Below are 57671 nucleotides of genomic sequence, written 5' to 3'. Positions count from 1 at the left end.
CCATCAGGACCTCACCGCGGCGGGTCCACACCCCGGCGCCGAGCTTGGTGCGCTCGTCGCGCCAACTGTCCGCCGCCCCGAGCGGGCGGGCTTGGCGCACGCTCTCGCACGCGGTCGCCGCGTAGGCGCCGACCTCCTGGGCCAAGTGCCGTACGACGGAGATGGGGATGCCGGACACCTCGGCCACGGTCCGGTGGTACGCATCGGGGGAGACCCCGTCTACCGAGCCGCTGGCGAAGAGCCAACCCGCCCTGGTCAGGAGCTTGTTGCGGCGCGCCGGATCCGGTGGGGTGGCCCGGCGCAGCGCCCGGATGTTCCGCTGGGCGAACAACCAGGGCACGAGGCTCAGTTCGGCCACCGGTTCGGAGGTGACGGCCCGGACGATTTCGCGGTTGCGGCTCTGGTACGGCCCTCCGATGCCGAGGGCGTGGAGCTGTGCCGGTGCGGTGGACGGGCTCCGCACGTCAGTAGACCCCTTCGATCACGGCGGCGTCGCCGAACTCCTGGACCGGCTTGATCTCCGACACCGCGTCGCCCGGGTAACCGAGTCGGTGCGGATGACGGATGCCGGTGTCCCGGTCGAGGTTGTTGGGCAGGAACAGGTTCCGTGTGATGTGGTGCGTGACCACTTGACCCCGTTCCCCGTAGGCCACGTTCTGCCCGGTGGCGGGATCGACCACCGAGAACATGGAGAACGGGGACGGCGGGTCGAAGACGGGGGACTCGCCGGCCGGTGCCCCGGGCCGTTCCGGCATCGCACAGAAGATCATCGTGCTGCCGAAGATGCTGACGAAGTTGACCTGCGGGAAGACCTCGGTCCGCAACAGATGGCGCGTGTCCTCGTCCATCGACGTGCCGCCGTAGATGATCGTGTTGACCTTCGCGTTGATCAGGTCCACCAGGTGTTCGCGTTGGCAGACCGCCTCGATGAGCGGCGGCGTGATGACCATCACGCGGATGTCCTGGCTCTGGAGGATCCATTCGATCTGGTTGACCAGGTGGTTGACGTACTCCTTGAGCTCGCCGACGGCGCCGCGGGCGGTGACGAGTTTCGCCCAACGGGGGTCCAGGTCGAGGGTGAAGAAGACGCTCCGGAACCGTACGGCGGTGTCCTGGGCGAGGATGCCGGCCATGTGCGGTCCGGCCGGCATGACGCCGAGCCAGTTGTCACCCGTGGCGATGCCGTGCTCGACCAAACGGTGGTGGTACCAGGCCCAGGACTGCTCGCGGACGTCGGGCAGGACGAACACCCGCTTGGGCGAGCCGGTCGTTCCGCCGCTCTCGCCCACCACCGGAGGCGTGGGCAGTGCGTCGATGCTGCCGTAGCCCCTGGGCACCAGGTCTTCTATCCGGACGTTGCGCAGCTCGTCAACGACGTTGGGGAACAGGGAAAGGTCTTCCACGGTCCGCACGTCCTTGCGCGGGTCGAAGGCCAGTTTCTTCCCCAGCTCCTGCCAGAACGGGGAACCGGTCTTCGGGTCGAAATGCCAGGCCATTGCTTCCTGAATGAGGTCCTGCGCCTCCGGCGGGCTATCCCACGAATTGTCGAGTGCGGATGCGGCACGTGAGGTCATTGCCTTGCTCCTCGGCATTCTCTTTCAATGGTCGGCTGAGTAGACGCGGATGGTGAATGTGTTTCACACTCGGGCGGCCAGATGTGAAAGTCTCTGTGTTGCCTCCGCAGTCCCTTCCGAAGGTACAAGGCTGGATACTTCGGCCGCTAGCCCCAGGTCGTCATCCGATGGAACGCCTGGTTTTACAACCGTGGATTTAGTCTCGTTGCCGTAGTCATGGCGGTGTGCGTAGTCTGCTGTGTGCTGCCTCTCCGCTGAGAGAGAAAAGCAGGAGCGATGGGGACCAGGCGTTCGCATGCTCACCATCGATCGGGCCGCGGCAGGAAATGAGCGCGGCCAGCGGAATGTCGCCATCGGATGTCCCGGCGCTTCTCGGCTCGACTTCACCGTGCGGACGGTGAGCGTGGCGAGCAACTGCGCGGCCACCGCCCCCCGTCCGCCTCGACCGCGGGAGAACGACGCGTCCCGACCGACACGGGCCCTCGGATCGCAGCGGTCGGCCCGGGCGGGCGTCCGTGGGAGGCCCCGAGGCCGGCGCTGGGTCGAGCAGCACCCATCCGAAGAACCACCACAGGACAGCGGGCAGGAGCGAAGCATGAGCGGAACCGGTTACGACGTGATCGTCGTGGGAGCGCGGTGCGCGGGGTCACCGACCGCGATGTTGTTGGCGAGGAAGGGGTACCGGGTCCTGGTCGTGGACCGGGCGACCTTCCCCAGTGACACGCTGTCGACGCATCTGGTGCACCCGCCGGGCGTCGCGGCACTGCGCAGGTGGGGCCTGCTGGACAGACTCGTGTCGACGGGGTGTCCGCCCATCCACACGTACGCCTTGGACTTCGGTTCCGTCGTGCTCACGGGCGGTCCCGGCACCGTGGCCGAACCGGTGGCGTACGGACCGCGTCGGATCGTGCTGGACAAGCTGTTGGTGGACGCGGCGGTCGAGGCGGGCGTGGAGGTCCGGGAGGGCTTCACGATCTCTGAGGTCGTCTTCGACGACGACGGCCGGGTGGTGGGGGTGCGCGGGCGGGAGCAGGACGGTCCGGTGGTGACCGAGCGGGCGCGGGTGGTGGTGGGCGCGGACGGACTGCACTCGCTGGTGGCGCGGGCGGTGGCTGCCCCGCAGTACAACGAGAACCCCAAACTGATGTGCGGCTACTACAGTTACTACAGCGGGCTGGACATGGACGGCGTCTTCAGGGCGCACTCCCGCCCCTACCGCGGGTTCGGGGCGTGGCCGACGCACGACGGTCTGACCCTGGTCGGTGGCTGCTGGCCGTTCGCGGAGTTCAACGAGGTGAAGAAGGACCTCGAAGGCAATTACCTCAAGAACTTCGAGTTGGCGCCGGCGTGGGCCGAGCGCATTCGTGGGGCCAAGCGTGAGGCACGGGTGGTCGGTGCCGCCCTCCCGAACTACTTCCGCAAGCCCTACGGGCCCGGCTGGGCGCTGGTCGGTGACGCCGGCTACTGCAAGGACTTCTTCACCGCCCAGGGAATCAGTGATGCGTTCGTTTCCGCTGAGCTCTGCGCCAGTGGCCTGGACGACGCCCTGTCCGGGCGGCAGCCGTTCGACGTGGCGATGGCCGATTACCAGTCGGCCCGTGATCAGCATGCGCAACCGGTCTACGATTTCACGATGCAGGTCTCCACACTGGAACCCCTTCCCCCGGAGTTGCAGAAACTCTTGGAGAACATCGAGGGGAACCAGCCGGCCATGGACGCCTTCGCCCAGGTGAACTCGGGGGTGCTGTCGATGTCGCAGTTCATCGCCGATTGGGACCGGAGCAGCTGAGGTTCGGCGAACCGGCCCTTCGGGAACGTCGGGCCGGCGCCGACCCGAAGAAACCGTCCGCACGGTCGCGGACGGTTTCTTCAGGTCGTGGTGGCCCGCGCCGCCCGGATTCCGTGCCCGCGGGACCCCGTGGCGCGACGGTCGGGCGGCCGTGCGCTCACCCAGTCCGGTCGACGGCGTCGTCGGCACTGCGCCGGTGGACGAGTTCCCCGGACTTCCACACATGGGTGATGCGGTCCTGGTCGGCCAGCAACGTGACGTCGGTCAGGGGGTCCGTGTCCACCGCCAGGAGGTCGGCGTCGTAACCGACGGCCAACCGACCGGACCGCGGGGCGCGGGGCCCGAGCGTGTCGGGGCCGTGGGCCGTGGCCGCCTCGATCGCCTCCAGCGGGCTCAGTCCCGCAGTGATCAGATGGGCGAACTCACTGGCGTGCTTGCCCCAGGAGAGCGGTCCGTTCCGGTCGCTCGTACCCAGGTCCGTACCCAGCGCGATGGAGACCCCGGCCCGGTGCGCGAGCTGGATCGCCCTGAGGTGCCGCTCGGCCATGAGCGCGAAACGGTCCCGCCAACTGGGCGGCAGGGCGGCGACGTTGTGCCGCAGCGCCTCGTAGATGGTGCGCGTGGGCACCAGCATCATGCCCCGCTCGGCCAACAGGCCGGCACACTCCTCGTCGAGTTCGGTGCCGTGCTCGATGGTGTGGCACCCGGCCTCGATCGCGGCCAGGATCCCGGCCCGTCCGTGGCAGTGCGCCGCGACGACCCGGTCCGCCCGTGCGGCCTCGGTGACGATCGCGTGCAACTCCTCGCTGCGGTACTGCTGGTGGTGCGGGTTGTCCACCTCGCTCAGCACGCCGCCCGAGGTGCAGATCTTGATCACCTCGGCCCCCGCCCTGAGCTGGAGGCGCACGGCTCGGACGCACTCGTCCACACCGTCGGCGATGCGGAGCGTCCCGCCGGACCGGCACGGGTCGGTCACCCAGCGGTAGGGCAGGCGATGCGCATCGGTGTGCCCACCCGTCTGCCCGATGACCTGGTTCGCACTGTAGATGTTCGGGCCGACCAGGGTGCCTTCCCGGACGGCTTCCGCGAGCACGCAGCCGTGGCCGCCCATGTCCCGCAGGCTGGTGAACCCTGCGCGCAGGGCCGCCTCGGCGTCCTTGACGCTGCGGGCGACCGCCAGCGCCTCGGGCGTGAGCATCAGTTCCTCGGTGTTCACCCGACCGCGGATGCCGGCGAAGTGCACGTGGCAGTCCCAGAGGCCCGGCAGCAGGGCGGTGACCCGCGTCGGCTCCAACGACCGGTCGTCCTCGCTCAGCTGGGCCGTCGGTCCCGCGAACTGGATGCGGCCGTCGGCGTGCACCACGGTGCCGTTGACGGTGGGTGTTCCCGACCCGGGGATGATCAGGTCCGCGTCGATGCGATGCCTCACGCCCTATGCCTCCGCAGCCTGGCGTCGCGCGATGCTCGCGCGCAGTGCCTTCTTGTCGATCTTGCCGATGGCCGTGGTGGGCAACTGCGCCACGACCTCCATCTGTTCGGGCAGCTTGAAGAAGGCCAACCCGAGTGCGCGCAGGAACCGGCGCAGCTCCAACAGGGTGGGTTCCTGTCCCGTTTCCGGCACGACGTACAGGTGGACGACCTCTCCGTACAGCTCGTGCGGTGCGCCGACGGCAGCGGAAGCCCGCACGGCGGGGTGCCGCGCGACCATCAGCTCCAGGTCCTCCGCCGGGATCTTCTCGCCGCCGCGGTTGATGATGTCGCGCACCCGGCCGTTGACGACGAGGTCGCCCTCGGGTGTCCTGGTCGCCAGATCGCCCGTGCGGTAGAAGCCGTCCGGGGTGAACGCCTTCGCCGTGGCGGCCGGGTCCCGGTAGTAGCCCGCGACGGTGTACGGCCCCCTGGTGAGGAGTTCCCCGGTGGTGCCGTCCGGGACCTGACGGCCTTGTTCGTCCACGATCAGCACCTCGTCCATCGGGGAGGTGGGGCGCCCCTGGGTGTGGACGATGACCGTCTCGTCGTCGGTGAGTCGCGTGTAGCAGAGCAGGCCCTCGCTCATGCCGTAACACTGTTGGAGCGTGGCGCCCAGCACGGAGCGGATCCGGCTTGCCAGTTCGGGAACGGGGCGGGCGCCGCCGACCTGGATCACCCGCAGGCTGCTCAGGTCGGCGGTCGTCTCAGCCGCGGCGGTCAGCCACTGCATCGCCACGGTCGGCACGAGTGCGCAGTGCGTCACGCGTTCCCGCTCGATCAGGTCGAACGCCTGCCGGGGATCGGTGGGGTCGCCCAGCACCACCGTGCCGCCCGCGGCCAGGGTGCCCAGCACCCCGGGGCAGTTCAGCACGAAGCCGTGTGCGGCGGGCATCACGGCCAGACAGACGGAGTCCTCGGTGACCTCGGCGATCTCCGTGGCCGCCCTGATCATGTAGGCGTAACCCGCATTGCCCCGGGGAATCACCTTCGGCGGCCCGGTGGTGCCGCCGGACAGCAGGAACACGGCGGCGTCCCCAGCACGACCGTCGCTCCGGTGTGCCGCGGTGGTGGCCGCCGCACCCTGCTCGTCCCAGGGTGCGCCCGGGTCGCACAGCGCGGCGAGGTCGACGTCCCCGGCCGTGCCGTCACCGAGGGCGAGGACGTGCCTCAGGGACGCGTGCTCCTTCCGCAGGCGTCGAGTCGACTCCGTGGTGAGCGCCGACCTGGTGTCCGTGCGCACGGCGAGGGCGACCGGTCGGGCGGTGCGCACCACATGACTGAGTTCGTACTCGCCGAACCCGGGCAGCACCAGGACCGGGGGAGCCCCGATGTCGATCAGTGCCAGGGTCAGGACCAGGAACTCCGTGCAGTTGGGCAGTTGCACCACCACCCGGTCGCCGGCGCGTACGCCGAGTCCTTCCAGACGTCGTCCGGCCACGGTGACCGCCCGGTGCAGCTCGCCGTGCGACAGCGTCGTCGTCCCACTGACCACAGCACGGCGATCGGGGGAACGCAGCCGTGCGGCCCGCAGCAGATCGGCGATCCGCTCCTCGCGCCACAGCCCGGAGCGCAGATAGCCCTCGGCCCGTTGCCGGTCGATCGTGGGTACGTCCGGATCCAGCGGCCGGGCGTCGAGCGGGCTCATCGGGGCGTCTCCCGGATGCCGCCCGCCAGCTGTTCGATCGTGTAGTCGACCTGGTCCCACAGGTTGATCGTGACGTCGAATCGTTCGCGCAACTGGATCTCCAAGTCGGTGGTTTCGATCGAGCTGAGGCCGAGATCGGCTCGGATTCGGGTAAACGGTTGGATCTCGTCCAGCTTTTCCCCCGCGATCCCGATATCCAGCAACAGCTTTTTCAGTATGTCCACGGACACGGTGACGTCCCCTTGTTGTCAGACGGTGAAGATCCGGGGTGGCGACGTTTCCGCATTCTTGCGGAACGGCGTTGCGGCGGCGCAGGCCGAGGCTAATCGACACCTGCTGGCGTGACAATGGCCTAGTACGTCGGTCGTAGGCGGTCCGTAGCCGTTCGAGCCTCAGGCAAAACCGGCAGTTCAGTGAGCCCACCTGCACACCTGTTCCATCGAACTCGGTGAATCCTGATCGTCATCCACCCCCAACTCAGGTGCGATGTGGTGAGGTCGTAGAACGGCATTAGATCAACCGGTGTATTCCCGATGGTGGCGGGATTTGAGATTCTTGGGTTATGCCGGACAAATATCGCAAGCCTGCGGCGTGCGGTGGTAGCCGTGAAAGATTCTTCCTGATTCTCAGGACGGTGTCGTCTCAGATAGACGCACCGATGCCCGACCCCTCGGGTGACACGGTGTTCAGGCAGTTGGGGGTCTTGGAGGTGGGCGGTGGAACAGTCGTACGCAATTCCTTACCCGCAACTCGGGTCCGTGCTCGGAGAGCAGGAAATCGGAGTGCTAGCCCAGTTGGTCAACTCTGGTGAGAACCTGTCGGGGGGGCGATGTCGGGAGGAGTTCGAGCGGTGTTTCCGTGAATACCTCTCCGTGCCGTACGCGCTTTCGGTGACGAGCGGGACCGTCGCCCTGGAGATCGCGATACGCCTGCTCGACCTGGACGTCGGGGACGAGGTCATCGTCACCCCGCAGACCTACAAGGCCAGCGCACAGCCGCTGTTGAACTACCCGGTAAAGGTGCGCTTCTGTGATGTAGACCCGGTCTCGCTGAACATCGGACCCGAGCAGTTCGAATCGTTGATCACCAGTCGCACCAAGGCGCTGATCCTGGTGCACTACGGCGGGTTGCCGTGCGAGATGGACCCCATCATGGCGATCGCGCGTCGGCACGGCATCACGGTCATCGAGGACTGCGCGCACGCGCTCGGCTCCGAGTACCGGGGCCGCAAACCCGGCACGCTGGCCGACATCGGCTGCTTCAGCTTCCACTCCAGCAAGAACATCACCACCCTCGGTGAGGGCGGGATGATCACGCTGTTCGATCGGACGCTGGCCGACCGGGTGGACCGCATCCGGTCCAACGAGGCCGATGCGGTCTACCACGAGAAGGTGCGCGCCATCGGGGAGCGCACCAGCGCGCACCCGTGGATGATGCATCCCGGCTTCGCCTTCACCCACGGCTGCGCCGCGATCCGCTACGGCGGCACGAACGCCACGCTCGCGGAGCCGAACGCGGCGGTGGGCATCGTGCAACTGGCCAAACTGGACGAACTGGTGAGGCGGCGGACCGAGATCGCCGCCACCTACACCGAGGTGCTCAAACAGTTCCCCGGCGTCCGGATGCAGGAGGGCCCCGACCCGGTCCGGCACGGCTACCACCTGTACACGTTCTTCGTCGACCCGGCCAGCGGCATCCTGCGGGACCGGCTGGTGTCCCGGCTCGACGCACTCGGCGTGCAGATGCAGTTGCGGTACTTCCCCCTGCACCTGCTCCCCGAATGGCGGGCCAGGGACCACGACGCCGGTGAGTGCCCGGTGGCCGAGCGCATGTGGTTCGAGCAACAGGTCAACCTGCCGTGCCATCCGGGAATGACCGACCGGCAGGTCGACCAAGTGGTGTCCAGGTTGGACACCGTCCTCCGTCAGGAGGTCCGAAACGTACCGATCACGTCGGGAACGGCGCACAAGGTGGAGGGAAACCCGCAGTGTCCGAAGTAGAGCACTACGACATCGTTGTGGTCGGCGGAGGCCCGGTCGGTCTCGCCTCGGCGTGGCACGCCGCTCGCCGCGGCGCACGCGTGGCGGTCTTCGAGCAGTTCGCCTTCGGCAACGAACAGTGCGGCACCAGCGGGGCGGAACGGCACTGGCGGTTGCAGTACACCGAGCCGGACCTGTGCCAGTTGACCGGGGAAGCCCTGCCCCTGTGGCGGGAACTCGAACGGGCCAGCGGGCACCAACTGCTGCACGCCTTCGGCAGCCTGTGGTTCGGCGACATCGACGTGGCCACCAACGAGGGCAAGATCTCGGCGACCGCCCGGACCATGGACAAGCTGTCCATCCCCTACGAATGGCTCACCGCCGCCGACATCGAGCGGCGTTACGGCTTCGCCGACCTACCCCGCCACTTCGAGGGGTTCGTGCAGCCCGACGGCGGAGCGGTCGACGTGCGGGCCACGGTGGACGGCCTGCTCCGGCTGAGCGAATCGGCGGGGGTCGTGCTGCGGGCGGGCGAGTCCGTGCAGGAACTGGTGCCCGACGGCGAGGGCGTGCGGCTGCGCACCACCCGCGGCTGGTGCCGGGCGGGCAAGGTGGTACTGGCCAACGGCCCCTACGTGAACCGGCTGCTGGAACCCCTGGGCGCCCGACTGGACCTCAACGTCTTCGAGATGGCGCTGGTGACCCTGCGGCAACGGGACCCCCGGGCCCGGTACCCGTTCTGGTTCGTCTTCCAGGAACCCACCGAAGAGGACACCAACCTGTTCTACGGCTTCCCGCCCAACGCGTGGCAGGACACCGACGTGGTCCGGGTCGGTCCCGTGTTCGAGGTGAACCCGCTGGACGATCCCGAACGGGCGACCGGCAGCCCGGACCCGCGCCACGTGTCCCGGGTGTGCGACTGGGTCGACCGGCACCTGCCCCTGGTGGACGCGCGACCGCTGGCCCGCGAGACCTGTCTGGCCGTCCTGCCCGCCGACCCCGAACGGCAGTTCTTCCTCGGCACGGCCGAGGGACTGTTCGACGGCGGGGACAACGTGGTGATCGCCACCGGTGGGTGGGGGTTCAAGTTCGTGCCGCTGCTGGGCAAGGTCTGCGCCGACCTGTGCGTGGACGGCGCAACCGACTACCGCGTCGAACGCCTCATGCTGCCCGACCCGACCCACCCCTAGCTGATGCGTACGGACCCGTGGTCGATGCTTCGTCTGCAAAGGAGATTCTCCGGTGACATCCGCAGTCCCCGTCTCGGGTGCTCAATACGACGGCGCTGTCGTCGACATCGCCGTCGTCGGGATGGCGGGCCGGTTCCCCGGCGCCCCTGACCTCGACGCCTACTGGCACAACCTGCGCTCCGGCGTGGAGTCGATCGAACGCCTGACCGAGGATGAACTGCGGGCCGAGGGGCTCAGCCAGGACCTCATCAGCGGACCCGACTACGTACCGGTCGCGCCGACGCTCGAAGGGATCGCACTCTTCGACGCCAGGTTCTTCGGCTTCACGGCACGGGAGGCGGCGCTGCTCGACCCGCAGCAGCGGCTCTTCCTGGAGAGCGCCTGGCACGCGATGGAACACGCCGGGATCGACCCCGCCCGGTCCGGTACCGCCGGGGTGTTCGCCGGCGGCAACATGCCCGCGTACCTGATGTCCAACCTGCTCGGCGGCCATCGGATCGTGCTCGACTCGACGATGTTCGAGTTGCAGATCCACAACGACAAGGACTACCTGGCCAGCCGGACCGCCTACAAGCTCGGGCTCACCGGACCCGCGGTGAACGTGCAGACGGCGTGCTCCACCTCGCTGGTGGCGGTGCACCAGGCCGCCGCGGCACTGCGCTCCGGCACCTGTGAGCTCGCCCTCGCCGGCGGCGTCTGCGTCCGGGTGCCGCACCGCGTCGGATACCGCTACGAACAGGGCCTGATCTACTCGCCGGACGGGCACTGCCGCCCCTTCGACGCCGACGGCGCGGGCACGGTCTTCGGCAACGGGGTCGGCGTGGTGGTGCTCAAGCGGCTGACCGACGCCCAGCGCGACGGCGACCGGGTGCTCGCCGTGCTCAAGGGCTCCGCGGTGAACAACGACGGCGCGGACAAGGTGGGGTACACCGCGCCGAGCGTGCGCGGACAGGAAGCGGTGGTCGCCGAAGCGATCGCCGACAGCGGGGTGCCCGCCCGCTCGATCACCGCGGTCGAGGCGCACGGCACGGGGACCCGTGTCGGTGACCCCATCGAGATCACGGCGCTCACCCGGGCGTTCGGCAGGCAGACCGCCGACACGCAGTTCTGCGCCGTCGGCTCGGTCAAGTCGAACATCGGCCACCTGGAGTCGGCGGCGGGCATCGCCAGCTTCATCAAGGCCGTGCTCCAGCTCCAGCACCGGACCCTGGTGCCCAGCCTGCACTTCCAGCAGCCCAACCCGCGCATCGACTTCCCGTCCACTCCGTTCTTCGTCAACACGGAACTGCGCGAGTGGCCGAACGGAGCGTTCCCCCGTCGCATCGGGGTGAGCTCGTTCGGCATCGGCGGCACCAATGCGCACGTGGTGCTGGAGCAAGCGCCGGAACCGGCTCCCACGGCACCCTCCGACCGACCGCAGCTGGTGGTCCTCTCGGCGAAGACCCCGGCCGCGCTGGACGCACTCAGCGGGGCGGTCGCCCAGCGGCTCGCCGAACTGCCGCAGCGCCCGCTGACCGATGTCGCGCACACCCTCCAGACCGGTCGCGGGGCGATGCGCTACCGCAAGGCGGTACTGGCCGCCGACACCGCCGAGGCGGCAGCACTGCTGTCCGGGGCGGAGCCCGGCCGGGTACGCGGCGCGGACGCGGGCCTCGCCCCGGCGAAGGTGGTGTTCCTCTTCCCCGGGCAGGGCGCCCAGTACCCCGGGATGAGCCGGGGCCTCTACGAGAGCGAGCCGGTGTTCGCCGAGGCGATGGACGAATGCGCCCGCCTGCTGGACGAGCCCCTCGGCATCGACCTGCGCACCGTGCTCTACCCGAGCGACCCCGCCGAGGACGGACTGACCCACACCACGCTCGCCCAGCCGGCCCTGTTCGCCACCGAGTACGCGCTGGCCCAGCTGCTGCTGTCCTGGGGCGTCGAACCGGACGTCATGGTGGGGCACAGCATCGGTGAGTTCACCGCGGCCTGCCTGTCCGGGGTGCTGTCCCTGGCGGACGCCACGCGCCTGGTCGCCCTGCGGGGCAAGCTCATGCAGGACCAGCCGACGGGAGCCATGGTTTCGGTCGCCGCCGCCGCTGCGGACGTCGAGCGGCTGCTGCCGCCCGGGGTGTCCATCGCGGCCGTCAACGCGCCCTCGCTGTGCGTGGCGTCCGGGCCACACGAGGCGGTGGCCCAGCTCTCCGAACGGCTCGCCGCCCGGGAGATCACCGTCCGCCCGCTGCACACCTCGCACGCCTTCCACTCCGCGATGATGGACCCCGTGGTGGAGCCGTTCACCCGCGCCGTGGCCGAGTCCGTGCTCGTCGCCCCCGGCCGGCCGTTCGTCTCCTGCGTCACCGGGGAACCCCTCACCACCGAGTTGGCCACGGACCCGCGCTACTGGGGCACGCACATGCGCCGCCCCGTGCTCTTCGCCGACGCGGTGCGCACCGCGGTCGGCGACCAACCCGCCGTGCTCGTGGAGGTGGGGCCCGGCAACACGCTGAGCACCCTGGCCCGGGCCGGCGCGGAGGACGGCCGCCCCCGGTCGGCCGCCGTCACCACCATGCGCAGGCCGGACGAGTCCGCCGAGGACGGACAGGTGCTGCGCACCGCCGTCGGTGACATCTGGCTGTTCGGCGGCGCCGTGGACTGGCGCGCCCTGCACGAGGGCCGCCGCAACCGGGTGGAACTGCCCGGATACCCGTTCCAGCGCGATCGGTACTGGATCGAGCCGCGCGGCACGAGCACGTCCTCCGTGGCGGACATCGGCGGGCAGATCGCCGAGCACGAGGAGCCCGAGACGGAGCAGCCCACCAGGGCGGCCCGGCCCGGCACCCTGGTGACCAGCTACGTGGAGCCGGCGGACGAGCTGGAGCACACCATCGCCGGGGTCTGGGAGGAACTGTTCGGCATCGCGCCGATCGGGACCCGGGACAACTTCTTCGAACTCGGTGGTCACTCGCTGCTGGCCACCCAGGTCCTCAACCGGCTCCAGGCCACGGCCGGGGTCACGGTGCCGTTGAGCAAGCTGCTGGCCACGCCCACCATCAGCGGACTCGCCGAGCAGCTGCGCGAGGCCGGCGCGACCGAGGTCGACGACCGGTTGGCCGCCGTCGTGCCGCGACCGGAGCAACGCTTCGAACCGTTCCCGCTCACCGAGATGCAGCAGGCGCAGTGGATCGGCCGGCTCTCCAGCTTCGACATGGGCGGTGTCGCCCCGCACCTGTACTTCGAGTTCGACAGCCGCACCATCGAGGTCGGCCGGCTGGAAGCCGCCTGGCAGCGGGTGGTGCAGCGACACGACATGCTGCGCATGGTCGTCCTCCCCGACGGCCGGCAGCGCGTCCTGCCGGACACCACGCCCTACCGCTTCGAGGTGCTCGACCTGCGCGGCGCGCAGGCCGAGGAGGCCGAACGGGAACTCGCCGCGATCCGCGACCGGATGGGCACCGAAGTGCGTCGCGCGGACGTCTGGCCGCTGTGGGAGGTCAGGGTCAGCCTGCTCCCGGACCACCTCGTCCGCGTGCACATCAGCTTCGACCTGCTGGTCGCCGACGTGTCCTCGTTCTTCTACCAGCTCCTGCCCGAGTGGCGGGAGTTCTACCACGAGCCCGAACTGGACCCCTCGCCGCTGACCCTGTCCTTCCGCGACTACGTGCTCGCGGAGGAGGAACTGCGACAGACCCCGCGTTACGCACGCGCATTGGAGTACTGGCGCAAGCGGGTCCGTGAGCTACCCTCCGCACCCGAACTGCCCACGGTGCCGGCCACCGGCAACGGTGAACGGCTGGCGTTCGTGCGCCGGCACGCCCGGCTGGACGCCGAGGTGTGGGGCAGGATCAAGGCCAAGGCGGGCGAGTTCGGCGTCACCGCGTCCAGTGCCATGCTCGCCGCGTTCGCCGTCACCATCGGCACCTGGAGCAAGAGCCAGCGGTTCACCCTGAACTTCACCGCGGTGAACCGGTTGCCGGTGCACGAGGAAGTCGACGACCTGGTGGGCGAGTTCGCCTCCTTCGACCTGCTGGAAGTGGACGCGGTGTCGGCGGTCGACTTCGCCGAGCTGGTCCGCGAGCTGCAACGGCAGAGCTGGGACGACTTCGAGCACCGCTACGTCAGCGGCGTGCGCATCCTGCGCGAACGGGCCAGGGCGCGCGGGGGCGCCGGCGACGTCATGCCGGTCGTGTTCACCAGCGCACTCGGCAGCGATGTCGACGGCAAGCCCGCACCGTCCCCCGTGGACTGGCTCGGCGAGCAGAACTACTTCATCTCGCAGACGCCGCAGGTGACGATCGACCACTTCCTGCTGGAGTTCGGGGGCAATCTGGAGCTGGCCTGGCACGCCGTCGACGGCTTGTTCCCCGAAGGGCTGATGGCCGAGATGTTCCAGGCCTACCAGGACTTCGTGGTGGGCCTGGCCGAGACCGACGGCTGGCACCGGGCCCCGGTGCTCGACCTGCCGCCCGCGCAGCTCGCGCCCAGGGCCGCGGCCAACGACACGGACGGCGAACTGCCGAGCGACGTGCTGCCCGCCCGGGTGCTGGCCCGGGCCCGTTCCACCGAGCCGGCGGTGATCGCCGAGGACCGCGTCCTCGACTTCGCCGAACTCACCGGGCGCGCCGTGGCGTTGGCCGGGACGCTGACCGCGGCCGGATTCGGCCCGGGGAGCGTGGTCGGCATCGGCTTGGCCAAGGGGTGGCGCCAGATCGTGGCGGCCCTGGGAGCCTCCGCGGCGGGCTGCACCTACGTGCCGCTGGACCCCGACCTGCCGGAAGCCCGCCGTCGCTGGCTGGTCGAACAGGCGGGCATCGGCTGCGTGCTGGCCGAACCGGGGACGGCCGCGCACTGGCCGAACGCGCCGCAGGTGCTGCCGGTGTCCGAGGACGCCGAGGGGTCCCCGGTCGACGCGGCGCAGTGGATCTGTCCGGCCCGGCCGGAGGACACCGCCTACGTCATCTACACCTCCGGCTCCACCGGAACGCCCAAGGGCGTGGCGGTCAGCCACCAGGCCGCGCTGAACACCCTGGTGGACATCGAGGAACGGTTCGGCGTCCAGCCCGGCGACCGCGTCCTGGGGCTGTCCGCGCTCAACTTCGACCTCTCGGTGTTCGACGTGTTCGGGATGCTCGCGGCCGGCGGGGCCATCGTGCTTCCGGACGCCGCGGACCGCCGCAACCCGGCCCGCTGGGCCGAGCTGTGCCAGCAGCACGGGGTCACCCTGTGGAACTCGGTGCCCGCCCTGATGCAGATGCTGGTGGAGCACGTCGAGGCGGCGGGCGACCCGACTCCCGTCTCCTCGTTGCGGCTGGCGCTGCTGAGCGGGGACTGGATCCCGCTGTCCCTGCCGGACCGGTTGCGCACGGTGGTGCCCTCGATCGAAGTGATCAGCCTCGGCGGCGCCACCGAAGCCGCGGTGTGGTCGATCGCCCACCCGATCGGTGCGGTCTCCCCTGACTGGCCGTCCATCCCCTACGGGCGCCCCCTGCGCAATCAGCGCTTCCACGTCCTCAACGACCGCATGCGGCACGCACCGGTGTGGGTGCCGGGGCACCTCCACATCGCCGGGGCGGGCCTGGCCGAGGGCTACTGGCACGACGAGCAGCGCACCGCCGAGTCGTTCCTGGTGCACCCGGAGACGGGGGAGCGGCTGTACCGCACCGGTGACCTCGGTCGGTACCTGCCCGACGGCACCATCGAGTTCCTCGGCCGCGACGACTTCCAGGTCAAGGTCGGCGGTTACCGGATCGAGCTGGGGGAGATCGAGCACGGGCTCGCCCAGCACCCGCAGGTCGTCAACGCCGTGGTGTCCGCGCTCGGGCCCCGTACCCAGCAGCGGCTGGTCGCGCACGTCGTGCCGACCGCCTCGGACGACCGGGACGAACCGGACTTCGCCGACCGGTTGCGGGCCCACCTCGCCCTGTCGCTGCCGTCCTACATGATCCCGTCCGACTTCGTGCTCATCGACGAGATGCCGCTGAGCAGCAACGGGAAGGTCGACCGCTCGGCCCTGCCCGATCCGCAGCGCGCGGGCAGCGGCGAAACAGCGGAAGGGAGGGAAGGCGCGGAAGGGGCGGAACACACCGGGGCGCTGCGCACGCTGCTGACCCTGGCGGCCGATCTGCTCGGGGTGGACCAGCCCGGGGCGCGGGACAACTTCTTCGAGCTGGGCGGCGACTCCATCATGGGCGTCCAGTTCGTCGGCCGGGCGAACGCCGAGGGCATCGCGATCAACCCGCAGGACCTGTTCGAGAGCACGACGTTCCTCCAACTGGCGCGGGCCGTACCCGTCGAGACGGGCATCGAGAGCGCGGGCCCGGCCGTGGCGCTCACCCCGCACCAGGCACTGGCGAGCGCCCAGGTGGGCTCGGTGGTGCTGGAGGTGCCGGACGCCTTCGACCCGGTACTGGCCGGACGGGCGCTGGGCGCACTGCTCCACCGCCATCCGGCCCTGCACACCCGGGTGCGGGCCGAGGACGGGCACGCCGTCGCGGTGCAGCCCGAACGGGCCGGGGACCCCGAGACGCCCGAGGTGCCGGAGATCGACCTCAGCGCCCTGCCCGAGGAGGTGCGGGCCGACGCGGTGCCGCAGATGCTCGGCGAGATGACCGAGGAACTCGACATCGGGGCCGGGCCGACGGTCAAGCTCGCGGTGTTCCGGCTGGGCGAGCAGGGCAGCGTGCTGGCCTGCACGGTGGCCCAGGGGCTGATCGACGACGCCTCCGTGATCCTCTTCTGCCGGGAACTGGTCCAGGCCTACCAGCGGCTGGCCGCCGGCCAGTCGGTGGTGTGGAGCGCGGGCGCGGGTTCGCTGCCGGCGTGGAACCGGGGCCTGCGCCGGGACCCGGTGCATCCGGCCGGGCTCGCCGAGGCCCCCGGCACTCCGCCGGAACTGCCCCGACAGCACACGATCGAGCTGACTGCCGCGCGCACCGCGGACCTGCTCTCCGCCGCGGCAGCCAGCTACCACCTGGACCCGACCGAGGTACTGGCGGCGGCTGCCTCCGCCGCGCTGGGCCGGGTGCTGCCCGAACCGCCGCAGCTGCTGGTGGAGCGTTCGCTGCGGGCCGACCTGGCCGGCAGCGAGGAACCCGCCGGCCGTCTGGTGGGCCGGGTGACCGAACTGCGGACGGTGGAGCCGGTGGCGGCCGGCACCGCGCCGAGCCGGTTCCTGCCCGCGGTGAAGGCCCAGCTCCGGGCCTCGGAACCGCACCCGGTCCGCGGGACGACCCTCGCCGTGCGGGAACCGGTGACCTGGGACCGCGTCGACGGCGCGATCACGGTTCCCGCGGACTTCGCCGGAGTGGCCGGAGTCGCCGGATGGCACGACCGGACGGTCGGACAGCTGAGCACGGCCGTGGTGGACGGGGCCCTGCGCCTCCGCTGGCAGCTGGACGGCGCCCTGACCGAGGCCGAACGGGACCGCCTGACCGTCGCGTTCGACGCAGTGCTGGAGGAGATCGCCGCGCACTGCCGCGGAGCGGGGGAGGGCTCCTACGAACCGTCCGACTTCCCCCTGGCCGGTCTGTCCGAAGACGAACTCGACGAATTCCTCAATGAACTGCGGTGACGTGTGACGAAGGCGGACGGGACAGCGATGACTGACGACGGCGCGAGCAAGCGACCTGTCCGCGATATCGCGGACATCTACGAACTCTCCCCGATCCAACAGGGCCTGCTCTACGAGCAGCTCGCCCAGCCCGGCCTGGGCATCTACGTGGAACAGCTGCGGCTGGAGTTCTCCGGGACGATGCACCCCGAGCACTTCGAGCGGGCCTGGCAACTGGTGGTCGACCGGCATCCGATCCTGCGCAGTTCCTTCCACTGGCGGAAGAACGGCACCGTGATGCAGGTCGTCCACGGCACGGCCCGACTCCCCCTGGAGACGCTGGACTGGCGCGCACTCGACGACCGGACGCAGGAGGACCGGCTGGAGGCGTCCCTCGACGCGGAGCGGGCGGCCGGATTCGATCTGGCCGACGTGCCGTTGATGCGCAGCACGTTGATCCGGCGCGGTGCCGAACGGTGGACGTTCTCCTGGCGGTTCTCGCACCTGTTGATGGACGGCTGGTCGTTCACGCTGGCCATCCAGGACTTCATCGACCACTACCGGCTGCTCTGCCGGGGCGGGCAGCCCACCACCTCCCCGGGGCGGCCGTACCGCGACTACCTGTCCTGGTGGCGCGACCGGGACAGCACGGCGGCACGGGAGTTCTGGCGCAGGGAACTGGCGGACTACCGGCCGGTCGAACAGGTGCACCTGGGCGGGATCGAGGTGCCCGCGGGGGAGTCCACCCACGCCCACTTCGAGCAGCTGCTGACCGAGCTGGCTCCCCGGCTGACCACCCTGGCCCGGGCGGAACAGCTGACCCTCGCCACACTGGCCCAGGGCGCCTGGTTCATCGTGCTGGGCCGCTTCCTCGGTCGCACCGACCTCGCCTGCGGGATCACCATGGCGCACCGGCCCCCCGACCTGGTCGGCTCCACGGACATCCTGGGACCGATGATCGCCACGCTACCGCTGCGGCGGAAGCTGGACCCCGCGATGGTGCTGCGGTCCTGGCTGCGGGAGTTCGGCAAGCACGTCGTCGAGGCGAGCCAGCACAGCGCCGTGCCCTTGCCCGAGATGCAGTCGTTGCTCGGTCTGGACACCGCGGTGCCGATCCTCCAGAGCAGCGTCTCCTACGAGAACGTGCCGATGCCGGACTTCGACCTCGCGGACGTCGGAGCGGAGATGACCGGGCTGGCCTACGACGGCAGGCCCCACTTCCCGATCACCATGGTGATCATGCCGGGCGACGACATGCCGCTGCGGGTCGTCTACGACCGCAGGAGGGTCGCCGACGACGTCGCGAAGCGCTTCGCCGACGAGGTCGTCTCGGTGCTGACGCAGATCATCGAGCGTCCGGAGGTGACCCTGGGGGAGCTGTCCTTCCTGAGCACCCCGCGGCCCGAGGTCACCCCGCTCGTCCAGCCGGCGGACGCCTGCCTGCACGCGACCTTCCGGCGGCACGCGACCGCTCGTCCCGACGCGGTCGCCGTGCGCTGCGAGAAGCAGACACTCACCTACCGGGAGCTGGACGAGTACTCCGACCGCATCGCCGCCGCGTTGGTCGAGCGCTGTCCTGGCGTGACCCGCGTGGGTCTGAGCCTGCCCCGCACCGTCGATCTGGTCGCGGCCATGGTCGGCGTGTTCAAGGCGGGTGCCGCCTACGTCCCCCTGGACCCGGACTACCCGCCGAGCAGGCTGGCCGACATCCTCGCCGACTCCGCCGCGGAACTGGTGCTCACCGACGGCGTGCCGGACGGATGGCTCGCCTCCGGTGACGCGGCCGTGGTCACCCTCGCGGACGTGGCCGGGCAGCCGGCCGCCGGCGAACCGCCGGCGGCCACCGACCCCGACGCGGCGGCCTACCTGCTCTACACCTCCGGCTCGACCGGTCGGCCCAAGGGCGTGCCGATCACCCACCGCCATGTGCAGAGCCTGCTGGCCGCGGGCCGTGAAGCCTTCGGCTTCACCGCGGAGGACGTGTGGACCTTCGCCCACTCCTTCGCCTTCGACTACTCGGTGTGGGAGATCTGGGGGGCACTGGGCAACGGCGCCGAACTGGTCGTGGTGCCGCGGAAGACCGGACGCGATCCGCGCGCCCTGGCCCGCCTGATCGCCGAGGAACGGGTGACGGTGCTCAGCGAGACGCCCTCGCTGTTCGAACACCTGGTGCCCGAGCTGTCCGGCGACACGACGCTGCGCAGGGTGTTCCTCGGCGGCGACCGGCTCGACCCCGCGATCCTGCGGCCCTGGTTCGCCCGGTTCGGCGACCGGGACGTCGAGTTGTACAACCTCTACGGGGTGACCGAGGCCACCGTGGTGTCCACCTACCACCTGGTGCGCCCGGAGGACCTGCGCACCGACCGGCCGATCCCGATCGGTCGTGCGCTGCCCAACCAGCGGGTGTACCTGCTCGACGAGCACGATCGCCCGGTCCCGGTGGGCGCCACCGGTCAGTTGTGCGTGGCCGGGCACGCGGTCGCCTCCGGGTACCACGCCCGGGACCCGCTCACCGCACAGCGCTTCGGCGTCGACCCGTTGGTCGGCTCGCCCTCCGACCCCGTCCCCCTGTACCGCACGGGTGACCTCGCCACCGGCACCTCGCAGGGCGAGTACCGCTTCCTGGGGCGGGCGGACTCACAGGTCAAGGTGCGGGGGTTCCGCGTCGAACTGGGCGAGATCGAGGCCGCGCTGCGGGAGGCCCCCGGCACCGGGTCGGCGACGGTGGCCGTCCACGGCACCGGCGCCGCGCAGCGGATCGTCGGTTACGTCGTCCCCGAGGAACCGGACCCGGCGCTCGCTGCCGAACCCCGACTCGCCGAACCGGTGCGGGACTTCGTTCGCGCCCGACTGCCCGAGCACATGGTGCCGGTCGCGGTGTACCTGATCGACCGGATTCCCACCACCCCCGGCGGCAAGGTCGACCTCGCCGCCCTGCCCGCACCGGACGACGTGACGGCGGGTCAGTTCATCGCCCCGAGGACCGAGACCGAACACCTGCTCGTCCGGCTGCTGTCGGAGGTGCTGGAGGTGCCGAAGGTGGGCGCGGGCGACACACTGGGCGAGCTGGGCCTGCACTCGATCGGCGCCATGCAACTGACCGCCCGGCTGCGCAGCGAACACACGCTCGACCTCGCACTGAGCGAACTGCTGGCCGCCCGCACGGTGGCCGAGCTGGCGGGCGCGCTGGACGCCGTGCGCCCGGTGACGGCAGGGGAGGCACGGTGAGCGCCACACCGGAAAGGCCCGCACCGGCGGAGCGCCACGACAGTCCCGAGAACCAGGAGTGGCGGGCGCGGGTCCGGCAGTTCGCCGAGGAGAAGATCGGCCCCCTCTCCGCCAAGATGGACAAGACGGCCAGCCTGGACGCCACGCTCCGCGAGGAGCTGTTCGCGGCGGGTCTGATGTCGGTGGAGATCCCGCGCGGCTACGGCGGCACCGGGGGCACCCTCTGCCAGCTGGTCCTCACCATCGAGGAGGTGTCCCGGGTGGACCCCGGGATCGCCGTCGGGGTCCACGTCCACAACGTGCTCGTCGCCGGAACGCTGCTGCGGCACGCCACGGGCGATCAGCGCAGGAAGTACCTCCCGCTGCTGGCGACCGGGAAGATCGGGGCCTTCGCCCTGTCCGAGGAGCAGGCGGGCAGTGACGCGTTCGCCCTGACCACGGTCGCCCGGGAGGGCGACGGGGGGTACGTGCTCCACGGCCGCAAGCGGTGGACCAGCAATGCGCGCAACGCCGATCTGCTGCTGACCTTCGCCCTCCTCGACGACGGCGGGCCCACCGCGTTCGTGGTGCCCGCCGACGCCCCCGGGGTGTCCATGGAGAACCGGGTGGAGCAGATGGGGGTGAGGGCGGCGGCCACGTCGGACGTGGTCTTCGACGGAACCCCGGTCCGTACCGCCCAGCGCATCGGCCCCCCCGGCGGCGGCCAGACGGTGGCCATGGGCGGACTGGACCTGGGACGGCTCGGCATCGCCGCCCAGATGATCGGCCTCGCCCAGGGGGCGCTGGACGTGGCGGTCGGCTACAGCCGGTCCCGCGCGCAGTTCGGCAACCGCATCGCCGACTACCAGGGCGTCCAGTTCCCGTTGGCCGACGTGGCCAGTCAGCTGGCCGCGGCGAGGGCGCTGTTGTACGAGACGGTCGGTCTCTTCCAACGCGACGCCGACCCGGTCGAGCGGATCCGCTACACCGCCATGGCGAAGTACACCGCCTCTCAGGTGGCGGAGCGGGCGGCCTCGGTGGCCGTGGAGACCCTGGGCGGGAACGGGTTCACCGACGCCTATCCGGTGGAGCGGTTCTACCGGGACGCCAAGGCGGGGAAGATCTACGAGGGCACGTCCAACGTGCTGCTCCGCAACATCGCTTCGATCATGATCGGGGTGAGCCCGGGTGACTGACCGGCCGCGTCTGCTCTGCTTCTCCTACGCCGGCGGCAACGCCCAGACGTACGTCCGGTGGCGGCGGCCGTTGGGCGAGGGCGTGGAGGTGTGCCCCATGCAGTTGCCCGGCCACGGCGAGCGGATCGGCGAACGGCCCGAGCACCGCTGGGACGCGCTGCTGGACGACGTCCGGACCAGGCTGGCGACCATGGTGGACCGGCCGATCGCCCTGTTCGGACACAGCCTCGGGGCGCTGCTCGCCTTCGAGAGCGCCCGGATGCTGGTGGCGGAACACGGCGTCCAGCCGGTCAGGTTGCTGGTATCGGGCCACCGGGCGCCGCAGCTCCCGATGCGCGAGGAGGCACTGCACCACCTGCCGGACACGGAGTTCCTGGCGAAGCTCAGCGAGCGCTCGCGCACCTTGCGGGCACTCACCGATCCCGGGTTCCGCAAGCTGCTGCTGCCGATCCTGCGGGCCGACTTCACCGCGTCGGAAACCTACGCCTTCACGGAAGGACCACCGTTGACCTGCCCCGTCACCGCGCTGGGCGGCGAGGAGGACCGGGACGCCGAGCTGGCGGAACTCTCCGAGTGGCGGCAGCACACCACCGGCGGGTTCGAGTTGCTCGCCTTCCCGGGGGACCACTTCTTCGTCGACGACGCGTGGGAGACGGTGGTGGCCGCGGTCGGTGATCGACTGCGGCCGCGCACCGGGGCCGCCGGAGCCGGCCGGCCACGCGGCTGAGCGAAGAGCGGCGGGGATCGGCCCGGTGCGTCAGGCGCCGGGGCGGTCCCCGCCCTGTCAGGCCCGTGGCCGGTCCCCGACCCCGTCAGACCGGTGGCCGCTCCGCGTTCTGCCGGTACTGCTGTTGCTGACACGCGCGCGAACAGTACTTGCGGCGACGGCCCCGCGCCGCTTGGGCGACGGGCCCCGCGCAGACGGCGCAGCGACGCGAAGGGGCGGTGTTTTCCTCACGCGACGGCTTCATTTCGTCACGTGGTCGACGGCCCGCGGTGCGCCGCGGGATCGACTGTGCCGCGGCGACGAGGCCGGGTATCGCGACGAGCCCGCGCGGCGTGTGGGCGACCAGCTCGCCGTCGAGATCCGGGCACTGTCCGACGATGTCGTCGTCCGGGCACTGCAACAGGTGCAGCAGATAGGCATGAGCGCTCCGTAGCTGCCTGATCTTCTCCTCGGTCAGCTCGGCCTGGCGCTTCACGGCGCTCTGCCACTGCCGGTTGCGACCGCCCGCAGTCACCACGGACGCCTGTTCGAGCGGCATCGCTCCCACCACGCAGCACAAGTAGGCCAGGCCGATGCGACGGAGTTCGGTCTCGCTGTAGGCCCGCCGCCCGTTCACCCGCGGCGGTTCGCGCAGCACTCGTTGGGCCTCCCACCACCGCAGTGTCGACGGGGCGAGGCCGTAGAGGGCTGCTGCCTGGCCGATCGAGACACCAAGTGGATCGCTCATGTGTCCATTTGACATCAAGTTGCCTTGAAGACTCAAGATTGAGGTTAGGCAAGCCTTACTGCACCCCGGAGCGGTGGAGGCGGCATCGACAGCCGCACGGCCGTTGAACAGGCGAGGACGCCGGCGGCCCGCCGGGGAGGGGAGCGGAGCGGTATGAGCGCGACGAAGTGCGTCCCGGTCGCCAGCACGAGCGGGCGCGGCCCGGGCATCTCGCCACCTTCCTCCCCGCCCCGTACGCACACCCGGCCCATCGACCGGCACATCAACCAGGAGAACACCCGCCCATGCTGAGCACCGTCACCCGCCGCCGCGCCGCGCACGCGCTAGCCACGCTCGTCTCGGCCGTGCTCGTCCTCACCGCCTGCGGCTCCGGCAGCTCCGGCGACCAGGGCGAGGAAGCCGCCAGCAGCGGCGGGCCGAGCGAGGTCGTCCTCGCCGGCGCCTACGGGAAGACCACCGTCCCCGTCACCGACCGGAAGGTTTGGGCCCTCGACCCGAGGACGGCGACCGAACTCCTCGCGATCGGCGTCACCCCCACCCACTCCGGCACGTACTCCTACAAGGGGGACGCGGCCTTCGAAGCACGTCACCGACTGCTGGCCGACGAAGGCGTCGAACTGGTCGCCCCCGACAAGGTCGAACGCGTCCTCCAGGCGCAGCCGGCACTCATCATCGGCGAGCAGAGCCCCAGCACCGACGAACTGCTCAACGACCTGGAGAAGATCGCTCCGGTACTGATCACCCCGGCCTCCGCGCCGTGGGAGAAGAGCCTGCACCTCCTCGGCCGGGCCACCGGTCACCAGGACGAGGTCAAGGCCGTCATCGACCACCTCGACCGGGAGATCGCCACCACCAAGGGCGACCTCGCCCGAGCGGGCCTGGCCGGCAAGACCGTCTCGCTGATGTCCGCGTGCGGCGACGGAACCTTCTGCGCCTACGGCAGCAGCCGGACCGCCGGACCGGTCCTGACCGACCTGGGCTTCAAGCGCCCCGCCGAGCACGGCCAGAACCGCACCGGCCTGGAGTACGGGTACACCAGCGTGAGCGAGGAGAAGCTGAGCGAACTGGTCGCTCCGATCGTCTTCGTCCTCAGCGGATCGGTCCAGTACGGAGCGCCCGACCCGCTGGACAACCCGCTGTTCAAGGTCGACGACTCCCAGGTCGGTGCGGTCGACTTCGCCGCCTGGTACGGCTCCGGCGCCTTCGACGTCCCGTGGATCCTGGGCGACATCCGCGCCGTCCTCCTCGGCGACGGCACCGTCATCGACGAGAAGAGCGGCGTGAAGCTCTTCGACGAGCTCAGGAAGGCCATAGCCTGATGCAGCGCCAACTGGTGCTCAACTACGTGCTCACCTCGCAGGGGTACCCCTGGGAGGCCTGGCGCCACCCCACCATGGACGTCACCCGGGTCAACGACCTCGACTTCCACCTCGAACAAGCGCGCCTCGCCGAGGCGGGCCGATTCGACGCCCTCTTCATCGTCGACCACCGTGCGCAGTTCCACACCCCCGACGCCGCGCTCTTCTTCAACCTCGACCCCGTGCAACTCCTGACCGCCGTCGCCGCGCACACCGAACACATCGGCCTGATCGCCACCCTCGGCACCAGCTACTGGACGCCCTACGCCGCGGCCCGCCAACTCGCCACCCTCGACCACCTCTCGAAGGGCCGGGCCGGCTGGAACGTCGTCACCTCCGCCTCGGTGCAGGAGGCCCGCAACCACGGCCTCGACGAGGCCGAGGACCGCGAGATCCGCTACGGCCGGGCCCGGGAGTTCATCGACGCCTGCCTCCAGCTCTGGCACTCCTGGGAGCCGGACGCGATCACCGCCGACCGCTCGCAGCTGACTCCGGTGGACCCCGAGAAGATCCACGCCGTCAACTTCGCCGGAGAGCACGTACAGGTCGACGGGCCCCTCGGTACCCCCCGCTCACCGCAGACGGTGCCGCTGATCTGCCAGGCCGGCCCCTCACCCGCCGGCCGCGAACTCGCCGGCGCGTACGCCGACCTCGTCTACGCGGCCTGCACCGACCCACCGGAGGGCCGCGCCTACCGCAAGGACCTCATCGACCGAGCGGTCACGGCCGGCCGCGCAGCCGACGCCCTCAGGGTCGTGCCCAACCTGGTGCCCTTCGTCAAGAGCACCGAAGCAGAAGCCAGAGCCTTCCAACGGGAACTCCTCGACCTCGCGCCCGAGGACGCACTCACCATCAACTCACCGAGCATGGTGATCGGCACACCCGAGCAGATCGCCGACCGCATCGCGGTCGACTTCGCGTCCGGGGCCCACGACGGCATCACCCTCGGCGTACCCGTCCTGTCCGCCCTCGCCGACTTCGTGGACACGGTGGTGCCGCTCCTCCAGGCCCGCGGCGTCCACAAACGCGAGTACGCCCACGGCACGCTGCGGGAGAAGCTCGGCCTGCCGTTCACCCTGCCGGTCCCGCGCGAGCGCTGGACCCGGTTCTACCCCGCATGACGCTGACCGAGACGGCCCGCCCCGCCTTCCCGCGCGCCTTCGCCGGCGCCCGACGCCGCTGGACCGGACTGGCCCTCCTGCTCGCTGCCGTCCCCGTCGTCACGGCACTCAGCCTGGCCGTCGGCGCGGGCGGCATCCCACCCGCCGAGGTGCTGGACGTGCTGCTGCGCCCCGACGGCAGCGAGGCCGCCATCATCGTCCACGACCTGCGCATCCCGCGGACGGCGCTGGCGCTCGCCGTCGGCGCCGCACTCGGGCTCGCCGGGGCGCTGATGCAGGGGCAGACCCGCAACCCGCTGGCAGACCCCGGTCTGCTCGGCATCGAGGCCGGCGCCGCGCTGGCCGTGGTGCTCAGCATCGCGCTGCTCGGCATCGACACCATCGCCGGCTACCTGTGGTTCGGGCTCGCCGGTGCCGGCGCCGCAGCGGTCGCCGTCCTGGCCATCAGCTCCAGCCGCGGCGGACCCGACCCCCTCTCCCTGGTCCTGGCCGGCGCCGCGACGACCGCCCTGCTGATGGCCCTCACCCAGGGCATCGCGGTCCGCGACGCCAACTCCATCCAGGCGTACCGCGTCTGGGGATCCGGCACGGTCATGGGACGCGGCCTCGACATCCTCTACCAGGTACTGCCGCTGCTCCTGCTCGGGCTGCTCCTGGCCGCCGCCAGCGCCCCCGGACTCAACCTGCTGCAACTCGGTGACGACGTCGCCCGGTCGCTGGGGCAGCACCCGTTGCGACAGAAGGTCCTCGGCATCGCCGCCGTCATGGTCCTGTGCGGTGCCGCCACCGCCGCCTGCGGCCCGATCGGATTCGTCGGCCTCACCGTCCCCCACGCGGCCCGCTACCTCTGCGGGGTCGACTACCGCTGGGTGACCGCGTACTCGGCCGTGCTCGGCGGACTGCTCCTGACCCTGGCCGACACGATCGGCCGGGTCATCGCCCTGCCGTCGGAGGTCCACGTCGGCATCATGATGACCCTGCTGGGCGGCCCGGTCTTCGTGCTGATCGTCCGCCGCACCGGGCTGGTGCGCATATGAGCACCCCGCACCGACTCGCCAAGACCCCCGTACGCCTGGGAACCGCCTCCTGGCAGCTGCCGCTGCGGGCCCTGTCCGCCACCCTCGCGGGTCTCGCGCTGCTCGTCCTGCTCGTCACCGTCGACCTGGCGACCGGAGACTTCACCATCGGCATCGGCGAGGCGTTCCGGGCCCTGGTCATCGGCGACCACCCCGCCCACGCCCTGTTGGTCAGGGAACTCCGGCTGCCCCAGGCCACCGTGGCCGTCCTGGCCGGCGCCGCCCTGGGACTCTCGGGGGCCCTGACCCAGACGTTCGCCCGCAACCCGCTGGCCAGCCCCGACATCCTCGGCGTCACCCAAGGAGCGTCCCTCGCCGCCGTGCTCGTCATCATCGGAACGACATCGGCCGGGCACGGCGGCGGACTGGTCGACGGGCCACTGCAACGCTTCGGCCTCGTCCCCGCGGCCTTCGCCGGCGGCATCGCCGCCGCCGGCCTGCTCTGGCTCCTCGCCCGGCGACGGGGACTGGACCCGCAACGACTCGTCCTGACGGGCATCGCCGTCAGCTCGGTACTCACCGCCGGCACCCAGTGGCTCCTGGTCCGGGCCAGCATCAACGACGCCGCGAGCGCCCAGGTGTGGCTGTACGGCAACCTCAACGGACGCGGCTGGGACCACGCCGTCCCCGTCGCCGTCGTCCTCGCCACGATGTTCCCGCTGTCGCTGCTGCTCGGCCGACACCTCAACGCGATCCAACTCGGCCACGACACCGCCCGCGGGCTCGGGGTGCGGCTCCCGTCCACCCAACTCCTCACCCTGCTGGCAGCCGTACTGCTCGCGGCGGCAGCCGTCTCCGCCGTCGGGCCCCTGGGGTTCGTCGCCTTCGTCGTCCCGCAGATCGCCCTCCGGCTGACCGGTGGATCGAGGCCACCGCTCGTCGCCTCGATGGTCTACGGCGCCTGCCTCGTCGTCACCGCCGACCTGATGTGCCGCACGGTCCTCCCCCCGGGCGTCCCCGCGGGGGTCGTCACCGCCTGCGTCGGAGCGCCCTACCTGATCTGGCTCCTCATCCGCACCAACCGGAGGCACGCCGCATGACCACCCCGAGCGTTCACCGGCCCGCTTCACGGCTCGGGGCCGAGGCCGTGACCATCGGCTACGGCAGCGACCCGGTCGTCCGGGACCTCACCCTGGACGTGCCCGACGGGATGATCACCACGATCATCGGCCCCAACGGGTGCGGGAAGTCCACTCTGTTGCGCACCATGGCCCGCATGCTCAAGCCCACCACCGGCCGGGTGCGCCTCGACGGGGAATCCGTGCACGCCACGGCGACCCGAGAGGTGTCGCGGCACCTCTGCCTGCTCCCGCAGCATCCGGTCGCGCCCGAGGGCCTGGTGGTGCGCGACCTGGTCACCCGTGGACGACACCCGCACCAGCGGTGGTTCCGTCAGTGGTCACCGCAGGACGAGGAGGCCGTGGACCGCGCCCTGGAGCTGACCCACATCGCCGACCTCCGCGACCGGCGCCTGGACCAGCTCTCCGGAGGCCAGCGACAGCGTGCCTGGATCGCCATGACCCTGGCCCAGGACACGGAGATCATGCTGCTCGACGAGCCCACCACCTATCTCGACCTGGCACACCAGGTGGAGGTGCTCGACCTGGTGCTCCATCTGAACCGGGAGCGCGGTCGCACCGTGGCGATGGTGCTGCACGACCTCAACCTGGCCGCGCGTTACAGCGACCTCGTCGTGGTGATGAAGGACGGTGCGGTCCTGGCACGGGGAAAGCCGCACGAGGTGTTCACCCCGGGCACGTTGGCCGAGGTCTTCGGACTCCACGCGGACGTGCTGACCGACCCGCGCACCGGTCTGCCGATCGTCGTGCCGGTGAACTCCAGCTCCGCTCCGACCGGCAGCCGCCCCGGAGCAGCCGCCGGGGCCCTCCGCGCTCCCTGAACGACGTCAACAACGGCGCAGGATCGAAGGGTCCGGTCGTCGAACGGTCCGAGGCGCCTGGCGGACGACCTGCCGGATCGCCACGGGGACTGCTGGGCGACCTCCACGGTCTTCTGCTAGGTCCTGGGCGAAGCCCTCGAACAGCAGGGCCCCCGCGCGAACGGGCCCACACCGCGGGCGGTAGCGAAGGGGCCGCTAGCTCGGCGCGACTCGTTGTAGGGTAGGTAAACCGCCCTTGACCTGCATAAACGCAGGCAGGGAGCCTAGCCCCAGGAGTACCCCGATGCTGCGCACCATGTTTAAGTCCAAGATCCACCGGGCGACCGTCACCCAGGCTGACCTGCACTACGTCGGTTCCGTGACGATCGACGCGGACCTCCTGGACGCCGCTGACCTGCTGCCCGGTGAACTCGTTCACATCGTCGACATCACCAACGGCGCCCGCCTGGAGACGTACGTCATCGAGGGCGAGCGGGGTAGCGGCGTCATCGGGATCAACGGCGCGGCGGCCCACCTGGTGCACCCCGGCGACCTGGTGATCATCATCAGCTACGCCCAGGTGGAGGACGCCGAGGCCAGGGCGCTCCGTCCCCGGGTGGTCCATGTCGACGAGGGCAACCGGATCGTCGAGCTCGGCGCCGATCCCTCCGCACCCGCACCCGGCGGCGAGACCCGGCGGGCCCCGCACACCGCGGTGCCCGCGTCCGCCTGAGGGTACGACCGCGCCCGCTGGGGCGAGCCCGACGCCGGGCCCGGACCCCGCGCCCGTACCGTCGTCGCACCGGCACCGGAGGGGACGGCCGAGTCGTCACCGGGTGCCGCACCACAGGGAACGTCCGGACCGTACCAGCGGTCCCGGATCGACGAGCAGACCGGAGGAACGAGAAACCATGACCGACACGGAGATCAGGGACGACCGCGCGGCGGGCCGCCTGGAAGCCCACGCGGACGGCGAACTCGCCGGTCACATCGCCTACTTCGTCCTGACGGAACCGGGTCCCGCCCTGGTCCCCGTGCACACGGTGGTGCGGCCGGAGTTCGAGGGCCGGGGCATCGCCGGGTCCCTCGCCCGTGAGCTGTACACCATCGCCGCGCGGGAGGGCGTCCCGGTCGCCCCGCTGTGCCCGTACGTCGTGAAGTGGGCCGCCCGCCACCCCGAGGAGGCGCCCGTCGCCGATCCGGAACTCCTGCGGGCCGCCAAGAGGTACGTCACCGCACACCCCGAGCAGTGGTGACGGGGTCCGAACCGGTCCGGCGGATCAGCCCGTCGGAACGAGGGCGTGAACGGCCTTGCCGCCCTCGGGGAGCCGGGTCACGCTGATCTCCCGTGCCAGCCGGACGATCAGCGGCCACCCGTAGCCGCCGCCCAGGTGCGGTCGGGGGAACCCGTCCCGGTCGTGGGCGGCGGGTACCACCTCGCTGCGGTCGCACACGGTCAGCCGCACGCCGTCGGGCACCACGGTCGCTTCGAAGCCCGTCACCCCGCCGCCGTGGGTGAGGGCGTTGGTGACGAGTTCGGAGGTCACCAACAGCAGGTCGATGACGGCGGGGTCGTCCGGGACGGCGGGTCCGCCCACCAGGGCCAGCACCAGACGACGGGCCTCGCCGGCGGTCGCGGGGCACCCCGTGACCAGGGGGTGCCCGACCCGGGCGGCACCCGCTCCGGCCTCGGGGGCCGTCCCGGTCTCACCGGGCCCCGGGGCCCGGACACCCGCCGAGGTGCCGCGCGGAGCGGAGGCGAACGGCTCGGCCACGGGTCGGCTCAGGCCGCCCGACGCACGGCCGACGGGGCGTGCGCGCCGCAGCAGCTCCGGGCGAGCACGCCGTCCGCCGCGGCGACCGCGTCCCGCGGGTCGTCGGTGCGGGTCACCTGGCACAGGGCGCGGGAGACGTCCGCCAACGCCCGGCGCCGCGGCGGGCTGTCCTGTTCGGCGACGGCGATGCGCAGGGTCGCGTACCGGGTGAGCAGGTCGCGAAGGACCTCGGGTGACGATGGGTGCACGGGGTGAACTCCTTACGGTCCTCCCGCTTGTGTCCCGTCTGATCGACTCCACACCTTCCCGCGCCGCTCCTCCTCGGATGACGTACCGTCCCCGCTCGCCAACCGGTCACCGGGACGTGGGCGACTCCACGTCGCCCCCCGCCGAACGGGGGGTCCCTTCCTGATCCGGCACTGACCAGGTGGGCGATACGCATCGCGCTCGTGCGAACGCGGTGCGTAAGCTGTGCGCTCGGATGATCACCACCCGAGGAGATGTCTGAGTGAACCGCGTCCGTACCGTCCTGGCCGCGCTCGGTGTCGCGGCGACCGCGGCGGCGGCACCCGCCGCCCATGCCGCCCCCGCCCCCACCGCAGCGGGCTCCCCCGCCGCCCCCACGGCCGCGCCCTGCACCGGCGCGTACGAGGGTGACGCCCGGCTCGGCCCCGAGCACCTCCCGGCCAAGCGTGACAAGCCGGTCGGCCCGCTCCTCAAGGGCTGGCAGCGCACCGGCCAGCTCAACTCCGAGGACTTCCTGAAGAAGTACTGGGAGGGCCCCGCCGACACCGGGGGGTGGAAGTACCCGCCCAACGACGGATTCGCCGAGGTCAACGGCCAGCTCGACAAGGAACCGGCGAAGCTGCGCAAGGGCCAGCGCCTCGACCGCTTCGGCTCCGAGTACGGCTCCTACCTCGCTCCGGCGGGCGACGCCTACGCCAAGCGGGCGTTGCCCCCGCAGAGCCTCAACACCCGGGACGCCGCCGTCCCCTGCGACTACCGCGTCTACAAGGTGGCCAAGCCCTTCTGGGTGTGGAAGGGCGGCATCGCCCCGTGGTTCGAGCAGCCCGGCGGCGGCAAGCAGATCAAACTCGACCCCGTCTTCCTCGACCCGGGCCAGGGCCAGCGCCTGAACGTCAAGTGGCTCCTCGACCATGGCTACCTCACCCCGGCCACCCGCTGACCCCTCGGGGGACGCCACCGGGCGGGTGACCCGGTGAACCGCTACGCCTTGCACCGCGAGCTCGTTGCCGCGGGCGTCCTCGACGGCTACTACCGCATCGAGGACGCCCACGAGCCGGTCCCCGTCCCCACCGACTTCCTGTTCCTGCGCCGTTCGTCGGACGGCGGGTGGGAGACCGGGGTCTACGAACGCGGCAGGTACGAGGTGGTCACCCACCACACCACCGAGGCGGCGGCGTGCGCCGCGCTACGGCGGCTGCTCGGCTGAGGCGCCGGTCGGCGTCCCCCCTCGGGGTGAGCGGACGGGACTCCCGGGTGGGGGAGCGGGTAGCCGGGGGAGGAGTCCACCAGTCGACCGCGACCATCGGAGGCCCCTGATGACCCATCCCTTCCCCACCCCCGTGCCGCCCGGACCGACCCCCGGTCCGCTGCCGGGCCCCGACCATCCGCAGCCCCCGCCGACCGACCCGGTCCCCACGCCCCCGGGTCCCCGTCCGCCGTCCCCGCCCGCCCCCGAACCGGTGCCCTCCCCGTCGCCGGTCCCCGAGCCCCCCGGCCCCGAGCCGACCCCGCAACCGGGACCCGCCTCCTGAGCGTCACCCACGGGAACGCGTACGTGACCACCAGAGCGGCGGGCGGGCGACCACGAGTGCGACGAGGGCGCGGCCCACGGGCCCCGGAACCGGTGCAGGACCGGTCCCGGGGCCCGTTCGGCTCGGCAGGCTAGTCGGCGGACACCTCCGAACGGTCCCCGCCCCACAGGGTGTGGAACGAGCCGTCCCGATCCGTGCGCCGGTAGGTGTGCGCCCCGAAGAAGTCCCGCTGCCCCTGGGTCAGTGCCGCCGGCAGCCGCTCGGCGCGCAACGCGTCGTAGTACGCGAGCGCCGCCGAGAAGCCGGGCGTCGGAACGCCCTGCTGCGTCGCGGCGACCAGCACCGCCCGCCAGTCGTCCTGCGCCGCTCCGATCTCCCGGGCGAAGCCCTCGTCCGAGAGCAGGCTCGGCAGCTCGGGGCGTGCGTCGTACGCGGCCCGGATGCGGTCCAGGAACGCCGCCCGGATGATGCAGCCGCCCCGCCAGATCGACGCCACCGCGCCCAGGTCGATCTCCCAGTCGTACTCCGCGCTGCCCGCGGCGATCTCGTGGAAGCCCTGGGTGTACGAGACGATCTTCGACGCGTACAGGGCCTGCTCCACCTGCCGGGCGAACGCCGCGGCCTGCGCCTCGTCGAGGGGTCGGGCCGTCGGTCCCGGCAGCGACCGGGAGGCGTCGCGCAGGTCCGTGTGGCCGGACACGGACCGAGCGAACACGGCCTCCGCGATGCCCGACACCGGGACCCCGAGGTCGAGGGCGATCTGCACGGTCCAGCGGCCGGTGCCCTTCTGCTCGGCGCTGTCCCGGACGACGTCCACGAACGGCTTCCCGGTCGCCGCGTCGACGTGGGAGAGGACCTCGGCGGTGATCTCGATGAGGTACGAGTCCAGCCGGCCGGTGTTCCACTCGCGGAAGATCTCCGCGATCCGCGCGGGGGAGTACCCCGCGACGTCGCGCAACAGTTGGTACGCCTCGGCGATGAGCTGCATGTCGGCGTACTCGATGCCGTTGTGCACCATCTTGACGAAGTGCCCGGAGCCGTCCGGCCCGATGTGCGTCACGCAGGGTGCGCCGTCCTTCGCCTTCGCGGAGATCCTCTCCAGCATCGGCCCGAGGGACGCGTACGACTCGGCCGGGCCGCCGGGCATGATGCTCGGCCCGTGCAGTGCGCCCTCCTCACCCCCGGAGATGCCGGCGCCGACGAAGTGGAGTCCCTGCTCGCGCAGTTCCCGCTCACGGCGCCGGGTGTCCGCGAAGTGCGCGTTGCCCCCGTCGATGATGGTGTCCCCCGGTTCCAGCAGGGGGGCGAACTCCCGGATCACGGCGTCCGTCGGCTCCCCCGCCTTCACCATGATCACCAGACGGCGCGGGCGTTCCAGGGCGGCGACGAAGTCCTTGGCGCTCTCCGCGGGCACGAAGATGCCCTCCTCGCCGAACTGCCTGACGAGGTCGTGGGTGCGCGCGGCGGTGCGGTTGTGCAGGGCGACGGTGTAGCCGTTGCGGGCGAAGTTGCGAGCGAGGTTGCGTCCCATCACGGCGAGGCCCGTGACACCGATCTGAGCTTGGGTGGTCATTCCTGGGGCTCCTGGATTCGGATGTTGTAGGTCGTGATGATCAGTATTGCGCCCGCTCGTAGAGTGGGGCGCCGACAACCTGTACGAAAAGGAACATCCGTGGCTCATTTCGATCTGCCCCTTCCCGAGTTGCGCACCTATCGCCCCGATCTGTCGGAGCCGGAGGACTTCGACGCCTTCTGGCAGCAGACCCTGGGCGAGGCCCGTGAGCACGACGTCGACGCCCGTTTCGTGCCGGTCGACGCGGCGCTCGTCGGCGTCGAGGTCTTCGACGTGACGTTCGCGGGCTTCGGCGGACACCCCGTCAAGGGATGGCTCGTGCTGCCCGCCGGCACGACCGAGCCGATACCGGCGGTCGTGGAGTACCTCGGCTACGGCGACGGCCGCGGACTGCCGCACGAGCACCTGCTGTGGGCGACCGCCGGGTTCGCCCACTTCGTCATGGACACCCGGGGACAGGGCTGCGACGGGGACCGGCAGGGCGACACGCCGGACCCGGTCGGCTCCCCGCCCTCGCACCCCGGATTCATGACCCGGGGCGTCGAGAACCCCCGGGACTACTACTACCGCAGGGTGTTCACCGACGCGGTCCGGGCCGTCGACGCGGTCCGCAGCCACCCGTCGGTCGCCGCGGACCGGGTGGCCGCCCTCGGCGGCAGCCAGGGGGGCGGGATCACGCTCGCCGTGGGCGGTCTGGTGCCGGACCTGGCGGCCATCGCCCCCGACGTGCCGTTCCTGTGCCACTTCCGCAGGGGCGCCACCCTCACCGACCGCCTTCCGTACCGCGAGATCGGCGCGTACCTGAAGGCGCGTCGCGGGGGAGAGGAGCAGGTCTTCCACACCCTTTCCTACTTCGACGGGGTGCACTTCGCGGCCCGGGGCCGGGCGCCGGCCCTCTTCTCCACGGCACTGGAGGACACGGTGTGCCCGCCGTCCACGGTGTTCGCCGCGTTCAACGCCTACGCGGGGAGGGAGCGCTCCATGGAGGTGTACTCCTTCAACGGTCACGAGGGCGGCGGCCCCTATCAGCAGGGTGTCCAACTGCGATGGGTGTCGGAGCACTTGAAGGGGTAGCGGACCGTGCCGGCCCCGGGACGCACCGGGGCCGGCCGTGCGGTCGGTGAGCGACTGATTACCCTCTTGTCCGGCCGGTCGGGTAGCGCATAGTTTGGCGAATCCTGATGCCTCGGGGGCCGACCCCGTAGGACAACAAGGGGGCGCAAATGGCCGTGCGTGGCCGACACCGCAGGGTCCAGCCGAAGCGGATCAACCGGACCTCTCTGACCCTCACCGTCGGCGGCGCCGGATTCGCCATGCCGCTCATCGGTGCCGACCTCGCCCACGCGGCGGACGTCAGCACCTGGAACAAGGTCGCCGCCTGCGAGTCCAGCGGTGACTGGAACACCAACACCGGCAACGGCTACTTCGGCGGCCTCCAGTTCACCCAGTCCACCTGGGAGGAGTACGGCGGCCGGGCCTACGCACCCCGCGCCGACCTGGCCACCAAGCACCAGCAGATCGCCATCGCCGAGCGGGTGCTCAAGGGGCAGGGCCCCGGCGCCTGGCCCAACTGCTCGGTCCGCGCGGGCCTCACCCGCGGCGGCGACGCACCGGACGTCAACCCCACGGCCGGGCGGCAGAAGGCGCTGCCCGACCGGTCGGCCCGCGGTGACGCACGGGACGCCAAGCCGGAGACCACCCCGCAGTCCCGCGCGGGCAAGGCGAAGATGTACACCGTCGTCACCGGGGACTCGCTCTCCGGGATCGCCGCCGACCGCCGGGTCCCCGGTGGCTGGCAGCGCCTGTACCAGGGGAACCGGGCGACGATAGGCGACGACCCCGACCTGATCATCCCCGGTCAGCGGCTCGCCCTGGACCCCAAGGCGCGCACCGCCCCCAAGGAGCGCGACCGGTCCGCCGACCGGGAACGCAAGCGGGCCGCCGAACCGCAGGCGAAGAAGCCGGTCGCCAAGGAGCCGGTCGCGAAGAAACCAGTGGCGAAGAAGCCGGCGGCCGACAAGCCCGCGGCCAAGAAACCGTCCGCCGCGCCAGAGAAGAGCGGTCGAGATTCGGCCACCGCGAAACCCAAGAAGAAGGCCACCCCCGAACGCCGTCAACCCGCCTCGGCCACCCGCGGTGACGACCGCCGCTCCTCCGGCCAACTCACCGCCCCGGTCGCCGCCGACACCGGCACGGGGTACCGGGTGGCCGGCCGGCACTGGTCGAAGGGCTACCACACGGGCATCGACTTCCCGGTGCCCACCGGGACCTCGGTCAGGTCCGTGGCCAACGGCACGGTGGTGTCCGCCGGGTGGGCCGGATCGTACGGCTACCAGGTCATCATGCGTCACACGGACGGCCGGTACAGCCAGTACGCCCACCTCTCCGCGATCTCCGTCCGGTCCGGTCAGAGCGTGGTGAGCGGGCAGCGCATAGGCCGTTCGGGCAACACCGGCAACAGCACCGGGCCCCACCTGCACTTCGAGATCCGCACGGGCCCCGGCTTCGGCACGGACATCGACCCGGTGGCCTACCTGCGCGCGGGCGGCGTCCGCATCTGACAGCGACCGGCCCCGGCGGCACCCGCCGCCGGGGCCGACCCCGGACCTACGTTCCCACCCGGTCCCGCAGCAGGTGGATGCGGTACTCCGGGTGGTCCCGCACCGAACGCGGCCCCGCCCCCGACTCGCGCGTCCTGCGCAACTCGCCCGGCAGCTCCGGCTCGCGGTGCCCTGCCACACCCATGCGCTGCGAGGGCACGCCCGACACCCCGGAGGGAATCGTCAGCGGCCCCGGGACCGCCCCGCCCGGCAGCACGTCCGTCTCGCTCACCTCGTCGTCCGACCGGTCGCCCGCCCCGGTGCCCCTGGCGTCCGACTCCTCGTCCACGGACACCGCGGTGCCCGCCTGCTGCTCGCGTCCGATGCGTTCGGTCGTCAACAGGATCAGACCGCCCGCCGCGACCACACCGCAGCCGAGGGCGAGCAGGGTCCCCGTCGCCCCGTAGCGGAACGTCTCGCCGAACAGCGTCAGCCCCACCGCGGTGGCCACCACCGGATTCACCACCGTGACGGTCGACAACGGCGCCGCCAGCCCCGCACCCCGGTACGACGACTGGGACAGGAACATGCCCGCCGTCGCCATCACCGCGATCACCACGAGGCTCATGACGTCCATCGAGGGCGAACGGTCCGCCCAGTCCACGGCGACGGCCTTGGTGAACACCGATCCGATCCCGAACGCCACACCGGCGCCACCGGCCAGCAACACGCTGCGCACCGCCGGATGCCGGTGCGCCGCCCGACCCGCCACCGTCAGGGTCACCAGCACGCCCGTGGTCACCAGCGCCAGCACCACGCGTTCTTGACCGTCCATGGACTGGTCGTCGGCGGCGCCCATCAGCGACAACAGACCGGCCAGTCCGATCGTCGCCATCAGCGCCCCGCGCCAGGCCGCCGCCCCCGCCGTGCGGCGCACGAAGTAGGCCGCCATCGGCAGCGCGAACACGATGGTCAGGGCGCCCAACGGCTGCACCAGACTGAGCGGTCCGTAAGCGAGCGCGATCACGTGGAGCACCGCTCCGACGCCGTTGAGCCCGACCGCGCCCCACCACGCGGGACGCCGCAGCGCCGCGAGGACACGGTCCGGGGCGTGCGCCGCCACCCGCTCCTGGACGATCGCCCCACCCGCGTACGCCACCGCAGACACGAGGCAGAGCACCACCGCGAGGACGAAGCCGCTCATGCGCGTCTCCCGGCAGTACGGAGGGCCCTACGCGGGGTGCGGCGCGCCCGGCGCGGCGGTGGGTGGGATGTCATGGTTCCAGCATCCCGCTCATCGGTCGTCACGTCGTCGTACCTGAGCACGCAATCCGTCCTACTGCCGATGGAGTAGTCCCCTTAGGGAACTCCGCCCGTAGTCGTCCCCAGGGTGGACGCGGGTCAGCCCCCGGCCGTCCTCCCCACGGGGGACGGCCCGCGGGCACCGAGGCCCGAAGGGCAACGGCCGTACGGGGGACAGGACGTGCCCATCCGCACGGCGCCTTGACCACCCCGTTCCCGCTGCCAAGAATGAGCCCCCGCTGACCCGCCGTCCACCACCCCGGCCCCGGGCACCGCCGTACGCACGAGGTCCGCCCGCCGCCTCCGCACCCCGCACGGCGACAGCGGCGACACCACCCCTCCCGGAGGTCTCCCCCCATGGCACGGACCCGGCGTCCGCACCTTCCGCGCTGCGCGGTCGCGGTGACGGCACTCGCCCTGATCGCCGGCGGGTTCGCCGCCCCGCCCACCACCGCGGCGCCGGCCCCGCCCGCGCAGCACCCGACCGACCTGGTGAACCCGTTCATCGGCACCACCAACGAGGGCAACACCTACCCCGGCGCCGCCGTGCCCTTCGGCATGGTCCAACTCTCCCCCGACACCGGCCACAACACCGGCTACGACCACGCCGACACCCACATCCGCGGCTTCTCCACCGTGCACCTGTCCGGAGTGGGTTGCCGCATCGGGGGCGACCTGCCGGTCCTGCCGACCACCGGAGACGTCACCGAGACGGACAACGCCAAGTACGCCGTCCCCTTCGACCACGCCGACGAGCGCGCCACTCCCGGCTACTACCGGGCCGACCTCGGCAGCGGCATCCGCGCCGAACTCACCGCCACCGCCCGCACCGGCGTCCAGCGCTACACCTTCCCCGCCACGGCCAAGGCCAACGTCCTGCTCAACGCCGGTCAGGCACTGCACCGCAACCGTGCCAGCGAGGTCGCGATCCTGGACGACCGCACCGTCCGCACCAGCATCACGGGCAGCGGCTTCTGCCAGGCCACCGAGCCGTACACGGTCCACACCCTCACCCGCTTCGACCGCCCCTTCACCGCCCACGGCACCTGGCGCGGCGGCACCGTCACCGACGGCACGACCACCGCGACCGCCACCACCGGTCGCAGCGGTGCCTGGCTCCGCTTCGACACCCGGGGCGACCGCACCGTCGAGGCCACCACCGCCCTGTCCTACGTGGACGCCCCGGGAGCCGCCCGCAACCTGCGCGCCGAGGGCGGCCGTTCCTTCGACCGCGTGCGCCGCGCCGCGCGCGCCGCCTGGGAGGACCGCCTCGACGACGTGCGCGTCCACGGCGGCGACCCCGAGGCGCGCCGGACGTTCTACTCCTCGCTCTACCGGTCCTTCCTGGCGCCGAACCTCGGCAGCGACACCGACGGCCGCTACCGCGGCTGGGACCAACGGGTCCACCGGGCGAAGGGCTTCACCTACTACCAGAACTGGTCCCTGTGGGACACCTACCGCACCCAGGCGCAGCTCCTCGCCCTCCTCGCGCCCCGCGAGTCACGGGACATGGCCCGCTCGGTCCTCCAGATCGGCAAGGACAGCGGATGGCTGCCCAAATGGGGCTACGGAACGGTCGAGACGAACATCATGACCGGCGACCCGGTCACCCCGTTCCTCACCAACGCCTACCAACAGGGCCTCCTGGGGGGCCACGAGGAGGAGACGTACCGGGCGTTGAAACGCAACGCCGACGGCGTACCGCCCGCCGACTCCCCGGCGGTCGGCAGGGAGGCCAACGCCGCCTACCTGGAACACGGGTACGCCCCCTACCTGCACGGCCGCCCGCACGCCAAGCCCGGTGACTCGGACTTCGACCACGGCGCCTCCGCCACCCTGGAGTACGCCCTCGCCGACGCCGCCCTCGCCGAGATGGCCCGCGACCTCGGCCACCACGAGGACGCCCGCCGCTACGCCGCCCGCTCCCGCGCCTACCGCACCCTGCTCGACCCCGCCACCGGCTTCTTCCGCGCCCGCGACGGCGCCGGAGCCTTCACCGGACCCGCCGACCCGGCCCACAGCGTCGGCTTCCACGAAGGCACCTCCTGGCAGTACCAGTGGCTCGTCCCGCAGGACCTGCCCGGCCTGATCGACCTCCTCGGCGGGCGCGACCGGACCAACGCCCGCCTCGACACCTTCTTCGCCTACGACCAACTGCTCGCCGACCCCGCCCGCACCGCCCGCGAGGTGTGGGTCAACGGGCCGTACGCCTACTACCACGCCGACCGCTACAACCCGCAGAACGAACCCGACCTCATTGCCCCCTACACCTACCTCGCCACCGGTCGGCCCTGGCAGACCACCGACGTGGTGCACGCGGCACTCACCCTGTTCACCGACGAGCCCACCGGAATGACCGGCAACGACGACCTCGGTACGATGTCCGCCTGGCACGTCCTGTCCGCCCTCGGCATCTACCCGGTGCGCCCGGGCACCGACGTGTGGGGCCTGTCCACCCCGCTGTTCCCGCGCGTCGACCTCACCCTCGACCGCCGCCACTACCCGAAGGGCGGCTTCCGCATCCGGGCGCCCGGCGTCACCCCCGACCGGCGATACATCCGCGCGGCCACGCTGGACGGCACGCCCCACCCGCACACCCATCTGACCACCGACACCCTCCGCGGAGCGCGCGACCTGTCGTTCACGGTCGGCGACGCGCCCTCCACCTGGGGCACCGGGAAGGACGCCGCGCCGCCGCCGCTGGACCCGGGCGACGCCCGCCGCTGAGCCGGCTGGCGGGCCGTCGCCTCCCGGACGGGGGGACTTCCCGCGCTGCCGCCCGTGTACGGGGTGACCGTGCTTGACCGGGGTGGACCGCGGCGATTGACTGCGTACTCCCGTCTCCCACGCGAGAGCAGAGCATGGGCACCGACCCGTTGGCACCCCTCGACCTGGCCTTCTGGAACATGGAGTCGGCCCGGCACCCCATGCACATGGGCGCCCTCGGCGTCTTCACGGAGGGCGCCCCCGGCGCCGCCCGGCACGCGGCGGAACTGCTCGCCACCCGCGCCGCGGCCGTCCCCGGACTGCGGATGCGGATCCGGGACGTGACCGTTCCCCTCGGCGGAGCCGCACGGGAACCGTCCGCCCGCTTCGACCCGGCGGAACACGTCCGCCTCGCCGACCCCGTGTCCGACTTCCACCCGGCCGCCGGACACGCCATGGGCCGGCCCCTCGACCGGACGAAGCCGCCGTGGGAGGCCCTGGTCCTCCCCGCCGCCGAGGACGACTCCTCCTTCGCCGTGCTCTTCAAGTTCCACCACGCACTCGCCGACGGGATGCGCGCCCTGACCCTCGCCGCCGGGATGATGGACCCCACCGCCACCGAGGAACGCCCGCCCCGGGCCACCGGTCCCGGACCGCGCCGCGCGCCCGCGGCCGGAGCGACACCGCTGGCCGAGCGCCTGCGGGGCGCCGCCGCCGAGCTGACCCGCGCCCTGGACATCGGCGCCGCCGTCGCCCGTGCCACCTGGGACGTGCGCTCCTCTCCCGCGCTCACCTCCCGCCCCACCGGAACCCGCCGGACGGCCGGGGTGCTCCTCGACCTCGACGACGTCCACCGCATCCGCAAGACCTCCGGCGGCACCGTCAACGACGTGGTGCTCGCCCTCGTCGCAGGGGCCCTGCGGCGCTGGCTCGACGGCCGTGGCGACGGCGACGACCGGGTACGGCCACGGGCGCTGGTCCCCGTCTCGCGGCGCCGCTCCCGCACCGGGCACCCCCACGGCAACCGACTCTCCGGCTACCTGCTGCGGCTGCCGGTCGACGAAGGCGACCCGCTGGCCCGGTTGCGGGCCGTGCGCACCGCCATGGACCGCAACAAGGAGGCGGGCCCCCAGCGGGGAGCCGGAGCCGTGGCGCTACTGGCCGACCACCTGCCCGCACTCGGCCACCGGGTCAGCGGGCCCGTCGTCGCGCAGGCCGCCCGGCTCCTCTTCGACATCCTCGTCACCAGCGTGCCGCTGCCCAGCCTCGGCCTCCGCCTCGGAGGCTGCCCCCTCACGGAGGTCTACCCGCTCGCCCCCCTCGCCCACGGCCAGTCCGTCGCGGTCGCCGTCTCCACCTACCGGGGCGGGGTGCACATCGGGCTCGTCGCCGACGCCCTCGCCGTCACCGACCTGGACGTCCTCGCCGCCGCCTTCGGCGCCGAACTCTCGGCCCTGCGCGAGGCCACCGCGGTCTGAGCGGTCGCTCCGGCCCTGCTCGGGCCCCGCTCCGGCCCCGAGCACGGGGCCACGGTTTGGCGTGCGGGCGGGCCCCTCCCGTAAAGTTCCGCTTTCGGACAACCACCCACCCCGGCCCGGCGGACCCCCGGGCCGGGGCGGCACGAGCGGCACGAGGAACGGCATGACGGCGACAGAGGACCTCCCCATCTACGGTCCGGGCATCGACCCGGAACGGCTCGCCGTGTGCCTGAGCGTGCTCGAAGAGCTCGACGAGTTGGACGTCGACCACCCCGACGCGATCACCGTGCGCCGGGCCACCGCCGGCATCTACCGCACCGTGAAGCAGCGCCGCCGCCAGGAGCGCAGGGCCGCGAAGACCGCCCACGACAAGACGGTCACCGAGGCCACCGCCACGGGCTCCGCCGAGCGCATCGACGACGAGACCCAGGGCATCCTGCCCTCCGGCAGCGCCTCCGGCGAGCTCGCCGGGATACTCCAGCGCCCCCGGTCCTGCTACACCTGCAAGGCCCGCTACGTCGAGGTCGACGCGTTCTACCACCAGCTCTGCCGCGACTGCGCCGCCACCAACCGGGCCAAGCGCGACGCGGGCACCGATCTGACCGGCAAGCGGGCCCTGCTCACCGGCGGACGCGCCAAGATCGGCATGTACATCGCCCTGCGGTTGCTCCGGGACGGTGCCCACACCACCGTCACCACCCGGTTCCCCAACGACGCGATCCGCCGCTTCAAGGCCATGCCCGACAGCGACGACTGGATGCACCGACTCAAGATCGTCGGCATCGACCTGCGCGACCCCGCCCAGGTGGTGGCCCTCGCCGACTCGGTGAGCGCAGCGGGCCCCCTCGACATCCTGGTCAACAACGCCGCCCAGACGGTCCGCCGCTCCCCGCGCGCCTACGGCGAACTGCTCGCCGCCGAGTCGGCGCCGCTGCCGGCGGGCGAACTGCCCGCCGCCGAGATCATCGGCGGGTTCGGGTCGGGAGCCGTGGCCGCGCTGCCCGCCGCCCGTGAAGGCGGGCTGTCCGCGCAGGACGTCACCGAGCTGGCCCTGGTCTCCGGCTCGGCGTCCCTGGAGCGCATCGCCGCGGGGACCGCGATCGACGCGGGCGGGCTCGTCCCCGACCTGCACGCCAGCAACAGCTGGGTGCAGACCGTCGACGAGGTGGACCCCGTGGAGCTGCTGGAGGTCCAACTCTGCAACTCCACCGCGCCGTTCATCCTGATCAGCAGGTTGCGCTCGGCGATGACCGCAGCCGTGGCGGGTGGCGCGCGTCGTGCCTACATCGTCAACGTGTCGGCGATGGAGGGCGTCTTCAACCGCGGCTACAAGGGCGCCGGGCACCCGCACACCAACATGGCCAAGGCCGCGCTCAACATGCTCACCCGCACCAGCGCCGAGGAGATGTTCGAGCAGGACCGCATCCTGATGACGGCCGTCGACACCGGCTGGATCACCGACGAGCGTCCGCACCCGGACAAGGTCCGGCTCGCCGAAGCCGGGTTCCACGCGCCCCTGGACCTCGTGGACGGCGCGGCACGGGTGTACGACCCCATCGTGCGCGGCGAGGCGGGCGAGGACCTGTACGGGGTCTTCATGAAGGACTACGCGCCGGGCAAGTGGTGAGCGCGCCGCGGCACTCCTGACCCTCCGGTCCCGGTCGCCGCACCACACACCCCGTCTCACCCGGACGGCCCAGCTGCCCGCACCCCCCTGGGGTGCGGGCAGCTGTTCGTCGACCCGTGGTGCGGGAGGGCGGCGTCGCCGCTGGTGGGCGAAGGTCGGCCGCCCGCCCGCGGATCATGGCCGGATGACGTCCACACCCCCCTGAGACGCCCCTATTTGTTACCGGCCCTATAGAGCAGCTGCCCGCTCAGATGGTTAGGCTGTAGCGGACGGACAGCACCAAGGGGTTCGTACCCGTACCCATGGTCCGTCCCGGGGCGAACCACTCACACGGTCCGCTCCTCAGCGAGTTGCCGGCGCCACCGCGTCCGAACTGCCTCAAGCCATGCCCGACCGGCCGCCGGGCGCCCGCTGACAGCGTGGAGCCAGCCGACCCGGAGGGTGACCCGACACAGAAGGAGTGCGCGGTGACACCAGAGAAGACCACCAGCGACCAACCCCCGGAACCCGCTGAGCGGGCCCCCCGCCGAGGGCCCGACACGCTCGGCAGCCTGGAGGTGTGGTCCCGTTCGGCGCCGATCAGGCTCGCCGGGTACGAGGACGACCTCGCCGAGCCGCACATCCTGCCCAGCGTCGACTGACGCGCACCCGCGGCAACCGCACCGGAGCCGGGCACCTCACTGCCGGGACCGTCCGACGGCGCAGACCGCCGTCGGACGGCCGCCCCCGGGTCAGGCCGCGCGGGTCGGCGGCAGGAAGTCCCTGACGTAACTGCGGGTCCAGCAGGCCCCCGTCTCCCGCAGCTCCCGGCCCGAAGCGAACGCGTAGCGGAACAGCCGGGCCCGGACGTGGCGCGGCGGGGCGTCCGGCGGGAACGGGGAGTGCCGCAGCAGCCGCAGGGTGTCCGGGTCGCCCGTCAACAGCCGTTCCACCAGGGCGCCGAACCACGGGTGGGCGTACGCGGGGGAGAGGGCGGCGAACCACATCAGCCAGTCCAGCCGCAGGTGGTACGGAGCGAACTGGCGGGGCCAGCGCCGAACGTCCCCCGGCTTGCCCCGGAACTCGTACGCCAGCCAGGTGCCGTCCGCCCGGGGCACCGGATCGGGGGAGCCCTCGATGACGATCTCGTACCGCACCCGGCTCACGCTGCCGAACGCACCGTAGCTGTTGACCAGGTGCAACGGGTCGAACGAGCGGTTCATGACCTGCCGCCGGGACACCAGGTTGCGCACCGGACGGTAGCTGCGCACCAGGACCAGGGCCGTCACGGCGCACACCACGACCACGTACCAGAGCGGGCCGCTCGCCGCGGCGGGGGCCGTCGTGGGCACCGACAGCGCCGAGGGGTCCAGTACCGAGACCGCCAGCGCGATCGTCAGCCAGTTGAGCCAGGCGAAGTTCCCCGAGAGGACCAGCCACAGCTGGGAGACGACCATCGCGACCGCCGCCCAGCCCGCCACCGGCTGCGGGGCGAACAGGAACACCGGCACCACGAGCTGCGTCAGATGGTTCGCCGCCGCCTCCACCCGGTGCAACGGTCGGGGCAGCCGGTGGAAGAACCAGCTCAGCGGGCCCGGCATCGGCTGCGTCTCGTGGTGGTGGAACAGACAGGTCAGCCGCCGCCAGCACGCGTCGCCCCGCAGCTTGATCAGCCCCGCACCGAACTCCACCCGGAACAGCACCCAGCGCAGCAGGAACAGCACGAGGACCGGGGGCGCCACCTCGTCGTTGCCCAGGAACACCGCGAGGAACCCCGTCTCCAGCAGCAACGACTCCCAGCCGAACCCGTACCAGGTCTGCCCGACGTTCACCACCGACAGGTACATCACCCAGGGCACCGCCCACAGCAGCATCGCCGCCCACAACGGCAGCAGCCCGTCCACCCCCGCCACCAGCGCCAGGGACACCGCGCAGCCGGCCCACGCCCACAGCGCGTAGAACCGGTCCGAGTAGTACAGCTGGAACACGCTCGGGGCCCGCCGCGCCGGGGTCCGCGCCACGTACCGACGCACCGGGAGCATCCCCCGGTCGCCGAGCAGCGCACGGAACTGACGGGCCGCACCGAGGAAGGCGAACAGGTACACCACGGCCAGCATGCGCTGGAAGACCAGCCGGGCCAGCCCGTAGTCGGGTTCCGTGAACCACTGCACCCCTCCATTGTGGAGTCCGTCACTCCCGGCGGGCCGGTGGAGCACGGAGAATCCCCCGACAAGTCGAACATCCGGACAAGTGGTGGCAAGGTGGGCCCATGGTTGAGCGGGGAGCGAGAGACCCGTCACTCCCGGACGACTGGCCCGCCGAGCCGGCAGCGATCCTGTCGTCCAACCGCATGGGCAGCTTCGACTGGGACCTCGACACCGGACGGATGCACCTCGACCCGGCGGCCTGCGTACTCTTCGCCCAGGACCCCGACGAGTTCGACGGTCGTCCCGGAACGCTGTCCGCGCGGGTGCCCCCGGTCGACGCGCAACGACTGGACTCCCGGGGCGCCCAGGCCATGAAGAAGGGCAGCGACGGCTACGCCGGCTACTTCCGGGTCCGCCACCGCGACGACACCCTGCGCTGGACCCACATCCAGGCCCACATCCGGCGGGACGGCACCGGACGGCCCCGCCGGATCGTCGGCATCGTCCGGGACGCCACCCTGGAGCTCAGCGACGGCCCCACCCGCACCCCCCGACCGACCGCCCGCCCCGGTCGCGGCGCCAGCGTCGTGCAGCTCGCGACCGACGCCCTCGCCCACGCCCGTACCGTCCAAGACGTCATCGACGCCCTCAAGGACTCCCGGGGCCTCACCCACCTCGGCGCCACCAGCCTGGTCCTCGGGCTGGTCGAGGCCGGCCGCATCCGGCTGGTCGCCGAGGGCCCCGCCGGGAGCTTCGTGCCCGGCACCCGGGTCACCCGCGTCGACGAGCCCTACCCGATGAGCGAGGTCGTGCGCACCCTCGCCCCGCGCTTCATCGAGTCGCCGGAGGAGTTCGCCGAGTCGTACCCCGTCCTGTGGCCGCACCTCACCGACCTGGAGATCACCTCGGCCGCCTATCTGCCGCTGATCGCGCAGGCCAGGCCGATCGGCGCACTCGGACTGCTCTACCACGACCGGTACGGCTTCTCCGAGGAGGAACGGGACGTGCTGGTCGCCCTCGGCAGCAGCATCGCCCAGGGCCTGCGCCGGGCGATGTTCTACGAACAGGAGAAGGACCTCGCGACCGGCCTCCAGCGCGCGATGCTGCCGCGGACCATCCCGGCCGTGCCCGGCGCCGACGTCGCCGTGCGCTACCGTTCCGCCTCCCTGGGCCGGGACGTCGGCGGCGACTGGTACGACGTGATCCCGCTGCCCGGCGGCCGGGTCGGCGCCGTCATCGGGGACGTCCAGGGACACGACACGCACGCGGCGGCCGTCATGGGCCAACTGCGGATCGTGCTGCGCGCCTACGCGGCCGAGGGACACACCCCGGCCACCGTCATGGCCCGCGCCTCCGCCTTCCTCGACGAACTCGACACCGAGCGCTTCGCCACCTGCCTGTACGCCGAGGTCGACCTGTCCACCGGGGTGGTGCGGCTGGTGCGCGCCGGCCACCTCGACCCGCTGATCAGGCACACCGACGGCACCTGCCGACGGCTGCCCGTCGAGGGCGGGCTGCCGCTGGGACTCTCCGCCGAGTTCGGGCGCCTCGACTACCCGGTCACCACCGCGGAACTCGACCCGGGCCAGACCCTCGTCCTGTGCACCGACGGCCTGGTGGAAACCCCCGGCACCGACCTGGACGACGGCCTGATGGCCCTGACCGCCCTGGTGGAGGAGGGCCCCCGGGACATCCAGCGGCTCGCCGACCGGCTCTGCGGCACCGCCCACGAACGCGGCGGCGACGACGACGTGGCGCTGTTGCTGCTGCGCCGCCTCGGGGTCGGCGCCCCGCAGTCCGCTGGCCGCCTCCAGCAGCGGGTGCAGCCGGGGGACCCCGAGGGGCTGCGCGGGGCGCGCCGGATGATCCGGTCCGCAGTCGGTGCGTGGGGCGCGGGGAACCGGGCCGACGACATCGAACTCGTCGCCGACGAGATGATCACCAATGCGCTGATCCACACCGAAGGCCCCGCGATCGTCACCCTCCGTGTGCTCGCTGACGCGCAGCGCCGCTTCCGGGTCGAGGTCGAGGACCCCTCCAGCGCGCTGCCCCGACGCCGGGAGGCCGGGGACGAGGGGGTCTCCGGCCGCGGGCTGCTGCTGGTCGACCGACTCGCCGACACCTGGGGCGTGGAGTCCCGCGGCACCGGCAAGTGCGTGTGGACCGAGTTCGCCGTCGCCCCCCGCCCGGCGCCCGACTGACCCGGTGCCCGGTGCCCGGTGCCCGGCTGACCCGGTGCTCGACCGGCCCGGCGCCGCCGCTCCGCCGTGCCGCCTCGGACGGGCGAGCCACCGCCCCGCGTGTGACGCTGAAGCCATGCCCGAGCTGCCAGAGGTCGAAGCCCTCAGGGACTTCCTCACCGACAACCTGGTCGGCCACGAGATCGTCCGCGTCCTCCCCGTCGCCGTGCACGTCCTGAAGACCTACGACCCGCCGCTCTCCGCGCTGGAAGGACGCACCGTGCACGCGGTGCGGCGGCACGGCAAGTTCCTGGACCTCGCCACCGAGGGCGGCCCCCACCTGGTGACGCACCTCGCCCGCGCGGGCTGGCTGCACTGGCGCGACCGGCTCCCCGACGGACCGCCCCGGCCGGGCAAGGGCCCCCTCGCCCTGCGCGTCGCCCTGGAGACCGGCCAGGGCTTCGACCTCACCGAGGCCGGCACCCAGAAACGGCTCGCCGTCCACGTGGTGGACGACCCGGAGCAGGTCCCCGGCATCGCCCGGCTCGGCCCCGACCCGCTCGCCGACTTCTTCGACGAGCCGGCCTTCGCCGCGCTGCTCGCCGGGGAGCGACGCCAGCTCAAGGGCGCCCTGCGCGACCAGAGCCTGATCGCCGGCATCGGCAACGCCTACAGCGACGAGATCCTGCACGTGGCGAAGATGTCCCCGTACAAGCTCGCCGCCTCGCTCACCGACGAGGAGACCGCGCTGCTGTACGCCGCGGTGCGCAGCACGTTGAGCGAAGCGGTCGAGCGGTCCCGCGGGGTGGCGGCGGGACACCTGAAGGCCGAGAAGAAGAGCGGACTGCGGGTGCACGGCAGGACGGGTGAACCGTGCCCGGTCTGCGGCGACACCATCCGCGAGGTGTCCTTCCGTGACTCCTCGCTCCAGTACTGCCCCACCTGCCAGACCGGCGGCAAACCGCTGGCGGACCGTCGGACGTCCCGCTTCCTCAAGTAGTCCCACCGAGCCGCGCCCCGGGGCCTGCCCTGCTCGGGGTGGCCCCGGGGCGTACGCCCCCGGGCGGATGCCCAGGTGAACGGGCGTCCCTATGATCGGGCCATGACCACCGCCCCGATCCGCGCCCCGTGGGCCCGGCGCCCGCCAGCGGCCGTCGGGGAAGCCCTGGCCTGGTGCGCCGCGCTGGCCTACCCCGTGGTGCTGCACTTCGCCGTGGTGAGCGAACCCGAGCCCACCGGGCTGCGGTTGCTGCCGCTGCTCGCGTGCGCCGTGCTGCCCGCGGCCCTGGTCTGGCGCCGGCCGCTGCCCGCGCTGGTCCTGGTCCTCACCGCCTCGTTCCTCGCGACCACGACGGCGGCTTCCCGGGCGGCGACGGCGATGACGGCTTGGGCCTGGGCGCCGACGCCGGTGTGGCAACTCGGCTACCTCCAGGCACTGCTGGCGGACCTCGTCGTCGCCTGGATCGTGGCCACCCGCCCCGGAGTGCTCCGCATGCTGCTGACCGCCGGGCCCACCTTCGCCGCGCAGGCCGTCGGCGCCTCGTACTACCGCTCCGGCTCCGACGCCTACGTCTCCACCCTCGCGTTCCTGGCGCTCGCGCTCACCGTCGCGTGCACGGTCGGCCACCTGGTCCACGAGCGCCGCCGGCACGCCGAGTCGGACCGGAGCCGCACCGCGGAACTCGCGGTCAGCGCCGAACGGTTGCGCATCGCCCGGGAACTCCACGACATGGTCGCCCACAGCATCGGCGCCATCGCCATCCAGGCCGGGGTGGGCCGCCGGGTCATCGACAGCCGCCCCACCGACGCCAGGGACGCGCTGACCGCCATCGAATCGACCAGCCGCGAGACCCTCGCCGGTCTGCGGCACATGCTCGGGGCGCTCCGCCAGGCCGACCCCGAGGGACCACCACGGGCACCCGCGCCCACCCTCGCGGACCTCGACCGACTGGTCGCCCACGCACAGGACGCCGGAGTGCGGGTCGACCTCGTGCACTCCGGTGAACAGCGCCCGTTGTCCGCCGATGTGGAACTGGCGGCCTTCCGCATCGTCCAGGAAGCGCTCACCAACGTGATCCGGCACGCGGCCGTGCCCGAGTGCCGGGTGTCCGTCGACTACGGCGACGGGGCACTGACCGTCACGGTCACCGACGACGGCCGGGGCACCGCCGGAGAGCCGGGCAGGGGTTACGGCCTCACCGGCATGCGGGAGCGCGCGACCCTGCTGCGCGGCAGGTGCACGGCCGGACCCCGCCCCGGCGGCGGCTTCCGGGTGACGGCCTGGCTGCCCGTACCCGTGGGCGTCCGGTGATCGGCTCCGGAGAGGGGCCGCCCCGCACGGAAGCGGAGTGGCCGGCGCCGGACGTCACGGTGCTCCTCGTGGACGACCAGCCCCTGGTGCGCGCCGGGTTGCGGGTGCTCATCGCGGACAGCGCCGGACTGACGGTCGTGGGGGAGGCGGCCTGCGGCGCGGACGCCGTCCGACTCGCCGCCGACCTGCGTCCGGACGTGATCGTGATGGACATCAGGATGCCCGGCATGGACGGCATCGAAGCCACCGGTGCGATCATCCGCGGACCCGGCGCCGCCCGGGTCCTGATCCTCACCACCTTCGACGACGACGCCTACGTGTACGGCGCCCTGCGCGCCGGGGCGAGCGGATTCCTCGTCAAGGACATGGACCTGGACGAGATCCTGACGGCCATCCGCGTGGTGGCGGGCGGCGAGGCGCTGCTCGCGCCCCGGGTCACCCGCCGTCTCATCGAGGAGTTCGCGGCGCGCCCCGAGCCGGCACCGCCCCTTCCGGCGGCCCGTGGGATCACCGAGCGGGAACGGGAGGTGCTCACCCTGGTCGGTGGCGGCCTGTCCAACCACGAGATCGCCGACCGGCTGGTGATCAGTCCCGCCACCGCCAAGGCCCACGTGGGCCGGCTGTTCACCAAGTTGGGCGCGCGTGACCGGGTGCAGCTCGTCATCATGGCGTACGAGTACGGTCTGGTGTCACCGTCCCGGTGAGGGCCGCTCACCCCGCACGGGTCACGGTCACCAGTCGTGTCCCGTCCCCGTCGCGGATCTCGAACCGTGCGATGTCCGCACGGTGCAGCCCGGTGCCGCCCCGGAGGTCGGCGGCCGACCTGCCGTGGTGGGGGACCGTCCAGGTCAGCACGGTCTGAGTGGTGCCGTCCCGGCCCACGGCGACGAGTTCGCAGGCGGCCGGCCCGGGCACCCGCGCCGGGGCCAGCGCCACCTCGGTGCCCCAGGCCCGGTCGACGAGCGTCAGCCGGGCCCGCACCCCGGTCGTCGGGTGGCTGGCCTGCCAGGTCCGGGCCACCGGCGCTGCGGGTGCCGGGGTGCGCCGGGCCGGCTCGGTGAGCGCGTACGCCCCCACGGGTGCCGTGACGATCAGTGCCGCGACGATCGACGCCAGCCGTAGCCGTCGGCCCCGGGCCCGGCCGCGCAGGGCGGCCACCTCGTCCAGGAGCCGGACGAGCAGGGCGCCCGTGGGGCGTTCCAGCGGCGGCTGCGCGCGGGGGCGCGGCCCTGCGTAGGGCGCCAGCAGCGCGGCCAGGCGGGCGAAGTCGCCGAGCAGCAGCGTGCAGGGGATGCAGTGGGCGAGGTGGTCCTCGACGTGGAGGGCGTCTGCGGGTTCCAGGGCGTCGAGCGCGTAGGCGGCGACGTCCCGGTGCCGCTGCTGCGGGCTCATGGGGGTCCTCGGGATCGAAGGCGGGGCCGTCCTCGGATACGGAACGGCCGCCGCGTTCGCTCAAGGAGCCGCGCCGTTCGTGTGCCGAGGGGCGCACGCACGGCGGGTCGGACGCGTGGTCAGAACAGGTGGATGGCCAGATGGCCGAGGGGGACACCGAGTTGCCAGGCGGGGGTCCAGACCTGATCGCTCTCGTCGACCGACAGTTCGCTCCGTCGCCAGGCCAGCCCCGTGTCGAGGTCCGGGGCGAGGAGTTCGGTGTGCTCCAGCCAACGCCAGGCGGCCTCGGCGAGACGGAGGTCGGGGTTGGTGCGGCGTCGTGCGCGTTCCTCGGCGGCGAGGCTCGCCAGACGTTCGCGCACCCACTCCTGCCAGGGGTGGCCGTAGGCAGTCAGCGAGAGCCATTCGTCGAACTGCGAGACGACGCGGATGCCCGACAGTTCGTCGTTGAGGTCCGAGAGGTAGGCGGTGAGGGCGAGCGTCTGGCGTCCGGCTCGGAACTCCAACGTGCTGGCCGGGACGAGGTCGCCGGTGCGGAGCACTTCGTCGGCGATGTACTCGGCGTACAACCAGGCCATGGGGATCACGAGTTCGTCGCCACTCGTGCCGTTCGTCTTGTCGGGCAGCACCGTTCCACCTTTTCTTGGACCTCGGCGAGCTCACGGACCCCGCGCCGATTCCGGCGAGGGGCCCGCACCGCGAGACACGCTGTCGGGTCCGGCTTCACTCACGTTGACTCTGTGCTTTCGCGGGTGGCCTGCCGGGGTTCACCCGTCCCCGGGCGGCAGGCCACAGGTGTGACGCACGGGGCGGGGAGCCCCGACGTCCGGTCGGCCGAGCCCTCACATTACGGCCGTCGGTGGCGGAATGTGATGGTGAAGCGTGAACCTCCTGGGCCGGCGGACGTCACCGGGCCCGGTCAACTGCTGCCGGGGCGGGGCCTTCAGAGGCCCTTTCAGCTGCCCGCAACCGTCCCGGAGGGCGCAGATGGGCCTTCCCGTCGCATCCGACGCACGGGAACGACCCATTCCGCTACGGAGCGTCGCGTTACCGGCACGTGCGGGGGTTGAAGCGCGAACCATCGTCACGCACCGAGAGGGTGGTGCGTGAAACGTGAGATGCGTCACATGGACGCCTTTCGGTGTGCCGTGGCGACCGCGCGGCCCCGCGAGGAGCGGGGCCGCGCGGTGGACGGAAGGGTCACCTCGGTGGGTGTGACCCGTCGCGACCGTCCCGATCGGCTCGCGACTCCCGCTCCGCCGCCTCGGCGACCTGCTTGATGCGCGCCAGCCGCCGGTCCCAGTCGGCGGCGAGCGAGGCCATCCACTGCGCCGTCGCGTCGAGCGCCGCGGGTCGCACCGTGTAGCGCACCTCGCGCCCGATGCGGCCACCCCTCACCAGTCCGGCGGTGTCCAGGACCGCGAGGTGTTTGACCACGGCCTGGCGTGACACGGGAAGGTGTCCGGCGAGCGTCGTCGCGGTGGCCTCGCCCTCGGCGGCGAGCAGTTCGAGCAGTCGGCGCCGCGTGGGGTCGGCCAGAGCGGTGAGGACGGTGTCGACCGCCTCGACGGCGCCGCGGGGTCCGTCGGTCACGCGGCGGGCTGTTCGGCGCGCGTCTTGAGCGCGTCGAGTTCCTGGGGCCAGCCGACGCTGTTGTCGCTGACCGCCCGGCCGCGCAGTTCCTCGGACCCGGCCAGTGCCGCGAACCCGCTCTCGACCACGCGCAGCCGCGTCTTGTCGCCCTCGGGTGTCAGCGTGAACTCCACGAGGGTGCTGTTGTCCTCGCGCAGTTCTGCCCCGGGGAACGCGCTGGCCCAGCGGTAGGCCAGGTAGGTCGGCGGCTCGACCTTCTCCACGCGCACCGGGAAGTCGCCGTACTCCGGGTTCTTCGTCAGCACCTCCTCGCCTTCCCTGGCCACGGTGCCGGGCAGGCTCGCCTTGTCGGCCACCCAGAAACCGGGCTCGGCCACCAGCGACCAGACCCGCTCCAGGGGTGCCTCGATCAGGGTTTCGCGTTCGATCCGGTCCTGGCTCATGAGGGACTCCTTCATGGTCGGCATTAGTGCAACTTCAGAGTTGCACATTGACCTATTGGGCGCAACCTGGAAGTTGCACCTCGATCGGTTCGTGAGCGGGGACGGGTCCGCCTGTGGCCGTGTGGGGCTTGGGGGTGTGGCGGGTGGGTGGCTCCCCTGGGAGGGGGGGCGCTTCGCGCGTCCCATCGGGTGACCGGGCGGCGCGGTGAGTTGATGCCCGCTTTCATTGCTTATGAAGTCATATCGTCCGCACATACGAAGAATGTCGAGCGTGTGGAGCCCGGACCGTGATCCACGCACCCGCCTCCCCGCCCCGCGGCTCGGCAGACACGCGCAGCGACGGGAAACCGGTTCCATGACCTCGCACCACCCTCCGCGTCCCCTCCCTCCCGCCAGGACCCGGCACGCCCTCGCGGCCTGCACCGCCCTCCTGCTCGGCGCCACCGCCGCGGCCTGCGCAGACCCGGCGGAGGACCGCACCGCGGCGAGCCGCACCCCGGCCGCCTCGTCCGCGACCCCGGCCACCGGCGGCACCGCGCACCCGGCCGCGCCCGAGGCCAGCGCGAGCCCCCGCGGCGAACGCGGCTTCACCCTGGTCGCCACCGGGGACGTCCTCCCGCACGACTCGATCATCCGCAGGGCCAGGGCCGACGCGGTCGGCGAGGGATACGACTTCGCCCCCATGCTCGCCGGGGTCCGGCCGGTGATCTCCGGCGCCGACGTGGCCATCTGCCACATGGAGACGATCTACGGAGCGGACGGCGACTACACCGGCTACCCCGCCTTCAAGTCCCCGCCCGAGGTCGCCGCCGGACTCCGCGCCACCGGCTACGACTCCTGCTCCACCGCCTCCAACCACACCCTGGACGACGGTGTCGAAGGAGTCACCCGCACCCTCGACGCCCTCGACCGCGCCGGCGTCGAACACGCCGGATCGGCCCGGACCGAGCGCGAGGCGCGCACCCCCGCCTGGCTGACCGGGGGCACCGCGAAGGTCGCCCACCTCGCCTACACCTTCGGCACCAACGTCAACCCCCTGCCCGAGGACATGCAGTGGGCCGTCAACCCGATGGAGCCCGAACTGATCACCCGGGACGCGCGGGCCGCCCGGGCCGCCGGCGCCGACGTGGTCGTCGTCTCCCTGCACTGGGGCACCGAATGGCAGGAGGAACCCGACGAGGACCAACTCGCCGTGGGGGAGCAGCTCACCGCGCTGCGCACCGGCGACCGGCCCGACATCGACCTCATCATCGGCACCCACGCCCACGTCCCCCAGGCGTACGAGAAGGTCAACGGGACCTGGATCGTCTACGGCATGGGCGACCAGATCGCGGGCGACATGATGAACTACGACGGCGAGTGGGACGCCCGCGGCAACGAGGGCAGCATCGCCCGCTTCACCTTCCGGCCGCCCGTCCGCCCCGGCACCCGGTGGGAGGTCGACAAGGCCGAGTTCCTGCCCCAGTGGTTCGACACCGGACGGGGCCGCGTGGTGGACCTGACCACCTCCCGGGCCGCCGACGGCACGGAACCGGCCGAGGTGCGCGAGCGGGTACGCGAGACCGTGCTCAGTCGGGGCGCCGCCAAGGACGGTCTGACCATGGCACGTTGAGGCGGGCTCCGGCGGCGCCCGAAGTGCTCCGGCGCGCCATGGGGATCGGTGGCCGCGGCCCGGCGCGTCCCCGCACGCCGTGCCCACCGGAGCATGGCAGACTGCCTCCGGTTCCGGCCGAACGGCCCTTGCTCCCATCGGGTGCATTCGGACGGCGCTCCGGAAACGGTGAACCATCCGACGGGTGAGCCGTGCGACGGATTAGTCATGAAAGACGATCGGACGACACCCATGCGTCGGGCACTGCTCCGCGGTGCCGCGGCCCTCGGCGTGGCTGCCAGTGCGGGTTGCTTCGCGACCGACCCGGCGCGCACCTCCGGCCGGGCGGCCCCCGGGGCCGCCGCGACCGCCACGAGAGCCCCGGCCCCCGGAGCCCCGGCCATCGCCCCCTTGAAGCCCTCGGCCTACCGGCTCCAGCCGCTCACCGGCTACGGACCCCCGGCCCGGACCCGGGTGGTCGTCAAACCCGCAGTGCGTCGCGCCCCGATCCTGCAGATCGACAGCGGTGGGCGCCGCACCATGGTCCTCACCTTCGACGACGGGCCGGACCCCGCCTACACCCCCGACATCCTGCGGGTGCTGCGCGAACACCGCGTGCCCGCCGTCTTCTTCGTCTGCGGCGAACAGGTCCTGTGGAACAAGGGCCTGACCCGACGCATGGTCGACGAAGGGCACCTGGTCGGCAACCACACCTGGAGCCACCCGCTGTTGCCCTCGCTCTCCCGGAGCGCGATCCGCTCCGAGATGCGGCGCACCAGCGAGATCGTCGAGCGCACCGTCGGCACGGCCCCCGAGTGGTTCCGCGCACCGTACGGCGCGTGGAACCACTCGGTGTTCCAGATCGGTGCCGAACTCGGGATGGAACCCCTCGCCTGGAACATCGACACCCTCGACTGGGACACGCCCGGAACCGCCGCCATCACCCGGTCGGTCCGCCAGGGCGCGGGTCCCGGGGCGGTGGTCCTCTCCCACGACGCCGGCGGCGACCGCTCCCAGACGGTTCGGGCCCTGCGCACCTGGCTCCCCGAACTCCTGGCCGAGGGGTACGAGATGGTGCTGCCGGACCGCACGGCGGTGTGAGGCGCCGGCCGGCGAGGGGCGGGAGCGGGCCGCAGTTCCCGCCCCCGGCCGTTCGGGGCGGCCCGCTCAGCGGACGTCGATCATGCGGGCGAACACCACCACGTTCCCGTCGTAGCCGCCCTGCTGGGAGAATCCGCCACCGCAGGTGATCACCCGGACCTCGGGGTACCCGGTGTCCCCGTACACCTCGTCGCCGGGGAAGTTCTCCTTCTGGAAGACCTCGATCCCGTAGATCTCGAACACCGCGGTCTTGCCGTCGGCCCGGTGGATCTCCACCTTGTTCCCCTTGTCGAGCGCTCCGAGCCCGTAGAAGACGGCAGGTCCCCGGGTGTTGTCCACATGGCCGACCACGACCGCCGTGCCCTTCTCACCGGGGGACACCGCGCCCGAGAACCAGCCCGCCAGGTTGGGGTCCTCCGGGGGCGGCGCGTCCACCCAGCCCTGGGAGTCCAGCGCCACCGGCATCATCGGCGCGTCCACCCGGATCGCCGGGATGGTCACCCGCTCCGCGCGGGCGAACGGCAGCGCGTCCAACTCCTCGCCGTCCACCGGGGCGGGGGCCGGCCCGCGGCGGTCCGTCGCCGCCACGGGAGCCGGCTGCGGGGGACCCGTGTCGAACTCGCCCGACCCGTTCCGTATCAGGGCGAGACCGGTCAACAGCACGAGCGCTATCACCCCCCACGGTGCACGCTTCTTCGGCCGCTCGGCCTCGAACGGCTGGGACGCTGACATGGTCCATCCCCTCTCGACGCGACCCCCGGCCGGCCGTGTCGTCGGTGCGTACGAGCAAGCTAAGCGCGGTGCGCGCGGGCGGCGACGCGACAGGTGCGAACGGGTGGTGCCCCCGCGCCGCCGTGCGCCATCCGGGTCGGCCCCGTGCGGAAATTTCTGACAGTCCGTGACCTGCGGTGATGGCGCAACGCGCGGGGTGGTCGGGGACGTGCGCTCACCGGGACGGGCGAGCGTCGACATGCGGGCCCGCGCCCGCCCCCTGAGGGTCGGTCACGGAGGCGCTCTCGCCGACCGACCGGGAACCGTACCCCGGGGCGCCTGCCGCGGAGGATGTTCATGCGTAGTCTCCGAGCCCTGGTGGTCTCGGCCGCCTTGGTGGCCGCCGTCGGGGTCACCGCCCCCACCGCGACCGCCGGGAACGACCAGAACAACAACGGCAACAACAACGGCAACAACAACGGCAACAGCGATCAGATCGGTAACATCACCGCCCACCCGAGCGTGATCTCGGGGGGCGGACGCCTCACGGTCACGGTCGACGGACGCTCCTGCGGCAACGGCTTCGTCGAGTCACCCGCCTTCGAACGCACCCGGTTGACCGGCCTCGGCCGCGACGACCGGGACGGACGGGGCACCGCCACCGCCACCGTCACCGTCCACCGCTTCGCCTCGTCGGGTTCCCACGAGATCACGGCCGAGTGCGACGGTCGCCGGCACACCCGGCACCACGCCTTCACCGTCATCGGCGGGGTGCGCGGCGGCCTCGGCGGCAGCAGCGAGAGCGGCGCCACCCGCACCGACATGGCGATCGGCGGCGGTCTCGTCGCGGCGGCGGCCATCGGCGGCGGACTCTTCTGGATGCGCCGCCGCGCGGAGAACCGCACCTGACCGGCGGTCCGCCCGCCCCTCGGCACGCGCAGGGGACGGCCCTTCTCCCCGGACTCGACCGGTCCGGGG

General features: G+C 72.0%; 45 protein-coding genes (1 of these 45 running past the window's edge). 29 read left to right on the top strand and 16 right to left on the bottom strand.

Annotation, left to right across the window (positions count from 1 at the left end; translation table 11 throughout):
* Together ACFWIA_RS21770 and ACFWIA_RS21765 are read right to left on the bottom strand one after the other, a co-directional pair.
* A protein-coding gene (locus ACFWIA_RS21770) for an aldehyde dehydrogenase family protein (protein WP_387007558.1) crosses the window boundary here: on the bottom strand, positions 1-463 show its beginning. Its footprint begins 926 nt before the window's first position; only the first 463 of its 1389 coding nucleotides appear in the window; it begins with the start codon at positions 461-463; its stop codon lies beyond the left edge, outside the window.
* A gap of 1 nt (position 464) precedes the next feature.
* Positions 465-1496 (bottom strand): phenazine antibiotic biosynthesis protein, encoded by a 1032-nt coding sequence (locus ACFWIA_RS21765; protein WP_387007556.1) that lies wholly within the window; start codon positions 1494-1496, stop codon positions 465-467.
* Between the two features lie 673 nt (positions 1497-2169).
* Here ACFWIA_RS21765 and ACFWIA_RS21760 point away from each other — a divergent pair.
* Positions 2170-3363: an NAD(P)/FAD-dependent oxidoreductase gene (locus ACFWIA_RS21760; RefSeq protein WP_387007554.1), complete on the top strand. Its 1194-nt coding sequence runs from the start codon at positions 2170-2172 to the stop codon at positions 3361-3363.
* Between the two features lie 157 nt (positions 3364-3520).
* On the opposite strand, the gene ACFWIA_RS21755 is transcribed toward ACFWIA_RS21760, so the two are convergent.
* Genes ACFWIA_RS21755 through ACFWIA_RS21745 form a run of 3 tightly spaced genes read right to left on the bottom strand, consistent with a single transcriptional unit; the run spans position 3521 to position 6708 of the window.
* Positions 3521-4792 (bottom strand): amidohydrolase family protein, encoded by a 1272-nt coding sequence (locus ACFWIA_RS21755; RefSeq protein WP_387007552.1) that lies wholly within the window; start codon positions 4790-4792, stop codon positions 3521-3523.
* Between the two features lie 3 nt (positions 4793-4795).
* A complete protein-coding gene (locus ACFWIA_RS21750) occupies positions 4796-6478 on the bottom strand; it encodes a (2,3-dihydroxybenzoyl)adenylate synthase (RefSeq protein WP_387007550.1) in 1683 nt (560 codons plus the stop codon).
* Entirely contained in the window at positions 6475-6708 is a 234-nt protein-coding gene (locus tag ACFWIA_RS21745; RefSeq protein WP_387007549.1) for an acyl carrier protein, read from the bottom strand. The genes ACFWIA_RS21750 and ACFWIA_RS21745 overlap by 4 nt, the downstream gene beginning before the upstream one ends.
* 486 nt (positions 6709-7194) lie before the next feature.
* Between ACFWIA_RS21745 and ACFWIA_RS21740 the strand changes: the two genes are divergently transcribed.
* The 6 genes from ACFWIA_RS21740 to ACFWIA_RS21715 are packed head-to-tail and all read left to right on the top strand — an operon-like array spanning position 7195 to position 22305.
* The gene (locus ACFWIA_RS21740; protein WP_387007547.1) at positions 7195-8478 is read left to right on the top strand and encodes a DegT/DnrJ/EryC1/StrS family aminotransferase; all 1284 of its coding nucleotides are present in this window, start codon (positions 7195-7197) and stop codon (positions 8476-8478) included.
* Positions 8466-9647, top strand: coding sequence for an NAD(P)/FAD-dependent oxidoreductase (locus tag ACFWIA_RS21735; protein ID WP_387007545.1), 1182 nt, complete (start codon positions 8466-8468; stop codon positions 9645-9647). The genes ACFWIA_RS21740 and ACFWIA_RS21735 overlap by 13 nt, the downstream gene beginning before the upstream one ends.
* 52 nt (positions 9648-9699) lie before the next feature.
* Entirely contained in the window at positions 9700-17196 is a 7497-nt protein-coding gene (locus tag ACFWIA_RS21730; RefSeq protein ID WP_387007543.1) for an amino acid adenylation domain-containing protein, read from the top strand.
* Positions 17197-17223: 27 nt separating this feature from the next.
* Positions 17224-20403 (top strand): amino acid adenylation domain-containing protein, encoded by a 3180-nt coding sequence (locus ACFWIA_RS21725; RefSeq protein WP_387007541.1) that lies wholly within the window; start codon positions 17224-17226, stop codon positions 20401-20403.
* Positions 20400-21578, top strand: coding sequence for an acyl-CoA dehydrogenase family protein (locus tag ACFWIA_RS21720; RefSeq protein ID WP_387007539.1), 1179 nt, complete (start codon positions 20400-20402; stop codon positions 21576-21578). Before ACFWIA_RS21725 ends, ACFWIA_RS21720 begins: the two co-directional genes overlap by 4 nt.
* Complete coding sequence (locus ACFWIA_RS21715) at positions 21571-22305, top strand: thioesterase II family protein (RefSeq protein ID WP_387007537.1); 735 nt, start codon at positions 21571-21573, stop codon at positions 22303-22305. Before ACFWIA_RS21720 ends, ACFWIA_RS21715 begins: the two co-directional genes overlap by 8 nt.
* An 85-nt stretch (positions 22306-22390) precedes the next feature.
* On the opposite strand, the gene ACFWIA_RS21710 is transcribed toward ACFWIA_RS21715, so the two are convergent.
* Complete coding sequence (locus ACFWIA_RS21710; protein WP_387007535.1) at positions 22391-23032, bottom strand: MerR family transcriptional regulator; 642 nt, start codon at positions 23030-23032, stop codon at positions 22391-22393.
* Between the two features lie 284 nt (positions 23033-23316).
* On the opposite strand from ACFWIA_RS21710, the gene ACFWIA_RS21705 reads away from it, so the two are divergent.
* The 7 genes from ACFWIA_RS21705 to ACFWIA_RS21675 all read left to right on the top strand — a co-directional run bounded on the left by ACFWIA_RS21705 (position 23317) and on the right by ACFWIA_RS21675 (position 29722).
* A complete protein-coding gene (locus tag ACFWIA_RS21705) occupies positions 23317-24351 on the top strand; it encodes an ABC transporter substrate-binding protein (RefSeq protein ID WP_387007533.1) in 1035 nt (344 codons plus the stop codon).
* Positions 24351-25511 carry an NtaA/DmoA family FMN-dependent monooxygenase gene (locus ACFWIA_RS21700; RefSeq protein ID WP_387007532.1) on the top strand — a complete coding sequence of 387 codons (1161 nt, stop codon included), beginning with the start codon at positions 24351-24353 and terminating at the stop codon, positions 25509-25511. Before ACFWIA_RS21705 ends, ACFWIA_RS21700 begins: the two co-directional genes overlap by 1 nt.
* Complete coding sequence (locus ACFWIA_RS21695; RefSeq protein ID WP_387007530.1) at positions 25508-26548, top strand: FecCD family ABC transporter permease; 1041 nt, start codon at positions 25508-25510, stop codon at positions 26546-26548. The genes ACFWIA_RS21700 and ACFWIA_RS21695 overlap by 4 nt, the downstream gene beginning before the upstream one ends.
* The gene (locus tag ACFWIA_RS21690; RefSeq protein WP_387007529.1) at positions 26545-27627 is read left to right on the top strand and encodes a FecCD family ABC transporter permease; all 1083 of its coding nucleotides are present in this window, start codon (positions 26545-26547) and stop codon (positions 27625-27627) included. Before ACFWIA_RS21695 ends, ACFWIA_RS21690 begins: the two co-directional genes overlap by 4 nt.
* A complete protein-coding gene (locus tag ACFWIA_RS21685) occupies positions 27624-28487 on the top strand; it encodes an ABC transporter ATP-binding protein (RefSeq protein ID WP_387007527.1) in 864 nt (287 codons plus the stop codon). The genes ACFWIA_RS21690 and ACFWIA_RS21685 overlap by 4 nt, the downstream gene beginning before the upstream one ends.
* Positions 28488-28770: 283 nt before the next feature.
* Positions 28771-29199, top strand: coding sequence for an aspartate 1-decarboxylase (gene panD / locus ACFWIA_RS21680; protein ID WP_387007525.1), 429 nt, complete (start codon positions 28771-28773; stop codon positions 29197-29199).
* A gap of 178 nt (positions 29200-29377) precedes the next feature.
* Entirely contained in the window at positions 29378-29722 is a 345-nt protein-coding gene (locus ACFWIA_RS21675; protein WP_387007523.1) for a GNAT family N-acetyltransferase, read from the top strand.
* Between the two features lie 24 nt (positions 29723-29746).
* On the opposite strand, the gene ACFWIA_RS21670 is transcribed toward ACFWIA_RS21675, so the two are convergent.
* Both ACFWIA_RS21670 and ACFWIA_RS21665 read right to left on the bottom strand, forming a co-directional pair.
* The gene (locus tag ACFWIA_RS21670; protein ID WP_387007521.1) at positions 29747-30241 is read right to left on the bottom strand and encodes an ATP-binding protein; all 495 of its coding nucleotides are present in this window, start codon (positions 30239-30241) and stop codon (positions 29747-29749) included.
* A gap of 8 nt (positions 30242-30249) precedes the next feature.
* Positions 30250-30489: a DUF5133 domain-containing protein gene (locus ACFWIA_RS21665; protein ID WP_387007519.1), complete on the bottom strand. Its 240-nt coding sequence runs from the start codon at positions 30487-30489 to the stop codon at positions 30250-30252.
* 260 nt (positions 30490-30749) lie between these two features.
* On the opposite strand from ACFWIA_RS21665, the gene ACFWIA_RS21660 reads away from it, so the two are divergent.
* Together ACFWIA_RS21660 and ACFWIA_RS21655 are read left to right on the top strand one after the other, a co-directional pair.
* On the top strand, positions 30750-31427 hold the full coding sequence (locus tag ACFWIA_RS21660) for a TNT domain-containing protein (protein ID WP_385492655.1): 678 nt from the start codon (positions 30750-30752) through the stop codon (positions 31425-31427).
* Positions 31428-31460: 33 nt separating this feature from the next.
* Entirely contained in the window at positions 31461-31694 is a 234-nt protein-coding gene (locus tag ACFWIA_RS21655; RefSeq protein ID WP_387007517.1) for a hypothetical protein, read from the top strand.
* A gap of 455 nt (positions 31695-32149) precedes the next feature.
* On the opposite strand, the gene gndA is transcribed toward ACFWIA_RS21655, so the two are convergent.
* The gene (gene gndA, locus ACFWIA_RS21650; protein ID WP_387007515.1) at positions 32150-33592 is read right to left on the bottom strand and encodes an NADP-dependent phosphogluconate dehydrogenase; all 1443 of its coding nucleotides are present in this window, start codon (positions 33590-33592) and stop codon (positions 32150-32152) included.
* Positions 33593-33691: 99 nt separating this feature from the next.
* On the opposite strand from gndA, the gene ACFWIA_RS21645 reads away from it, so the two are divergent.
* Both ACFWIA_RS21645 and ACFWIA_RS21640 read left to right on the top strand, forming a co-directional pair.
* Positions 33692-34666 (top strand): acetylxylan esterase, encoded by a 975-nt coding sequence (locus ACFWIA_RS21645; protein ID WP_387007513.1) that lies wholly within the window; start codon positions 33692-33694, stop codon positions 34664-34666.
* Positions 34667-34815: 149 nt separating this feature from the next.
* A complete protein-coding gene (locus tag ACFWIA_RS21640; protein WP_387007511.1) occupies positions 34816-36153 on the top strand; it encodes a transglycosylase family protein in 1338 nt (445 codons plus the stop codon).
* Positions 36154-36199: 46 nt separating this feature from the next.
* On the opposite strand, the gene ACFWIA_RS21635 is transcribed toward ACFWIA_RS21640, so the two are convergent.
* Entirely contained in the window at positions 36200-37336 is a 1137-nt protein-coding gene (locus tag ACFWIA_RS21635) for a DMT family transporter (protein WP_387007509.1), read from the bottom strand.
* A 455-nt stretch (positions 37337-37791) separates the two neighbouring features.
* Here ACFWIA_RS21635 and ACFWIA_RS21630 point away from each other — a divergent pair, with 455 nt between their 5' ends.
* From ACFWIA_RS21630 to ACFWIA_RS21615, 4 genes are all read left to right on the top strand, one after another.
* Positions 37792-40161 carry a GH92 family glycosyl hydrolase gene (locus tag ACFWIA_RS21630; protein WP_387007507.1) on the top strand — a complete coding sequence of 790 codons (2370 nt, stop codon included), beginning with the start codon at positions 37792-37794 and terminating at the stop codon, positions 40159-40161.
* Between the two features lie 134 nt (positions 40162-40295).
* Positions 40296-41618 (top strand): wax ester/triacylglycerol synthase family O-acyltransferase, encoded by a 1323-nt coding sequence (locus tag ACFWIA_RS21625; protein ID WP_387007505.1) that lies wholly within the window; start codon positions 40296-40298, stop codon positions 41616-41618.
* A 163-nt stretch (positions 41619-41781) separates the two neighbouring features.
* A complete protein-coding gene (locus tag ACFWIA_RS21620; protein WP_387007503.1) occupies positions 41782-43245 on the top strand; it encodes an SDR family NAD(P)-dependent oxidoreductase in 1464 nt (487 codons plus the stop codon).
* A 467-nt stretch (positions 43246-43712) separates the two neighbouring features.
* On the top strand, positions 43713-43886 hold the full coding sequence (locus tag ACFWIA_RS21615) for a hypothetical protein (protein ID WP_387007502.1): 174 nt from the start codon (positions 43713-43715) through the stop codon (positions 43884-43886).
* A 90-nt stretch (positions 43887-43976) separates the two neighbouring features.
* Here the strand turns inward: ACFWIA_RS21615 and ACFWIA_RS21610 are convergent, their stop codons facing one another.
* Positions 43977-45395 (bottom strand): lipase maturation factor family protein, encoded by a 1419-nt coding sequence (locus tag ACFWIA_RS21610; protein WP_387007500.1) that lies wholly within the window; start codon positions 45393-45395, stop codon positions 43977-43979.
* A gap of 98 nt (positions 45396-45493) precedes the next feature.
* Between ACFWIA_RS21610 and ACFWIA_RS21605 the strand changes: the two genes are divergently transcribed.
* The 4 genes from ACFWIA_RS21605 to ACFWIA_RS21590 all read left to right on the top strand — a co-directional run bounded on the left by ACFWIA_RS21605 (position 45494) and on the right by ACFWIA_RS21590 (position 50566).
* Entirely contained in the window at positions 45494-47572 is a 2079-nt protein-coding gene (locus ACFWIA_RS21605) for a SpoIIE family protein phosphatase (RefSeq protein WP_387007498.1), read from the top strand.
* A 115-nt stretch (positions 47573-47687) separates the two neighbouring features.
* Positions 47688-48551 carry an Fpg/Nei family DNA glycosylase gene (locus tag ACFWIA_RS21600; protein WP_387007496.1) on the top strand — a complete coding sequence of 288 codons (864 nt, stop codon included), beginning with the start codon at positions 47688-47690 and terminating at the stop codon, positions 48549-48551.
* A gap of 102 nt (positions 48552-48653) precedes the next feature.
* The gene (locus tag ACFWIA_RS21595) at positions 48654-49862 is read left to right on the top strand and encodes a sensor histidine kinase (protein WP_387007494.1); all 1209 of its coding nucleotides are present in this window, start codon (positions 48654-48656) and stop codon (positions 49860-49862) included.
* A gap of 59 nt (positions 49863-49921) precedes the next feature.
* Positions 49922-50566 carry a response regulator gene (locus tag ACFWIA_RS21590; RefSeq protein WP_387007606.1) on the top strand — a complete coding sequence of 215 codons (645 nt, stop codon included), beginning with the start codon at positions 49922-49924 and terminating at the stop codon, positions 50564-50566.
* Between the two features lie 7 nt (positions 50567-50573).
* Here the strand turns inward: ACFWIA_RS21590 and ACFWIA_RS21585 are convergent, their stop codons facing one another.
* The 4 genes from ACFWIA_RS21585 to ACFWIA_RS21570 form a co-directional block, all read right to left on the bottom strand.
* The gene (locus ACFWIA_RS21585; RefSeq protein WP_387007492.1) at positions 50574-51254 is read right to left on the bottom strand and encodes a hypothetical protein; all 681 of its coding nucleotides are present in this window, start codon (positions 51252-51254) and stop codon (positions 50574-50576) included.
* 119 nt (positions 51255-51373) lie between these two features.
* On the bottom strand, positions 51374-51832 hold the full coding sequence (locus ACFWIA_RS21580) for a hypothetical protein (protein WP_387007604.1): 459 nt from the start codon (positions 51830-51832) through the stop codon (positions 51374-51376).
* Between the two features lie 622 nt (positions 51833-52454).
* Positions 52455-52847 (bottom strand): ArsR/SmtB family transcription factor, encoded by a 393-nt coding sequence (locus tag ACFWIA_RS21575; RefSeq protein WP_387007490.1) that lies wholly within the window; start codon positions 52845-52847, stop codon positions 52455-52457.
* Entirely contained in the window at positions 52844-53290 is a 447-nt protein-coding gene (locus tag ACFWIA_RS21570) for an SRPBCC domain-containing protein (protein WP_387007488.1), read from the bottom strand. The genes ACFWIA_RS21575 and ACFWIA_RS21570 overlap by 4 nt, the downstream gene beginning before the upstream one ends.
* 355 nt (positions 53291-53645) lie before the next feature.
* On the opposite strand from ACFWIA_RS21570, the gene ACFWIA_RS21565 reads away from it, so the two are divergent.
* Together ACFWIA_RS21565 and ACFWIA_RS21560 are read left to right on the top strand one after the other, a co-directional pair.
* Complete coding sequence (locus ACFWIA_RS21565; RefSeq protein ID WP_387007486.1) at positions 53646-54902, top strand: CapA family protein; 1257 nt, start codon at positions 53646-53648, stop codon at positions 54900-54902.
* A gap of 207 nt (positions 54903-55109) precedes the next feature.
* Complete coding sequence (locus tag ACFWIA_RS21560; protein ID WP_387007485.1) at positions 55110-55982, top strand: polysaccharide deacetylase family protein; 873 nt, start codon at positions 55110-55112, stop codon at positions 55980-55982.
* A gap of 66 nt (positions 55983-56048) precedes the next feature.
* Here ACFWIA_RS21560 and ACFWIA_RS21555 read toward each other — a convergent pair whose 3' ends face one another.
* Positions 56049-56714 carry a class F sortase gene (locus ACFWIA_RS21555; protein WP_387007483.1) on the bottom strand — a complete coding sequence of 222 codons (666 nt, stop codon included), beginning with the start codon at positions 56712-56714 and terminating at the stop codon, positions 56049-56051.
* 336 nt (positions 56715-57050) lie between these two features.
* On the opposite strand from ACFWIA_RS21555, the gene ACFWIA_RS21550 reads away from it, so the two are divergent.
* On the top strand, positions 57051-57602 hold the full coding sequence (locus tag ACFWIA_RS21550; protein ID WP_387007481.1) for a hypothetical protein: 552 nt from the start codon (positions 57051-57053) through the stop codon (positions 57600-57602).
* Positions 57603-57671: the final 69 nt, after the last annotated feature.

Source organism: Streptomyces sp. NPDC127068, assembly GCF_042724695.1.
Lineage (GTDB): Bacteria > Actinomycetota > Actinomycetes > Streptomycetales > Streptomycetaceae > Streptomyces.
Note: the sequence above shows the minus strand (reverse complement) of the source record. Positions and strands in the feature narration are given on the sequence as shown.

What these genes read in the sequence shown, in the direction of transcription:
- ACFWIA_RS21765 (WP_387007556.1), bottom strand. Translation starts at nt 1,496, where the DNA reads ATGGCCTGGCATTTCGACCCGAAGACCGGTTCCCCGTTCTGGCAGGAG.
- ACFWIA_RS21760 (WP_387007554.1), top strand. Translation starts at nt 2,170, where the DNA reads ATGAGCGGAACCGGTTACGACGTGATCGTCGTGGGAGCGCGGTGCGCG.
- ACFWIA_RS21750 (WP_387007550.1), bottom strand. Translation starts at nt 6,478, where the DNA reads ATGAGCCCGCTCGACGCCCGGCCGCTGGATCCGGACGTACCCACGATC.
- ACFWIA_RS21725 (WP_387007541.1), top strand. Translation starts at nt 17,224, where the DNA reads ATGACTGACGACGGCGCGAGCAAGCGACCTGTCCGCGATATCGCGGAC.
- ACFWIA_RS21710 (WP_387007535.1), bottom strand. Translation starts at nt 23,032, where the DNA reads ATGAGCGATCCACTTGGTGTCTCGATCGGCCAGGCAGCAGCCCTCTAC.
- ACFWIA_RS21705 (WP_387007533.1), top strand. Translation starts at nt 23,317, where the DNA reads ATGCTGAGCACCGTCACCCGCCGCCGCGCCGCGCACGCGCTAGCCACG.
- ACFWIA_RS21700 (WP_387007532.1), top strand. Translation starts at nt 24,351, where the DNA reads ATGCAGCGCCAACTGGTGCTCAACTACGTGCTCACCTCGCAGGGGTAC.
- ACFWIA_RS21695 (WP_387007530.1), top strand. Translation starts at nt 25,508, where the DNA reads ATGACGCTGACCGAGACGGCCCGCCCCGCCTTCCCGCGCGCCTTCGCC.
- ACFWIA_RS21690 (WP_387007529.1), top strand. Translation starts at nt 26,545, where the DNA reads ATGAGCACCCCGCACCGACTCGCCAAGACCCCCGTACGCCTGGGAACC.
- ACFWIA_RS21685 (WP_387007527.1), top strand. Translation starts at nt 27,624, where the DNA reads ATGACCACCCCGAGCGTTCACCGGCCCGCTTCACGGCTCGGGGCCGAG.
- panD (WP_387007525.1), top strand. Translation starts at nt 28,771, where the DNA reads ATGCTGCGCACCATGTTTAAGTCCAAGATCCACCGGGCGACCGTCACC.
- ACFWIA_RS21675 (WP_387007523.1), top strand. Translation starts at nt 29,378, where the DNA reads ATGACCGACACGGAGATCAGGGACGACCGCGCGGCGGGCCGCCTGGAA.
- gndA (WP_387007515.1), bottom strand. Translation starts at nt 33,592, where the DNA reads ATGACCACCCAAGCTCAGATCGGTGTCACGGGCCTCGCCGTGATGGGA.
- ACFWIA_RS21640 (WP_387007511.1), top strand. Translation starts at nt 34,816, where the DNA reads ATGGCCGTGCGTGGCCGACACCGCAGGGTCCAGCCGAAGCGGATCAAC.
- ACFWIA_RS21635 (WP_387007509.1), bottom strand. Translation starts at nt 37,336, where the DNA reads ATGAGCGGCTTCGTCCTCGCGGTGGTGCTCTGCCTCGTGTCTGCGGTG.
- ACFWIA_RS21630 (WP_387007507.1), top strand. Translation starts at nt 37,792, where the DNA reads ATGGCACGGACCCGGCGTCCGCACCTTCCGCGCTGCGCGGTCGCGGTG.
- ACFWIA_RS21625 (WP_387007505.1), top strand. Translation starts at nt 40,296, where the DNA reads ATGGGCACCGACCCGTTGGCACCCCTCGACCTGGCCTTCTGGAACATG.
- ACFWIA_RS21620 (WP_387007503.1), top strand. Translation starts at nt 41,782, where the DNA reads ATGACGGCGACAGAGGACCTCCCCATCTACGGTCCGGGCATCGACCCG.
- ACFWIA_RS21605 (WP_387007498.1), top strand. Translation starts at nt 45,494, where the DNA reads ATGGTTGAGCGGGGAGCGAGAGACCCGTCACTCCCGGACGACTGGCCC.
- ACFWIA_RS21600 (WP_387007496.1), top strand. Translation starts at nt 47,688, where the DNA reads ATGCCCGAGCTGCCAGAGGTCGAAGCCCTCAGGGACTTCCTCACCGAC.
- ACFWIA_RS21595 (WP_387007494.1), top strand. Translation starts at nt 48,654, where the DNA reads ATGACCACCGCCCCGATCCGCGCCCCGTGGGCCCGGCGCCCGCCAGCG.
- ACFWIA_RS21585 (WP_387007492.1), bottom strand. Translation starts at nt 51,254, where the DNA reads ATGAGCCCGCAGCAGCGGCACCGGGACGTCGCCGCCTACGCGCTCGAC.
- ACFWIA_RS21580 (WP_387007604.1), bottom strand. Translation starts at nt 51,832, where the DNA reads ATGGCCTGGTTGTACGCCGAGTACATCGCCGACGAAGTGCTCCGCACC.
- ACFWIA_RS21570 (WP_387007488.1), bottom strand. Translation starts at nt 53,290, where the DNA reads ATGAGCCAGGACCGGATCGAACGCGAAACCCTGATCGAGGCACCCCTG.
- ACFWIA_RS21565 (WP_387007486.1), top strand. Translation starts at nt 53,646, where the DNA reads ATGACCTCGCACCACCCTCCGCGTCCCCTCCCTCCCGCCAGGACCCGG.
- ACFWIA_RS21560 (WP_387007485.1), top strand. Translation starts at nt 55,110, where the DNA reads ATGAAAGACGATCGGACGACACCCATGCGTCGGGCACTGCTCCGCGGT.
- ACFWIA_RS21555 (WP_387007483.1), bottom strand. Translation starts at nt 56,714, where the DNA reads ATGTCAGCGTCCCAGCCGTTCGAGGCCGAGCGGCCGAAGAAGCGTGCA.
- ACFWIA_RS21550 (WP_387007481.1), top strand. Translation starts at nt 57,051, where the DNA reads ATGCGTAGTCTCCGAGCCCTGGTGGTCTCGGCCGCCTTGGTGGCCGCC.